The organism is Telluria sp. ZT3P39, assembly GCF_059685935.1.
On the sequence record NZ_JCASIH010000010.1, the window covers coordinates 1 to 55,346 of the forward strand.

The 55,346-nt window shown below is 65.0% G+C and carries 56 protein-coding genes (1 of these 56 running past the window's edge); 17 read left to right on the forward strand and 39 right to left on the reverse strand.

All coding sequences use genetic code 11. From position 1 onward, the window contains the following. The first annotated feature begins 177 nt into the window (after positions 1-177). The 7 genes from flgF to flgL all read left to right on the forward strand — a co-directional run bounded on the left by flgF (position 178) and on the right by flgL (position 7,908). Positions 178-918 carry a flagellar basal-body rod protein FlgF gene (gene flgF, locus AC56LR_RS11735; protein ID WP_497130504.1) on the forward strand — a complete coding sequence of 247 codons (741 nt, stop codon included), beginning with the start codon at positions 178-180 and terminating at the stop codon, positions 916-918. Between the two features lie 64 nt (positions 919-982). Beyond that, positions 983-1,765: a flagellar basal-body rod protein FlgG gene (gene flgG, locus AC56LR_RS11740; protein ID WP_171082384.1), complete on the forward strand. Its 783-nt coding sequence runs from the start codon at positions 983-985 to the stop codon at positions 1,763-1,765. Next, complete coding sequence (locus tag AC56LR_RS11745) at positions 1,762-2,415, forward strand: flagellar basal body L-ring protein FlgH (RefSeq protein WP_497130505.1); 654 nt, start codon at positions 1,762-1,764, stop codon at positions 2,413-2,415. The genes flgG and AC56LR_RS11745 overlap by 4 nt, the downstream gene beginning before the upstream one ends. A 14-nt stretch (positions 2,416-2,429) precedes the next feature. Beyond that, entirely contained in the window at positions 2,430-3,533 is a 1,104-nt protein-coding gene (locus AC56LR_RS11750; protein WP_497130715.1) for a flagellar basal body P-ring protein FlgI, read from the forward strand. 12 nt (positions 3,534-3,545) lie between these two features. Continuing rightward, complete coding sequence (gene flgJ, locus AC56LR_RS11755; protein WP_497130506.1) at positions 3,546-4,502, forward strand: flagellar assembly peptidoglycan hydrolase FlgJ; 957 nt, start codon at positions 3,546-3,548, stop codon at positions 4,500-4,502. Positions 4,503-4,697: 195 nt separating this feature from the next. Further along, positions 4,698-6,644: a flagellar hook-associated protein FlgK gene (gene flgK / locus AC56LR_RS11760; RefSeq protein ID WP_497130507.1), complete on the forward strand. Its 1,947-nt coding sequence runs from the start codon at positions 4,698-4,700 to the stop codon at positions 6,642-6,644. Between the two features lie 34 nt (positions 6,645-6,678). Beyond that, a complete protein-coding gene (flgL, locus tag AC56LR_RS11765) occupies positions 6,679-7,908 on the forward strand; it encodes a flagellar hook-associated protein FlgL (RefSeq protein ID WP_497130509.1) in 1,230 nt (409 codons plus the stop codon). Positions 7,909-8,138: 230 nt separating this feature from the next. Here the strand turns inward: flgL and AC56LR_RS11770 are convergent, their stop codons facing one another. Both AC56LR_RS11770 and AC56LR_RS11775 read right to left on the reverse strand, forming a co-directional pair. Continuing rightward, entirely contained in the window at positions 8,139-8,756 is a 618-nt protein-coding gene (locus tag AC56LR_RS11770; RefSeq protein ID WP_497130510.1) for a PEP-CTERM sorting domain-containing protein, read from the reverse strand. Positions 8,757-8,926: 170 nt separating this feature from the next. After that, a complete protein-coding gene (locus AC56LR_RS11775; protein ID WP_497130512.1) occupies positions 8,927-9,400 on the reverse strand; it encodes a hypothetical protein in 474 nt (157 codons plus the stop codon). 189 nt (positions 9,401-9,589) lie between these two features. On the opposite strand from AC56LR_RS11775, the gene AC56LR_RS11780 reads away from it, so the two are divergent. After that, on the forward strand, positions 9,590-10,279 hold the full coding sequence (locus AC56LR_RS11780) for an NnrU family protein (RefSeq protein WP_497130514.1): 690 nt from the start codon (positions 9,590-9,592) through the stop codon (positions 10,277-10,279). 10 nt (positions 10,280-10,289) lie between these two features. Here AC56LR_RS11780 and udk read toward each other — a convergent pair whose 3' ends face one another. Next, positions 10,290-10,931 carry a uridine kinase gene (udk, locus tag AC56LR_RS11785; RefSeq protein WP_497130516.1) on the reverse strand — a complete coding sequence of 214 codons (642 nt, stop codon included), beginning with the start codon at positions 10,929-10,931 and terminating at the stop codon, positions 10,290-10,292. A gap of 207 nt (positions 10,932-11,138) precedes the next feature. On the opposite strand from udk, the gene AC56LR_RS11790 reads away from it, so the two are divergent. Continuing rightward, a complete protein-coding gene (locus tag AC56LR_RS11790) occupies positions 11,139-12,668 on the forward strand; it encodes an Ig-like domain-containing protein (RefSeq protein WP_497130517.1) in 1,530 nt (509 codons plus the stop codon). Positions 12,669-12,833: 165 nt separating this feature from the next. Here the strand turns inward: AC56LR_RS11790 and AC56LR_RS11795 are convergent, their stop codons facing one another. The 4 genes from AC56LR_RS11795 to AC56LR_RS11810 form a co-directional block, all read right to left on the reverse strand. Next, positions 12,834-13,031, reverse strand: coding sequence for a hypothetical protein (locus AC56LR_RS11795; protein WP_497130519.1), 198 nt, complete (start codon positions 13,029-13,031; stop codon positions 12,834-12,836). A gap of 1,109 nt (positions 13,032-14,140) precedes the next feature. Then, positions 14,141-14,482 (reverse strand): YciI family protein, encoded by a 342-nt coding sequence (locus tag AC56LR_RS11800; RefSeq protein ID WP_497130521.1) that lies wholly within the window; start codon positions 14,480-14,482, stop codon positions 14,141-14,143. Between the two features lie 111 nt (positions 14,483-14,593). Beyond that, positions 14,594-15,127 carry a DinB family protein gene (locus AC56LR_RS11805; protein ID WP_497130522.1) on the reverse strand — a complete coding sequence of 178 codons (534 nt, stop codon included), beginning with the start codon at positions 15,125-15,127 and terminating at the stop codon, positions 14,594-14,596. 20 nt (positions 15,128-15,147) lie between these two features. Then, entirely contained in the window at positions 15,148-16,050 is a 903-nt protein-coding gene (locus AC56LR_RS11810) for an alpha/beta fold hydrolase (protein ID WP_497130523.1), read from the reverse strand. 260 nt (positions 16,051-16,310) lie between these two features. Between AC56LR_RS11810 and AC56LR_RS11815 the strand changes: the two genes are divergently transcribed. Beyond that, a complete protein-coding gene (locus AC56LR_RS11815) occupies positions 16,311-17,135 on the forward strand; it encodes an alpha/beta fold hydrolase (RefSeq protein WP_497130525.1) in 825 nt (274 codons plus the stop codon). 10 nt (positions 17,136-17,145) lie between these two features. Here AC56LR_RS11815 and fliR read toward each other — a convergent pair whose 3' ends face one another. From fliR to fliF, 13 genes are all read right to left on the reverse strand, one after another. Then, positions 17,146-17,982 carry a flagellar biosynthetic protein FliR gene (gene fliR / locus AC56LR_RS11820; RefSeq protein WP_497130527.1) on the reverse strand — a complete coding sequence of 279 codons (837 nt, stop codon included), beginning with the start codon at positions 17,980-17,982 and terminating at the stop codon, positions 17,146-17,148. A gap of 10 nt (positions 17,983-17,992) precedes the next feature. After that, complete coding sequence (gene fliQ, locus AC56LR_RS11825) at positions 17,993-18,262, reverse strand: flagellar biosynthesis protein FliQ (RefSeq protein WP_171082344.1); 270 nt, start codon at positions 18,260-18,262, stop codon at positions 17,993-17,995. A 9-nt stretch (positions 18,263-18,271) separates the two neighbouring features. Beyond that, positions 18,272-19,021, reverse strand: coding sequence for a flagellar type III secretion system pore protein FliP (fliP, locus tag AC56LR_RS11830; protein ID WP_489875958.1), 750 nt, complete (start codon positions 19,019-19,021; stop codon positions 18,272-18,274). Beyond that, entirely contained in the window at positions 19,011-19,766 is a 756-nt protein-coding gene (fliO, locus tag AC56LR_RS11835; RefSeq protein ID WP_497130529.1) for a flagellar biosynthetic protein FliO, read from the reverse strand. Before fliO ends, fliP begins: the two co-directional genes overlap by 11 nt. 89 nt (positions 19,767-19,855) lie before the next feature. Further along, positions 19,856-20,293, reverse strand: a complete 438-nt coding sequence (fliN, locus tag AC56LR_RS11840; RefSeq protein WP_497130530.1) for a flagellar motor switch protein FliN — start codon at positions 20,291-20,293, stop codon at positions 19,856-19,858. A gap of 91 nt (positions 20,294-20,384) precedes the next feature. After that, positions 20,385-21,368, reverse strand: a complete 984-nt coding sequence (gene fliM, locus AC56LR_RS11845; RefSeq protein ID WP_497130531.1) for a flagellar motor switch protein FliM — start codon at positions 21,366-21,368, stop codon at positions 20,385-20,387. A 12-nt stretch (positions 21,369-21,380) separates the two neighbouring features. Then, complete coding sequence (gene fliL, locus AC56LR_RS11850; RefSeq protein WP_497130717.1) at positions 21,381-21,902, reverse strand: flagellar basal body-associated protein FliL; 522 nt, start codon at positions 21,900-21,902, stop codon at positions 21,381-21,383. A 136-nt stretch (positions 21,903-22,038) separates the two neighbouring features. Beyond that, positions 22,039-23,343 (reverse strand): flagellar hook-length control protein FliK, encoded by a 1,305-nt coding sequence (locus AC56LR_RS11855; RefSeq protein ID WP_497130533.1) that lies wholly within the window; start codon positions 23,341-23,343, stop codon positions 22,039-22,041. Between the two features lie 14 nt (positions 23,344-23,357). Beyond that, positions 23,358-23,801 carry a flagellar export protein FliJ gene (fliJ, locus tag AC56LR_RS11860; RefSeq protein ID WP_497130535.1) on the reverse strand — a complete coding sequence of 148 codons (444 nt, stop codon included), beginning with the start codon at positions 23,799-23,801 and terminating at the stop codon, positions 23,358-23,360. 40 nt (positions 23,802-23,841) lie between these two features. Continuing rightward, complete coding sequence (fliI, locus tag AC56LR_RS11865) at positions 23,842-25,233, reverse strand: flagellar protein export ATPase FliI (protein ID WP_497130536.1); 1,392 nt, start codon at positions 25,231-25,233, stop codon at positions 23,842-23,844. A gap of 108 nt (positions 25,234-25,341) precedes the next feature. Next, positions 25,342-26,058, reverse strand: coding sequence for a flagellar assembly protein FliH (locus tag AC56LR_RS11870; protein ID WP_497130537.1), 717 nt, complete (start codon positions 26,056-26,058; stop codon positions 25,342-25,344). Beyond that, positions 26,058-27,062, reverse strand: a complete 1,005-nt coding sequence (gene fliG / locus AC56LR_RS11875) for a flagellar motor switch protein FliG (RefSeq protein WP_497130539.1) — start codon at positions 27,060-27,062, stop codon at positions 26,058-26,060. Before fliG ends, AC56LR_RS11870 begins: the two co-directional genes overlap by 1 nt. Beyond that, positions 27,055-28,740, reverse strand: coding sequence for a flagellar basal-body MS-ring/collar protein FliF (fliF, locus tag AC56LR_RS11880; protein WP_497130540.1), 1,686 nt, complete (start codon positions 28,738-28,740; stop codon positions 27,055-27,057). Before fliF ends, fliG begins: the two co-directional genes overlap by 8 nt. A 172-nt stretch (positions 28,741-28,912) precedes the next feature. Between fliF and fliE the strand changes: the two genes are divergently transcribed. Both fliE and AC56LR_RS11890 read left to right on the forward strand, forming a co-directional pair. After that, entirely contained in the window at positions 28,913-29,281 is a 369-nt protein-coding gene (gene fliE / locus AC56LR_RS11885) for a flagellar hook-basal body complex protein FliE (RefSeq protein WP_497130719.1), read from the forward strand. Positions 29,282-29,633: 352 nt separating this feature from the next. Then, the gene (locus tag AC56LR_RS11890; protein ID WP_497130541.1) at positions 29,634-30,170 is read left to right on the forward strand and encodes a hypothetical protein; all 537 of its coding nucleotides are present in this window, start codon (positions 29,634-29,636) and stop codon (positions 30,168-30,170) included. Positions 30,171-30,261: 91 nt separating this feature from the next. On the opposite strand, the gene AC56LR_RS11895 is transcribed toward AC56LR_RS11890, so the two are convergent. The 5 genes from AC56LR_RS11895 to AC56LR_RS11915 form a co-directional block, all read right to left on the reverse strand. Next, positions 30,262-31,605, reverse strand: a complete 1,344-nt coding sequence (locus AC56LR_RS11895; protein WP_497130542.1) for a diguanylate cyclase domain-containing protein — start codon at positions 31,603-31,605, stop codon at positions 30,262-30,264. 196 nt (positions 31,606-31,801) lie between these two features. Further along, positions 31,802-31,927 carry a hypothetical protein gene (locus AC56LR_RS11900; RefSeq protein WP_497130543.1) on the reverse strand — a complete coding sequence of 42 codons (126 nt, stop codon included), beginning with the start codon at positions 31,925-31,927 and terminating at the stop codon, positions 31,802-31,804. Positions 31,928-32,228: 301 nt separating this feature from the next. After that, complete coding sequence (locus AC56LR_RS11905; RefSeq protein WP_497130545.1) at positions 32,229-34,058, reverse strand: ABC transporter ATP-binding protein/permease; 1,830 nt, start codon at positions 34,056-34,058, stop codon at positions 32,229-32,231. Between the two features lie 228 nt (positions 34,059-34,286). After that, positions 34,287-36,602 carry a hybrid sensor histidine kinase/response regulator gene (locus AC56LR_RS11910; RefSeq protein ID WP_497130547.1) on the reverse strand — a complete coding sequence of 772 codons (2,316 nt, stop codon included), beginning with the start codon at positions 36,600-36,602 and terminating at the stop codon, positions 34,287-34,289. A 261-nt stretch (positions 36,603-36,863) separates the two neighbouring features. Further along, positions 36,864-37,325 (reverse strand): RrF2 family transcriptional regulator, encoded by a 462-nt coding sequence (locus AC56LR_RS11915; RefSeq protein WP_497130549.1) that lies wholly within the window; start codon positions 37,323-37,325, stop codon positions 36,864-36,866. A gap of 162 nt (positions 37,326-37,487) precedes the next feature. On the opposite strand from AC56LR_RS11915, the gene AC56LR_RS11920 reads away from it, so the two are divergent. Further along, positions 37,488-38,120, forward strand: coding sequence for a LuxR C-terminal-related transcriptional regulator (locus AC56LR_RS11920; protein WP_497130551.1), 633 nt, complete (start codon positions 37,488-37,490; stop codon positions 38,118-38,120). A 199-nt stretch (positions 38,121-38,319) separates the two neighbouring features. On the opposite strand, the gene AC56LR_RS11925 is transcribed toward AC56LR_RS11920, so the two are convergent. The 9 genes from AC56LR_RS11925 to AC56LR_RS11965 all read right to left on the reverse strand — a co-directional run bounded on the left by AC56LR_RS11925 (position 38,320) and on the right by AC56LR_RS11965 (position 47,939). Further along, positions 38,320-39,966 (reverse strand): PAS domain S-box protein, encoded by a 1,647-nt coding sequence (locus AC56LR_RS11925; RefSeq protein ID WP_497130553.1) that lies wholly within the window; start codon positions 39,964-39,966, stop codon positions 38,320-38,322. 96 nt (positions 39,967-40,062) lie between these two features. Further along, the gene (locus tag AC56LR_RS11930) at positions 40,063-40,812 is read right to left on the reverse strand and encodes a flagellar brake protein (RefSeq protein ID WP_497130555.1); all 750 of its coding nucleotides are present in this window, start codon (positions 40,810-40,812) and stop codon (positions 40,063-40,065) included. After that, positions 40,805-41,164 (reverse strand): EscU/YscU/HrcU family type III secretion system export apparatus switch protein, encoded by a 360-nt coding sequence (locus AC56LR_RS11935; protein WP_497130557.1) that lies wholly within the window; start codon positions 41,162-41,164, stop codon positions 40,805-40,807. Before AC56LR_RS11935 ends, AC56LR_RS11930 begins: the two co-directional genes overlap by 8 nt. Continuing rightward, positions 41,161-42,324 carry a flagellar hook-length control protein FliK gene (gene fliK / locus AC56LR_RS11940; protein ID WP_497130559.1) on the reverse strand — a complete coding sequence of 388 codons (1,164 nt, stop codon included), beginning with the start codon at positions 42,322-42,324 and terminating at the stop codon, positions 41,161-41,163. Before fliK ends, AC56LR_RS11935 begins: the two co-directional genes overlap by 4 nt. A gap of 22 nt (positions 42,325-42,346) precedes the next feature. Further along, positions 42,347-42,670 carry a flagellar protein FliT gene (locus AC56LR_RS11945; protein ID WP_497130561.1) on the reverse strand — a complete coding sequence of 108 codons (324 nt, stop codon included), beginning with the start codon at positions 42,668-42,670 and terminating at the stop codon, positions 42,347-42,349. 9 nt (positions 42,671-42,679) lie between these two features. Further along, positions 42,680-43,135 carry a flagellar export chaperone FliS gene (fliS, locus tag AC56LR_RS11950; protein WP_497130563.1) on the reverse strand — a complete coding sequence of 152 codons (456 nt, stop codon included), beginning with the start codon at positions 43,133-43,135 and terminating at the stop codon, positions 42,680-42,682. A 23-nt stretch (positions 43,136-43,158) separates the two neighbouring features. Further along, positions 43,159-45,816 carry a flagellar filament capping protein FliD gene (gene fliD, locus AC56LR_RS11955; RefSeq protein WP_497130564.1) on the reverse strand — a complete coding sequence of 886 codons (2,658 nt, stop codon included), beginning with the start codon at positions 45,814-45,816 and terminating at the stop codon, positions 43,159-43,161. Between the two features lie 207 nt (positions 45,817-46,023). Further along, the gene (locus AC56LR_RS11960; protein WP_497130565.1) at positions 46,024-46,395 is read right to left on the reverse strand and encodes a flagellar protein FlaG; all 372 of its coding nucleotides are present in this window, start codon (positions 46,393-46,395) and stop codon (positions 46,024-46,026) included. Between the two features lie 89 nt (positions 46,396-46,484). Continuing rightward, positions 46,485-47,939 (reverse strand): flagellin N-terminal helical domain-containing protein, encoded by a 1,455-nt coding sequence (locus AC56LR_RS11965; protein WP_497130567.1) that lies wholly within the window; start codon positions 47,937-47,939, stop codon positions 46,485-46,487. Positions 47,940-48,299: 360 nt separating this feature from the next. Here AC56LR_RS11965 and AC56LR_RS11970 point away from each other — a divergent pair, with 360 nt between their 5' ends. After that, positions 48,300-48,560, forward strand: coding sequence for a hypothetical protein (locus tag AC56LR_RS11970; protein ID WP_497130569.1), 261 nt, complete (start codon positions 48,300-48,302; stop codon positions 48,558-48,560). 37 nt (positions 48,561-48,597) lie between these two features. Here the strand turns inward: AC56LR_RS11970 and AC56LR_RS11975 are convergent, their stop codons facing one another. From AC56LR_RS11975 to AC56LR_RS11990, 4 genes are all read right to left on the reverse strand, one after another. Beyond that, positions 48,598-50,166: a GGDEF domain-containing protein gene (locus AC56LR_RS11975; RefSeq protein ID WP_497130571.1), complete on the reverse strand. Its 1,569-nt coding sequence runs from the start codon at positions 50,164-50,166 to the stop codon at positions 48,598-48,600. A gap of 91 nt (positions 50,167-50,257) precedes the next feature. Further along, positions 50,258-50,905 carry a response regulator gene (locus AC56LR_RS11980; protein WP_497130573.1) on the reverse strand — a complete coding sequence of 216 codons (648 nt, stop codon included), beginning with the start codon at positions 50,903-50,905 and terminating at the stop codon, positions 50,258-50,260. Continuing rightward, complete coding sequence (locus tag AC56LR_RS11985; protein ID WP_497130575.1) at positions 50,898-52,391, reverse strand: sensor histidine kinase; 1,494 nt, start codon at positions 52,389-52,391, stop codon at positions 50,898-50,900. Before AC56LR_RS11985 ends, AC56LR_RS11980 begins: the two co-directional genes overlap by 8 nt. Then, complete coding sequence (locus tag AC56LR_RS11990) at positions 52,388-53,044, reverse strand: hypothetical protein (protein WP_497130576.1); 657 nt, start codon at positions 53,042-53,044, stop codon at positions 52,388-52,390. The genes AC56LR_RS11985 and AC56LR_RS11990 overlap by 4 nt, the downstream gene beginning before the upstream one ends. 57 nt (positions 53,045-53,101) lie before the next feature. Here AC56LR_RS11990 and greB point away from each other — a divergent pair, with 57 nt between their 5' ends. The 3 genes from greB to AC56LR_RS12005 are packed head-to-tail and all read left to right on the forward strand — an operon-like array spanning position 53,102 to position 54,786. Further along, the gene (greB, locus tag AC56LR_RS11995) at positions 53,102-53,671 is read left to right on the forward strand and encodes a transcription elongation factor GreB (RefSeq protein WP_497130577.1); all 570 of its coding nucleotides are present in this window, start codon (positions 53,102-53,104) and stop codon (positions 53,669-53,671) included. 48 nt (positions 53,672-53,719) lie between these two features. Further along, positions 53,720-54,310 (forward strand): biliverdin-producing heme oxygenase, encoded by a 591-nt coding sequence (locus tag AC56LR_RS12000; protein WP_497130578.1) that lies wholly within the window; start codon positions 53,720-53,722, stop codon positions 54,308-54,310. A gap of 50 nt (positions 54,311-54,360) precedes the next feature. Further along, positions 54,361-54,786 carry a YciI family protein gene (locus AC56LR_RS12005; protein WP_497130580.1) on the forward strand — a complete coding sequence of 142 codons (426 nt, stop codon included), beginning with the start codon at positions 54,361-54,363 and terminating at the stop codon, positions 54,784-54,786. A gap of 84 nt (positions 54,787-54,870) precedes the next feature. On the opposite strand, the gene AC56LR_RS12010 is transcribed toward AC56LR_RS12005, so the two are convergent. Next, on the reverse strand, positions 54,871-55,346 hold the end of the coding sequence (locus tag AC56LR_RS12010) for an Ig-like domain-containing protein (RefSeq protein WP_497130581.1). It continues 1,801 nt past the right edge of the window; 476 of the gene's 2,277 nt are visible here — the last part of the coding sequence; its start codon lies beyond the right edge, outside the window; it ends in the stop codon at positions 54,871-54,873.

Genomic DNA, 55,346 nt, shown 5'->3' on the forward strand with positions numbered 1-55,346 from the left:
AGAAGGTGGTGAGACGCCAGCGTCTCACGAACAGATGACCAAGCGCTTCAATGCACCAAAGTACAGGAGAGACGAAAACTACGAATCTCACTTGACAGTCATCATAGAAGGGTGGGCGGGTCTCCCGCCCGCGCGTTCAAGCAGCCCTGGCTCAGCCGTACAAAAGGAAAATATACGATGGATCGCCTGATCTACACCGCCGCCAGCGGCGCCAAGCACATCCTGGAAAAGCAGGCCACGACCTCGAACAACCTGGCCAACGTGAACACCACGGGCTTCCGCGCCCAGATGGACGTGTTCCGCGCGGTGCCGGTGCAGGGCGAGGGCTTGCCGACGCGCGCCTTCGTGGTCAATTCGACCCCCGGCGCCAATTTCGCGTCGGGCGCGCTGCAGGTGACGGGGCGCGACCTCGACGTGGCCGTCAAGGGCGAAGGCTGGCTGGCGGTGCAGATGGCCGACGGCACCGAAGCCTATACCCGCAACGGTTCGCTGCAGACCAGCGCCAACGGCCTGCTGACCACCGCCAACGGCGCGACGATTGCCGGCGAGGGCGGCCCGATCACGATTCCGCCCGACGCCACCGTGACGGTGGGCGGCGACGGCACCATCTCGACCATCTCCACCACCGACCAGCCCTCGGCCAGCAATATCCTCGGCCGCCTGAAGCTGGTCAATCCGCCGGCAGGCGAGCTGGTGCGCGGCGACGACGGTTTGTTCCGCCTGAAGAACGGCAGCGCTGCCCAGGCCGATCCGGCGGTGCGCGTGGCCGGCGGCGCGCTCGAGGGCAGCAATGTCAGCGCGGTCGATTCGATGGTCGATATGATCGCTTTGGCACGTTCTTTCGACACCCAAATGAGCCTGTTGAAGAACGCCGAGAATAACGCCGCGAAAGCCACCCAGATCCTCGCTTTGAATTGATAGTTGCTGCAGCATAATTCTCCTGTACGTGGCGGACCGTGTCCGCTGCACTTAGGAGAATTCCATGATCCGATCGCTGTTTATTGCCAAGACCGGCCTCGAAGCGCAGCAGACCAACCTCGACGTCATCACCAACAACCTCGCCAACGTCAGCACCAACGGCTTCAAGCGTTCGCGTGCGGTGTTCGAGGACCTGCTGTACCAGAACGTGCGCCAGCCAGGTGCGCAATCGTCGCAGCAGACCAACCTGCCTTCGGGCCTGCAGATCGGTACCGGTGTGCGCACCGTCGCTACCGAGCGCATCTTCACCCAGGGTAATCCCCAGCTGACCGGCAACTCGAAAGACGTCATGGTCAACGGTTCCGGTTTCTTCCCGGTGCTGCTGCCGGACGGCACCCAGGCCTATACCCGCGACGGCTCCTTCCAGACCGATGCCAACGGCCAGCTGGTCACGTCCAGCGGCTTCGTCGTGCAGCCGGCGATCACCATCCCGGCCAATGCCGAATCGATCACCGTCGGCCGCGACGGCACCGTGTCGGTGAAACTGCCGGGCACGGCGGCCCCGACCCAGGTCGGCTCGCTGCAACTGGCGACCTTCATCAATCCGGCCGGCCTGGAATCGCGCGGCGAGAACCTGTACGTCGAGACCGGCGCCTCGGGCAACCCGAATCTGAACGTCCCGGGCACGAACGGCTCCGGCGTGCTGATGCAGGGCTATGTCGAATCGTCGAACGTGAACGTGGTCGAGGAAATGGTCAACATGATCCAGACCCAGCGCGCCTACGAGATCAACAGCAAGGCGATCACCACGTCCGACCAGATGCTGCAGAAACTGTCCCAGTTATGAAATCTTCTTTCTTCTTCGCTGCTGCCGCGCTGCTGGTCATGGGCGGCTGCTCGACCACCCCGAGCAGCATCGTGCAGGGCCCGACCTCGAGCCGCCCGATGCTGGTGCAGACGGCGCCCGCGGGCGACGGCGCCATCTACAACGCGGGCAGCTACCGCCCGATGTTCGAAGACCGCCGCGCGCGCCATATCGGCGACCTGCTGACGGTGAACATCTCCGAGCGCACCTCGGCCGGCAAGTCGGGCGCCAGCACCGGCACCAAGTCGGGCAGCGCCAGCTTCAAGACGCCAGGCATCCTGCAGGCCAAGTTCGGCGCCGGCGTGGGACTGGAGGGCGCGAACAAGTTCGCCGATGCCGACACCCAGAGCGCCTCGAACAACTTTACCGGCACGATCGGCGTGACCGTCACCGAAGTGCTCACCAACGGCAACCTGATCGTCGCCGGCGAGAAGCAGGTCGCCATGAACAAGGGCGTCGAGTACATCCGCTTCTCGGGCATGGTCGCACCGGACACTATCCAGCCGGGCAACATGGTCTCGTCGACCCTGGTGGCCGATGCACGCGTCGAATACCGCACCAACAGCCGCGTCGACCGCGCCGAGATGAGCAACATGTTCTCGCGCTTCTTCCAGTCGATGCTGCCGTTCTGAGGCCTGCCATGCACATGAAAATCACCTCGATCGCCTTGCTTTGCGCTGCCCTCATGGGCGCGGCGCCACTGGCCCAGGCCGAGCGCCTGAAGGACCTCGCCAGCATCGCCGGCGTACGCCAGAACCAGTTGTCCGGCTACGGCATCGTCGTGGGCCTGGACGGCACCGGCGACCAGACCAGCCAGACGCCGTTCACCGTGCAGTCGATCCAGGCGATGCTGCAGCAAAAGGGCGTGAACCTGCCTCCCGGCACCCAGCTGCAACTCAAGAACGTCGCGGCCGTCATGGTCACCACCTCGCTGCCGGCCTTTGCCCAGCCGGGCCAGACCATCGACATCACCGTGTCGTCGATCGGCAATGCGAAGAGCCTGCGCGGCGGTACGCTGCTCATGACCCCGCTGCACGGCGCCGATGGCCAGGTGTATGCGATGGGCCAGGGCAATGTGCTGGTCGGCGGCGTCGGCGCCCAGTCGGGCGGCGCGCAAGTGCAGGTCAATCACCTAGCGGTGGGCAAGGTCTCCGCCGGCGCGACCGTCGAGCGCGCGGTTGCCTCGAACCTCGGTGCGGACAACCAGATCCGCCTGGAACTGAAGGAAACCGATTTCTCGACCGTGGCGCGCGTGGTCGAAGCCATCAACGACCAGTTCGGCGCGGGCATCGCCACGGCGCTGGACGGCCGCGTGATCCGCGTGCGCACGCCATCCTCGAGCGACCAGCGGGTGGCCTTCATCGGCCAGCTGGAAAGCATCGACGTCAATCCGGCCAGGAGCTCGGCCAAGGTGATCATGAATGCGCGCACCGGTTCGGTGGTGATGAACCAGTCGGTCATGCTGGAAAACTGCGCGATCTCGCACGGCAACCTGACCGTGACCGTCGGCGCCGACACCAATGTCAGCCAGCCGGCCCCGGGCTCGCGCGGCCGCACCGCCGTGACGCAGTCGAACTCGGTCGACGTCAAGAAAGACCCGGGCCGCGTGCTGATGGTCAAGGGCGGCGCTTCGCTGGCCGAAGTGGTGAAGGCCATGAATTCGATCGGCACCACCCCGCAAGACCTGCTGGCCATCCTGCAGGCCCTGAAGGCTGCCGGCTCGCTGCGCGCCGAACTCGAGATCATCTAAGAAAGCACACCCATGATCGGCTCTCCTTCCACTGACCTGACCAGCAAGTTCGCCCTCGACACCAAGGGCCTGGGCGAACTCAAGCAATCGGCCAAGGCCGGATCGCCCGCCGCGCTGAAGGAGGCGGCCACCCAGTTCGAAGCCATGTTCATCAACATGATGATGAAGAGCATGCGCGACGCCACCCCGCAGGAGGGGATGCTCGACAACCAGCAGTCCAAGATGTTTACGGGCATGCTGGATCAGCAGATGAGCCAGAACCTCGCCAAGCGCGGCGTCGGCCTGGCCGACATGCTCACGCGCCAGCTGACCTCGAACCAGATGGGCGCCCAGGCGCTGGCGATCGGCGCCGACGGTATGGCCGCCGGCAAGGCCGCCGCTGCCGCGACGGCCGCCGCGCCGCTGCAGGGCATGCCGCCGGGGAAGGATGCCGCCACCATCATGAAGACCGGCGTCACTACGCCGGGCGTGGCGCCGCTGGCCCTGACCACCGCCACCGGCCGCGTGCAGACGCCGCACGTGCGCGCTTTCCAGGAAAAGCTGCACGCCCACGCGGCCGAAGCCGAACGCGCCACCGGCGTGCCGGCCAAGTTCATGCTGGGCCAGGCCGCGCTGGAAAGCGGCTGGGGCAAGCGCATGATCCGCAATGCCGACGGAACCAACAGCAACAACCTGTTCGGCATCAAGGCCGGTCCGGGCTGGAAGGGCAAGGTCGCCACTGCCGTCACCACCGAATACGTGAATGGCCGCGCGCACCAGAAGGTGGAAAAGTTCCGCGCCTACGACACCCCGGCAGATTCGTTCAAGGATTACGCCAACATGCTGGCCAAGAACCCGCGCTACGAGAAAGTGCTGGCCAGCGGCGGCGACGCCTCGGCCTTCGCCCACGGCCTGCAGCGCGCGGGGTATGCGACCGATCCGAATTACGCCGCCAAGCTGACCCGCGTTATCAAGAATTCATTGGCGTAAATGAACGAGGAAATTTTCGTTGGCATTGATGATGCCGCGATCCGTAGGGTGGGCGGGTCTCCCGCCCGCGCGTTCAACCCGAACGTGCGTTGCCACAGAGCGTCGGTGACTTGAACGCGCGGGCGGCGAAGCCGCCCACCCTACAGTTTTCGCAAACGTTGCCGTAGATAAGATAGTCACAGAAAGAAAGCACCCATGTCCGGTAACCTCCTCAGCATTGGCAAGAGCGGCCTGTTCGCCGCGCAGGCGGGCCTGTCCACGACCGGCCACAACATCGCGAACGCCAACGTGGCCGGCTACAACCGCCAGACGGTGGTGCAGTCGACCGCCCCGATGATGGATACCGGCGTCGGTTTCATCGGCACCGGCACCCAGATCGACCAGATCAAGCGCTACAGCGACGAATTCCTCAACGCCCAGGTGCGCACCGCCCAGGCCAGCAAGAGCGGGCTCGATTCCTACTACAGCCAGATCAGCCAGATCGACAACATGCTGGCCGACCAGACCGCCGGCCTGTCGCCGTCGCTGCAAAGCTTTTTCAAGGGCGTGCAGGACATGGCCGCCAACCGCGCCTCGATCCCGTCGCGCCAGTCGATGTTGTCTTCCGCCGACACCCTGGCCACGCGCTTCCAGGCCCTGGACAGCCGCCTGGCGGAGATCCGCGAAGGCGTGAACAGCACCATCGAAAGCAGCATCACCACGATCAACTCCTATGCCAGCCAGATCGCCGACCTGAACGAGAAGATCGGCACCTTCGCGTCGGCCATGCAGCGCGCGCCGAACGACCTGCTCGACAAGCGCGACCAGCTGGTGATGGAACTGAACACGCAAGTGAAGGCCACCGTGCGCCCGGGCGACAACGGCAGCCTGACGGTCTCGATCGGCAGCGGCCAGCCGCTGGTGGTGGGGCAGCGCTCCTTCGAACTGGCGGCCACCAAGTCGCCGACCGACCTGACCCGCCTCGAAGTGGGCTATGTGACCGGTTCCAAGGTGTCGGTGCTGGGCGAGAACGCCCTTTCCGGCGGCACCCTGGGCGGCGCCCTGGAATTCCGCAGCAAGACGCTGGACCCGGCGCAGAGCGCGCTGGGCAAGGTCGCGATCGGCCTGGCCATCGAGTTCAACGAGCAGCACAAGCTGGGCCTGGACCAGAACGGCCAGCCTGGCGGCGACTTCTTCAGCGTGGCGCCGGCCTATGTCGGCAAGAACATCAACAATGCCTCGACCAGCACCACCAAGGTCGAGGCCATCGTCAGCGATCCGGCGGCGCTGGCGGACAGCGATTTCAAGGTGGAGTTCGACGGCACCGATTACCAGGTGATCCGCCTGTCGGACAACCAGAAAACCGCCTACACCGGCGCGGGCGCGGCCCAGACCATCTACGGCGTCGATTTCAAGATCACCGGCACGGCGGCGAAGGAAGACAACTTCCTGGTGCGCCCGACCATCGGCGGCGCGGCCAACTTCAACGTGCTGGTCAAGGACGTGTCGGGCATTGCCGCGGCCGCGCCGATCGCGACCAGCGCGCCGGTGAACAATACCGGCACTGCCAAGATCAGCGAAGGCAAGGTCGACGCCAGCTTCCTGGGCGGCGCCACCGCGCTGCCGGTGACGCTGAGCTTCGACAAAGCCACCGGCAACCTGGGCGGCTTCCCGGCCGGCACCGTGCGCATGGTCGACAGCAACGGCGCCGCCAGCACCGTCCCCGCAGGCAGCGTGCCCTTCAAGGCCGGCGCCACCTATACGTTCGGCGGCATCAGCGTGACCATGAGCGGCGCGCCGGGCGATGGCGACAGCTTCACCATCGCCGGCAACGGCAGCGGCATCGGCGACACCCGCAACATCGGCCTGCTGGGCGACCTGCAGACCAGGAACATCTTCAACAAGGGCACCGCTACCTTGCAATCGTCCTACGCCCAGCTGGTGAGCACGGTCGGCAACAAGACGCGCGAAGTGCAGGTGAACGGCCAGGCCGGCGAAGCACTGCTGGTCCAGGCCCAGGGCGCGGCCCAGGACGTCTCGGGCGTGAACCTGGACGAGGAAGCGACCAACCTGATCAAGTACCAGCAGGCCTACCAGGCTGCCGGCAAGGTCATGCAGATCGCGGGCAGCATCTTCGACACGCTGCTCTCGATCGGCCGCTGATTGACCGAATAACAGCATCAAGCACGAGGCACCCATGCGCATCAGCTCACTTTCCATCTACAGCAACGCGACCAGCCAGCTCAATTCGCTGCAGAGCGCACTCGCGCGCACCCAGATGCAGCTCTCGACCGAGCGCCGTATCCTGACCCCGGCCGACGATCCGGTGGCCTCGGCGCGCGTGCTCGAAGTGAGCCAGACGAAGGAGATGAATACCCAGTTCGCCACCAACCGCGCCAGTGCGCGCTCGTCGCTGACGACGGTCGAAGGCGCGCTGCAAAACGCCGGCAACCTGCTGCAGGACATCCAGGAGCTGGCGGTCACCGCCGGTAACGGCAGCATGCTGCCGATCGACCGCAACGTGCTGGCCACCGAACTGGAAGGGCGCCTGGCCGACCTGCTGGGCGTGGCCAACAGCACCGACGGCGCCGGCGGCTACCTGTTCTCCGGTTACATGGCCACCACCCAGCCGTTTACGCCGACGCCCGGCGGCGCCCAGTACGAAGGCGACCAGGGCCAGCGCCAGCTGCAGGTGGCGGCTTCGCGCCGCATGCCGCTGTCGGCCTCGGGCAGCGCGGTATTCGAGAACAACCCGACCGGCAACGGCAGCTTCCAGACCCAGGCGGCGGCCGGCAACAAGGGCGCCGGCGTCATCTCGTCCGGTTCGGTGGTCGACCGCAGCCTGGCCAACGCCGGCCGCGACTACAAGCTCACCTTCGCGGTCAGCGGCTCCCCGGCGGTGACCACCTACAGCGTGGTCGACACCACTACCGGCACCGATGTGGCGGTACCGGGCATGACCGCCCAAGCCTACGAAGCGGGCAAGGCGATCACCTTCGGCGGCCTGAGTTTCGACATCAAGGGCGAACCGGCCGACGGCGACAACTTCACCGCCAAGCCGAGCGAAAAGCAGTCGGTGTTCACGACCGTGACCAACCTGATCGCGGCGCTGCGCGCGCCGGCCGACGGCTCCACCGGCAAGGCCGCGCTGGCCAACAACATCGGTACGGCGCTGGACAACCTGAAGTCCTCGCACGACAACGTGCTGACCGTGCAGGCCTCGGTGGGCGCCCACATGAAGGAACTCGACTACCTCGACAGCGCCGGCGACGACCTCGACATCCAGTACGCCGCCACGCTGTCGGACCTGCAGGACCTGGACATGGTCAAGGCCATTTCCGACTTCTCGGCCCAGCAAATGACGCTGCAGGCGGCGCAGATGTCGTTCAAGACGATGTCGGGACTGTCGCTGTTCAACTACCTGTAAGCGGCCGGGCAGGGCCTGCGAAAACGGAGAGCTGGCATGAAGCGTAGGGTTGCCGGCTTCGCCGGCCGCGCGGTGATAGTTACAATATGAACCGGCGCACGGACTGCATCACCGTGATCTGAACGCGCGGCCGGGAAAACCCGGCCACCCTACAGCGGCGGGACAAGGCCCGCAAAAGCAAAAGAGCCGGCATGCGCCGGCTCTTTGCTTTTGGCGGAACGATCTGCCGATCAGCCGCGCTTGCGGCGCGCAGCGCCCAGACCGGCCAGGCCCAGGCCGAGCAGGGCCAGCGATGCCGGTTCCGGCACGTCGTTCGCCTGGATGTTATCCAGGCTGAAGTAGGAGTTGCCGCCATTGTTGGTGAAGGTGACGTAGGACAGGTTATCGAAACCGCTCAGCGAAAACGCCTGGAAGTCGACGCCGGCGCCCGGGCCGTCCTGCAGCCAGTCGAGTGCGAACGATTGCGAGACCGTGCCGCCGCCCGCGAGGTAGCCGGTCACCATGATGCCCTTGGCCCACAGGCCGCTCGACTGGCCATGTGCTTCGGCGCCGTCGAAGCCGGTCAGCGAGAATGCGTTGCCGCTGGTCGATGCCAGCTTGATGCCCGCGCCATGCGCCAGGACGTAGGTGCTGCCGTTGTCCGGGCAGGCGGGGCCGCAGAAATATGTGTTGGCGATAGCGGCCTGGTAGCCGTTGGTGCCGAGGGTCGTGGCGGTATAGCCTTGTTCGTCGACGCTGCTGAAGAACGAGACCGAGTCGCGGTCGAAGCTCAGGGTAGTGGCTTGTGCGGGAGCGATGGCCAGCAGTGCGGTAGCGAAGGCGGCGGCGAAGGTAGCGGTCTTGAACATGGTTTTTCCTGATTGGCTGAAATGGGTAGGAGACGATATCGTCTTGACCCATGCCTATTAGCAATTGCCGTGCCAGCAGGAAATAAACCTGTGTTTACAGATACTTGCGTTTAATCAAGTAATAGTTCCAGAGTGAACTGTAAAGAAAGTCGACAGCGGTGTTGCGTGGATCAGGCGTGCTTCGGCCGCGTGGCCAGCGCGACGACCGCGATACCCGCCGCGACGATCAGCGCGTCTTCGATCAGGCCGCTCCTGGTCTGGCCGATACGCGCCATCGCCTGCTTGCGCACGGCCAGCGTGCCGTAGGCGAGCGGCACGGCGGTGGCGACGGCGACGGCCGCGCCGGCCCGTTCGCTGCCGCGTGGCGCCAGGGCGGCACCGGCGATCCCCGCGCTCATGACGCGCGCCAGCAGTCCCAGGAAGACGGTGCGGTCGGGCGCGGACTTCATCTTGTCGCCGTACAGCTCACCTGCACCCATGGCCAGCGCGCCGTATTTGAACAGGGGACGATCGAGGATGAAGAGTTCGCCCGGAGTACGGCGGCCGACGAGGCGCGCCGCCGCGAGGGTCGCCATGGGCGTCATCGAGCGCGCGCTTGCGACGGCGCCAATCAGGGCGGAGGAGAGCAGGCTGCGGAAGTTCATTGTTATTGGTCCCTGTGCGGTGGAGGTTTCTCGAGCCGTCAAGTAGAGGCTGGCTCGACGATTCTAACCACGCTGCCCGCCCGGGTGTCGCCACCCACGCCTTGGGAGAGCCCGGCAGCCGCATTGGGCATATTGTGTTTACTGCATCTGCTATAGTTGGCGTCACCACTAACATTAAAGGAGCAGCGCATGGACAAGTCGATGTTGCTGCTGGCATGTGCCGGCGCCTTCGTGGGGTCGCATTTCCTGCTGTCGCATCCCTTGCGACGCCCGCTGGTCGCCGCGCTGGGCGAAAAAGGCTTCCTGGCGCTGTATTCCGTCGTGGCCTTCGCCACTTTGTGGGGAATCTCCTGGGCCTATCCGAAAGCGCCGACCACTGCGCCGCTATGGGAAGTTGGCGATGTACTCTGGGCGCTGGGCACCGTCCTGATGCTGGCCGCGTCCATCCTGCTGCTCGGTTCGCTCATCCGCAACCCGGCCTTGCCCGGCGCCTCGAACGCCGCCAGCGCGCAGGCGAAAGGCGTGTACGCCATCACCCGGCATCCGATGCTGTGGGCCTTCGCCATCTGGGGCGTGGTGCATATCCTGGTGTATCCGGTGACCAAGAACATCATCGTCGCCGTGGCCATCATCGTGCTGTCGCTGGTGGGCGCGGCGCTGCAGGACCGCAAGAAGGCCGCGCTCGATCCGCAGGGCTGGAGCGCCTGGCAGGGGCGCACCAGCTACTGGCCATTCCAGGCGATCGTGCAGGGCAGGGCGCGCTTCGGCGGCTTCGGCGCCCATGCGCTGGGCGGCGGACTGGCCGTGTGGCTGCTGGCGACCTGGGCGCACATTCCGCTGGCCGGCCGGGCGGCGGGTATCTGGCGCTGGCTGGTGTGAGGCGTCCGAACTAAGGACGCTTCAACTGGCCGATGACGCTTGCCACCTTGGTGGTGATCACATCGACCGCCGGGCCATTGGCGCCGTGGGGCAGGATGACGTCGGCGTGACGCTTGGTCGGCTCGATGAACTGCTTGTGCATCGGGCGCACCGTTTCCATGTACTGGCCGACGATGCTCTCCACCGAGCGCCCGCGTTCGGTAATGTCCCTTTGCATGCGCCGGATGAAGCGCACGTCGGGCGCGGTGTCGACGAAGATCTTCAGCGACATCATGTTGCGCAAGTCGGCATCGTACAAGGCAAACAGGCCTTCGATCACGATGACCGGCGCCGGCTTGACCGGAATGGTCTTGTTGGAGCGGTTGTCGATCGTGAAGTCGTACTCCGGCATCTCGATCGTATCGCCATTGCACAAGGCCTGGACATGCTCGACCATCAGCGGCCAGTCGAAGGCCTGCGGATGGTCGTAATTCTGCCTGCGGCGCACTTCAGGGGTGAGGTCGGACTGGTCGCGGTAGTAGTCGTCCTGCATCACCACGGAAACCACATCGGCGCCGAAAGACGCGAGCACTTGCTGGGAGACCGTTGACTTGCCACTGCCGCTGCCGCCGGCGACACCAATGACAAACGGACGGAAAGGAATGTCGTTCATCCCCGAATGATACCGGAGCGGCGAGCGGAGCGACAGGGTGGGATGGTCCGCATGCCGTGTCGGCAATCGTACATGGCTTGCTGTTCAAATTGTTGTGCGGGTCCAACGCACCGGCATTCGTGGCGTTATTGAAGATTTACTTTTCCATAGGAAATCAGTTTACGCATGGGAAGATCTGAGCTCTGTTCAGTTAGCTCAGGAGTAACGATGTCCAAGATTGGCCGCATGTTGATTTCCTCGTCCCTGACGCGTACTGCGATGGCCACCGCCGTCCTGTCGAGCGTTGCCGTCGCGAGCCCTTCGTTTGCCGCGACCCTGTCGGTCGGCAGCGGCAAGACCTTCGCCACCCCGTGCAAGGCATTTGCCGCCGCCGCCGCCGGCGACATCATCGAAATCGATGCCGCGACCGCCTATGTCGGCGACGTCTGCGGGATCTACGCCCACAACCTGGTCATCCGCGGCGTCAACGGCCGCCCGAAGATCGATGCCGGCGGCGCCAATGCGATGGGCAAGGGCACCTGGGTCGTGGTCGGCAACGGCATCACCGTCGAAAACGTCGAGATGTTCGGCGCCCGCGTGGCGGACCGCAACGGCGCCGCGCTGCGCCTGGAAGGCACCGGCTTCACGCTGCGCTCGAGCTTCCTGCACGATAACGAGAACGGCATCCTCGCGAACGCGAATACCGCCTCGGACATCCTGGTCGAACGCTCGGAATTCGGCTTCAACGGCTACGGCGACGGCTATTCGCACAACCTCTATATCGGTAACGTGCGCACCCTGACCTTCCGCTACAACTACTCGCACGACGCCAATATCGGCCACAACCTGAAGTCGCGCGCGCAGACCAATACGATTGCCTACAACCGGTTCTCGAGCACGCCGGCGGGGCAGGCGGGCACCACCGCCAGCGGGCAGCCGAGCTATGAGGTAAACCTGCCCAACGCCGGCACCGCCTACGTGATCGGCAATGTGATCCAGCAGCCCGCCGCGAACCAGAACCCGGCCATGGTGACGTTTGGCGAAGAGGGCGTCACCAATCCGGGCCAGAACCTCTACGTCGTCAACAACACCTTCCTCAACGACGACAGTTCGCGCGGCACCTTCGTGTTCGTCGGCAGCGGTGTCACGACCCCGGCGCTCATCCAGAACAACATCGTGGCGGGCGTGGGCACCCTGAGCACGCAAGCCGCGGCAATCGACAGGAATAACTACCGCTCGCTGGCGCCGGCGTTCGTCGACCGCGCCAACTTCGACCTGCGTCCTGCCGCCGGTTCGCCGATGCTCGACGCCGGCACCAATCCCGGCCTGTCGGTCACCGGACTGTCGCTGGCGCCGGTCGCCCACTACCAGCACCGCGCGGGCGGCGACGTACGCCCGGTGAGCGGCGCGCTCGATATCGGCGCGTATGAAGTGGCTGCTGTTACGCAGCCGACGCCTGCTCCGGCTCCTGCGCCGACCACGGATGTCGTGGCGCCGACGGTGAAACTTGTCAGCCCGGTCGGTGGACGCATCAGCGGCACGGTGACAGTGATGGTGCAATCGACGGATAACAGCGGTGCGGCCGGCATCGTCAATCAGCTGTATATCGATGGTGGGCTGGTCGCGAGCAACAACGGTGCGAGCCTGAGCTACAAGTGGAGCACCCAGAAGATTGCCAAGGGCGCTCACACGGTCAAGGCGGTTGCAAGGGATGCCGCCGGCAACGTGTCGAGCACGTCGGTGCAGGTGACGAAGTAATCGCGTTGCGGGGCGCGGCGGATTGATATGTCAGGTCCTGCGGCCGTGATGTCATCCAGCGAAAGTCGCTTCCTGGGATCCAGAAGTGCATGGCGATTCTGGACCTCAGATTTGATCCCGGCCTCGCGGTCATTAGGCAAGTAAGGCAGAGGTTGTGTCCGGATGTCAGACTTGACCCCGGCCGCACCAGTAGAGGCCGACCAGGAAGGCTTCCTTGATCAGGGTCTGGCCCAGCTGCATATTCAACCGGCAGGCCTGTTGAAAGGAGCGCGAGAGGGCCAGCGGAAGCTCGTTGAAGAACGCGACCTGGGCATTGAGATGCGAGTAGACCGCGGGAATAACGGACTGGGGGAATGGATGCATGGGGGCACCTTCATAAAACGAACACGATTGGGAAAACGGTCGCTCCACAAGGGCATTGTATGAAATGCCGGGTGGGCATGGCAGAGCAGCAAACGCTGTCTGGAAGGAAGACAATGACGGAAGATTGGATATCGGTCTTACACTATGCGCTCTTTTCGCTGCATATGCGGTCTGTTTGCGGAAGTGTTTTTGTAGGTTGGGAACCGGCAATGAAAGGCTGCATCCGGTAGCCATGTGCCACACCCCTGCCGGTGCCGGCGTACGGGGCACGCGCAACCACGGGCAAGGTGAGGTCACAGGGTTGCCACTCTACGGTACTGGACGCTCCAGAACCGCCATGCTGATCACCGAACCTTTGTTCTACGAAGCAGCCATCCCTACTTTCGTAATTGGACATGCCAAAACTTCTGCAGCCGCGTGCTGCTATCGCAGATGTTCCGCATTGTTGAAGATCTGCTCTTGGCCGGTTGCGGACCTATTGTAGCGTCCGCTACCGACCCATTGCGGACGTTGACGGTCGTTCGCTACTGATCACTTTCAGTCGTCGTGGATCGGTCTCGCGGCAGGAAGCAGCCCGATGCAAATACCAAAATAAGTGCTGCTTCCGCAACCTCTAACCAGGCGCCGTGGCCACTTGCTGTCAGGGCGACAACCGTATCCCATCCATCGAAGTAGACACTACAAAGGTACCAGAGTACACATGTGCCTGCGAGCAATCGTCGCATAGCTTGCCGAAGCATGGCTGCGAAGAGGAGCGCAACGATTACGATCGCTGGAACCAAGGCCCAATGTGAAACATCGCCTACAAACAGGATCCCAAAGAGCCGTAAAAGAACAAGGAAAATTGTGAGAACGGTCAGCGCAGAATACGCGAATAAACTGATGAGGCGTCCTAAGAATGCCATGTTCATGGTCGTCCACCTGAGGTGCGAGATATCCATCAAAACATGGAACTCTTAAACCCGACGCAGTTTATCAATGGTAGCGACAGGCAGGATTCTCGGTACCGCCTGATAGGCTTTCACAGCATTAACCGAGTGTTCATACACTGAATTGGTGTCTAACGTTGACTTGACGTCTGCTTTTGGCCGAATGCAGACCAAGCCAAGTCAGCTCTCGCGGTCATAGTAGAACTCGCGAAGCTCTTGCGCGCAGCGGCAGGCGGCAGCCAATCTGGCTGCCCAATGGACAGCCGCCTCCCTGGATGGCAGCTCGAGCACGCAAAAACCACCGTCCAGCTCTCTCGTCTGCCGGTAAGTCTCGTTCGTACACTGTCCGTCGGCCGACACCATCAGCGGATCGACTTCGCTATTGATTCCGCCACCGAAAACATATACCCCGGCGGCCTTTGCTTCTCTGATCACTGCACGCGAGGCATCGCTGACAGCGCCCATATCCTCGTCAGCGACCACCATCGCACTTGCAGGGAAGGATATAAGGAATGTGGTCATTGCCTGGCCTTGATGACGTTTAATCAGAAATGGTGTTTGATCTGCGGAGCCCAGGTCTGGCCCCGGCTTTTCTACCAGCGCTCATTCCGCTAGCTTAGCGACACCGACACGCTAAACGTATTCCGGTATCCACTCGACCAGGTCAGTCACGCCGATATCGACGCCCGATTGGGACAGCAGCGTACTTGCCTGGCCCCGGTGATGCGTCTGATGATTGAACAGGTGCAGCAGCAGGCTCCCAAAATTCTTCCGGAAGTCGCCGCGCGAATTCGTGTACGACAGGGGCTGGGCCAGGTCTTCGTTGCTGACCTCCGCCGCCAGGGCCGTGATGACCGCATCGAGCCGCACACGCAGTGCCAGCAGCGACTCCAGGTCCTCGCCGAAGGCATGCCCAAGGCTGGCGGGAACCGGCATCTCGGCCATCGCGTTCAACGAAGCAAAGCCCGATGGATGCCCCCTGAACCGGCGCAGCCAGATGATGTCCCCGGCGACGATGTGGTTCAGGGTGCCCATGACGGAACCGAAAAAGGCGCCGCGGTCGGCGTGGAGCGCGTCCTGCGGCAGCAGGGCGGCAGCGGCATACAGCTTGCCGTTCATCGACGCGTTATAGGCGGCCAGTAGAACGATATCGTCGCGGGTGGGCATCCGGTTTTCTCAGGCTGGCTTCAGCGCGCCGACAGGAAGGCGGCCATCTCGGCCTGGAAGCGCTGCGGCTGGTCCCACATGATGAAATGTGCGCTGTCCGGAATGCGCTTGAGGGTCAGCTGCTTGACCGGTGCATAGGCGCCCTTGTAGACGCCGTCGAACTGTTCCGGCGCGAGCGGCACGGTCTTGGGCTGGACGTACAGCACGGTGACCGGCACCGTGATCTTCGACAGTTCGGGAATCAGGTTCGTGACGATCAATTCGCGGTAGGCGCGGCCGCTGACGTCCGGGTCGCTGGCGACCGAATCCTTGATCGCGACCGGGCGCATCGCTTCGGTGTCGATCATGCCGGCGATGGTGTCGCTGGTGTTCCTGGCGCGCTGCCCGGGCGTGGCGGCGCGCATGCCGGCGCTGATGCGGTCGGCCACGGCTTCCACCTGGCTCGGGCTCGCGCCCGGACCGGCGAAGAAGGTGCCGAGGAAGGGGAACATGTCGACCACCATCAGGCGCGACAGGCGCTGTGGATGGCGGCTCGCCAGCATCATGCCGATGGTGCCGCCCATCGAGTGGCCGATGACGGCCGGCTGCTTGAGGTTCGCTTCGCCGATGTAGCGTGCGATCTCATCGGCGACTGGCGCGGCCACGGTGCCTTCCTTGTTGCCGCCGGCTGGCTGTCCGGCGAATCCGGAGACCTGGACCAGGTGGTAGCGGTAGCCGGGGAGCTTTTCGACGGCCGAGGACCACACGCGCGGCGACGAATTCAGGCCGGGGATCAGGACCACGTCCGGCCCGCTGCCCTCGGTTCGCACGGTGATGCGCTCCGACGAAAACGGTGCGGCGATCGCGCCGGTCAGTGGAAGTGCTGCCAGAACGGCTACTGCGCATGCGGCAAAGCTGCGGCGCGACATCTTCGTTGAATTCATCCTGTCTCCTGTTCGATATGACGTGGGCGCTGGTAGCGCATCGGGGCCGATCGCAAGGCGGTCTGCTATCAGTAAGCAGCCAGTATATTTGCTAATACCAAGGCGATTCTCCCACATTGTCACAGGGCGCCCGGGCGATATCTCACGCATTCCCCCTGCCAGCAAACGACCGTTCATCGCAGCTTACGTCGATCTGTCGCAAAACCGCTGCGCCTGAGCCGCCCCGGCGCGATGCTGGCGTTTTCTTGATGGAGACGCCCGTGTTCAAACCAGTCCTGATGCTGTCAACGCTCTGCCTTCCACTGCTTGGTGCCGCCGCCGCCGCGCCTGCGCCCGTCGTCGATACCATCGGCGGGCGCCAGGTCGAATCCCTCACCATCCGCCATCCCGGCTCGAAAGACGTGGTGGTGTTCGAAGGCGGTTCGCGCAATACGATCGACAAATGGGGCACGGTGCCGGAACAGGTCGGGCAGGACGCCACCGTGTTCGCCTACAACCGCCCCGGCTATGGCAACAGCGCCGTCGCGGCTACGGCACGCGACGGCCGCACGATCGTCGAGGAACTGCGCGCAGTGCTGCGCCACAAGGGCCTGCGCCCGCCCTATGTGCTGGTCGGGCATTCGCTGGGCGGCCTGTACGTGCAGCTGTTCGCGCGCGCCTATCCGGAGGAAGTGAAGGGAATTGTGCTGGTCGATTCGCTGTACCCGCGCATGGTCAAGCGGGTCGAAGACTTCCCGATGTGGTCGCGCCTGGCCGGGCAGCTGGGCTTCTCGCGTTCGGTCTGGCGCGAAATCGAAAAGATCGACGAGACCGGCGACATGGTGCTGGGCATGGGGAGCATCGACGACAAGCCGATCGTCCGCCTGGTCAACCGGCCGACGTCGGCGACGGCGATCCCGGTCGATTTCGGCGCCTTCCGGATGGACGAAGACACGCGCAAGCAGGTCCGCGCGCTGTATCCGAATGCGAAAACGATCGTGGCCGATTCCAGCCACCAGATGGCGCTGACTTCTCCGGATGTGGTGAAGGCGGCGATCCTGCAGGTGATCGCGGCCGGCGGCACGCAGGCCGCGGCAGGGCGCTAACGGGGCTCCGTCAGCCCGGAGCGGGAATGGCGGCCACTGGCGCGGCCACCGGCTGCGCCGGCTGCCTTGCCCCGGCGCGCGGCACCGCGCGTCCGGCCTCGATCCCCTGGTTGAACAGGTTCACGATCGGCATGCCCAGGTAGGGCAGGGTCAGGCTCAGGGTCAGGAAGCCCACGCCCAGCGTGACCGGGAAGCCGATACCGAAGATGTTCAGTTGCGGCGCGGCGCGCGTGAGGATGCCCAGCGCGACGTTGGTAATCAACAGGGCGGCGACGATCGGCAGCGACAGCTGCAGGCCGGCCGAAAAGATACGGCCGCCCCAGCGCACCAGTTCCAGCGGGGCGTTGCCGGAGAACGGGGTGCTGGAGATCGGCAGCGTGACGAAGCTTTCGGCCAGCGCCGCCAGCAGCACCAGGTGGGCGTTCACGGCCAGGAAGGCCATGGTCGCCACCAGCGCCAGGAACTGGCCGACCGCCGACGAGCGGCCGCGCGAATTCGGATCGAAGAACATGGCGAAGCCCAGGCCCATGGTCATGCTGGCCACCTCGCCCGCGTATTCGATGGCGGCGAAGACGATGCGCATCGCGAAGCCCATGGCCACGCCGATCAGGAGTTCCTTTACCAGGATCAGGATGCCGGCCCAGGAGCCCGGATCGACGGCCGGGATGTCGCCCACGGTGGGTCCGATGACGGCGGCCAGCAGTACACCCAGCGCGACCTTGATCGATACCGGCACGCCGGCATTGCCGAACAGCGGGGCGGAGGCGACCAGGCCGAGGATGCGCGTGAGCGGCCAGATCAGCCCAGCGATCCAGGCATTCATCTCGCCCGTGGTGAGGCTCAGCATCGCGGTCTTGTTAACCGATCATGCCGGGAATGCCGGTGAAGACCTGGCGCATGTAGTCGAGCATCACCGACAGCATCCAGGGACCGGCCACCACCAGCGCGACGAAAATGCCGACCAGTTTCGGGATGAAGGAGAGGGTCGCTTCGTTGATCTGGGTGGCGGCCTGGAAGATGCTGATGATCAGGCCGATGATCAAGGCCACCAGCAGCAGCGGGGCCGAGACCATCAAGGTCACTTCCATCGCGTTGCGGCCCATCGTCATGACGGTTTCGGGTGTCATGCGGGCCTCCTAGTAGAAGCTCTGGGACAGTGAGCCCAGCAGCAGTTGCCAGCCATCGACCAGCACGAACAGCATCAGCTTGAAGGGCAGCGAGATCACGGCCGGCGACATCATCATCATACCCATCGCCATCAGTACCGAGGCCACCACCATATCGATGATCAAAAACGGTATGAAGATGGCGAAGCCGATCTGGAAGGCGGTCTTCAGCTCGCTGGTGACGAAGGCCGGGATCAGCACGCGCAGCGGGATGTCCTCGGGGCCCTGCAGGGCGGGCGAGCGCGAGATCTTCACGAACAGGGCCAGGTCGGACTGGCGCGTCTGCTTGATCATGAATTCCTTGAGCGGCACCACGCCGCGGTCGAGCGCCTGGCTCATCTCCATCCGGTTCTCCTGCAGCGGCAGGTAGGCCTCGGTGTAAATGCGGTCGAAAGTCGGGCCCATCACGAAGAAGGTCAGGAACAGCGCCAGGCCCACCATCACCTGGTTCGGCGGCGCGGTCTGGGTGCCGAGCGCCTGGCGCAGCAGCGAGAGCACGATGATGATGCGGGTGAAGGCGGTCATCATCAGCAGCGCGGCCGGCAGGAAGGTCAGCGCCGTCATCAGGATCAGCGTCTGGACCGGCAGCGAGAAGGCGGTGCCGCCGCCCGGGGCGGGGCGCGAGGTGAAGGCCGGGATGCCGGGCTGGGCGAGGGCGGCGAGCGGCAACAATGCCAGTCCCGCCAGACCCACCCACAGCAGGAGTCGTTTATTTCGCATTACGTTTGTCGATGGTGTTCTTGAGCCAGTCGCCGAAGCTGGCGGCAGGCGTGGCATGTTGCGCGAGCGCCGCATCAGGTCCGTGCGCGCCTTCCTGGCGCGGCATGGTGGCCAGCGCATTCACGCGTCCCGGCGAGGCGCCGACGACGATCCACTGGTCGCCGACTTCGACCACCATGATCCGTTCGCGGCCGCCGATATTCAGGGCGCCCACCAGCCGCACGTTCGCGCTTGCGCCCATGGCGCGCGGCCCGAAGCGCTTCATTACCCAGGCCAGGCCGAGCAGGAGCGAGAGCACCAGCACCAGGGCCAGGATGGTCTGCAGCAGGCTGCCGGCGCCGGGCGTGGCCGAGCCGGGCATGACCACTTGCGGGGGACGCTGGCCAGGTGCCGGCGTCGTGGCGGCCGGCGTTTCGGCAACGGGCGCCGGCGCGGTGCCGGTGGTGACGGCATCAAGGCCGGGGCCTTGCACCGGCGTCGAGATCGGGCCGGATGGGGCGGGGCGTGCCGGTGTGGCCGGGCGGCCGGCCGTGGTGGCGCCTCCAGGCATGGGTTGGGTGTCGACGGAGGCGGGGGCCGGGACGGGAGTCGGGGCAGGTGCGCTGATCGTTTGCTCGGGCGCCGGCGCCTGGCCGGCCGCAACAGGGGCTGCACAGGCCACCAGGGGCAGCAGCAGTGCCGCTGCCGCGATCCGTAGGGTGGGCAGCTTTGCTGCCCGCGCGGTGATAGTGAGCGTATGCGTCAACGCACGGGCAATTCCACCCCGGTTTGAACGCGCGGGCGGGAGACCCGCCCACCCTACGGGATTGCTGCAATGTGCGACGTTGCGCGAGGTCATTTATTCAGTTTTCTGATCCGTTCTGATGGCGTAATAATATCAGTGAGACGGATACCGAACTTGTCGTTCACGACGACGACCTCGCCCTGGGCGATCAGGCAGCCATTGACGAGCACGTCCATCGGCTCGCCGGCCAGGCCATCGAGCTCGACCACGGAGCCCTGCGCCAGTTGCAGCAGGTTCTTGATCGCGATCTTGGTGCGGCCCAGTTCCACGGTCAGCTGCACCGGGATGTCGAGGATGAAGTCGATGTCGTTCGGCGTTTCGTTGCGCGTGCCCTTGTTCGAGAAATCCTTGAACACGGCGGCGGTCGGGGCGGCCGCTGCCTGCTGCTGCTGGCGCTCGAGCGCCGCGGCTTCGGCCGCGGCCTGCTCGGCAATCGCCGCGCCCCAATCGTCGTCGAGACCGCTTTGGTCGTCCTGGGTATCAGACATCTTGCTCTCCTGTTGCCGGCGCACTGCCAGCCCTATTCATTACCTGTTGCTATTAATCGCGGCCAGTATTGATGACTGCGCTATCTGGATATTACTTGTTGAAGCTGTCGCTGTTGGCCAGCAGTTTCTCGATCTTGAGCGCGTACTGGCCATTGAAGACGCCGTAGGTGCAGTCCATCACCGGCACGCCATCCACCGTGGCCTGCAGGGTTTCCGGCACCGTGATCGGGATGACGTCGCCGATCTTCATGTTCAGGATCTCGTCGAAATTGGCGCGGCCTTCGCCCAGCACCGCCACCAGTTCGACTTCAGCGACCTGGATCTGCTGCGTCATCAGGCGCACCCAGCGCTTGTCGACTTCCAGCGCCTCGCCCTGAAGGCTCGAGGTCAGCGCATCGCGGATCGGCTCGATCATCGAGTAGGGCATGCAGAAATGGATCTGGCCCGACACCGACCCGAGTTCGATGGTGAAGGTGCACGACACCACGACTTCGTTAGGGGTCGCGATGTTGGCGAACTGCGTGTTCATCTCGGAACGGATGTACTCGAACTCGACGGGGTAGACCGGCTCCCACGACTTGGTGTAGGCCTCGAACACGATGTCCAGGATGCGCAGGATGATGCGCTGCTCGGTCTGGGTAAAGTCGCGGCCTTCCACGCGGGTGTGGAAGCGGCCGTCGCCGCCGAACAGGTTGTCCACCAGCAGGAACACGAGGCCCGGGTCGAACACCATCAGCGCCGTGCCGCGCAGCGGCTTCATGTGGATCAGGTTCAGGTTGGTCGGCACCACCAGGTTGCGGATGAATTCGCTGTACTTCGAGACCCGCACCGAACCGACCGACACTTCCGCGCTGCGGCGCAGGAAGTTGAACAGGCCCACCCGCAGATACCTGGCGAAACGCTCGTTGATGATCTCGAGCGTCGGCATGCGGCCGCGGACGATCCGCTCCTGCGTCGCCAGGTTATAGGTGCGTACCCCCGAGGTGTCTTCAGGCGCGGCAATGTCGTCCTGGTCGCCGTTGACCCCCTTGAGGAGGGCATCGACTTCTTCCTGGGAGAGGAAATTATCGGCCATGGTGCATCAAGCCTACTGGATGATAAACGACGTAAATAGTACGTCGCTTACTTCCTGCTCGTCGCCTTCTTTCTCGAAGGGCTCGCGGATGATGGCCTGGATCTCGGCGGCGAGCTGCTGCTTGCCCTGCACGGTGCTGATCTCCGACGCCTTCTTGCCCGACAGGAGCAGCAGCACGCGGTTGCGCACGATCGCCATGTTGTCCTTGATCAGGGTGCTCTGTTCGGCGCCCTCGACCTGCAAGGTGAACTGCACCTGCAGGTATTGCTCGCCGTTCTCCGGCTGCAGGTTGACGGTGAACTGTTCGACCGGCACGTATTCCGGCTTGACGCCGGTCTCCTTCTTTTTCTTCTTCTTGCCGTCCTTGGCAGTCTCGTGGCTCTCCGCCGCGTCATCGCCGCCATGCATGAAATACCAGGCCGCACCGCCGCCGCCGCCGAGCAGCAGCACGGCCGCCGCGACGATCACGACCAGCTTCTTCTTGGAGCCGGCCGGGACGACTACGGCTGCGTCTGCTTTAGGGTCGGCCTTCATTTTCGGATTCGCTTTCAAGATGCCTCTTTACTGCCTAAAAGAATGGGTGCGTCATTATGGCATTATCGTGGGGAAGGGTAGACCGGCAAGCCCCGAAAAGAGGGGCGAACGGGTGGCAATCCCGGCGATATCGTGCTTACGCGAAGGTATCGACTAACCCGTTGTCGCCCAACATCACCGTGCGGGTCGCCGGACGAACATCGTCGGCAGCAAGCACACTGCCGCCCTGATCGAGCCCCGCACGGCCGCCATTACCGTTGCGGCGCTCGCCATCCTGCGCCTGCCGCTGCTCCTGCGCCCCGGCATCCACCGTCGCATTACCCAGCGCAATGCCGCTCTCGCTCATCATCTCGCGCAGGCGGGGAAGGGCGTTTTCCAGGGCCTGGCGCACTTCGAGTTCGCTCGAGGAGAAGGCAATGCTGGCGCCTTCATTGCTCACGTTCAGCACGACCTGCACCGGACCGAGGTCCGGCGGGTTGAGCGTCAGCGTCGCGGCCTGCTCCTTGCCCACCATGTAGACGATGCGCTGGCTGACCTGGTTGTCCCAGGCCGGGGTGCCGATGCGCGCCGGGATGCGGTCGGTCGGCACGGCAGCCGGGGCCAGCGCCTCGAGCTTGGCTGCCTGGGCCTGCAGCTGGGCCGGAGCCGGGGCCTCGGCGATGGCGGCGGCTTCAAGCTTGGCTTCGCGCCCGCCTGGCAAGGCTTTCGGCTCGCCCTGCACGGCGGCCTGGGCGGTTTGTTGCAAGCTGCGCAGGTCGGCGCGCAGTTCGGCGGCGTCCTGCGTCGTTGGCTGCACGCCCGTGGCCAGCGAGAACACGGCTTCACCCTCGGCCGCTGTCGCCAGGGCCGGATCGGTCGTCGTGGTCACGGCCACTTCAATCGGGTCGAGCTTGGCAAACGCGGACTGGAGCGCGGCGAGCTGCACGTCGGCGCCGCTTACGGCAGCGGTGGCCGCTTCGGCGGCACTTGGCGCGGCAACGGCTGCTGCCGGCTGCGCCAGGCTGGCCATGAAGGCGAGCATCTCGGTCACCGGGCCGGCTGCGGCTTCGGCGACTGCAACGGCCGCTGCGCTGGCGGACTCGGCCGCTGCTGCGGCGTCTTCCGTGCTTTCCGCTTTCGCAGGCGCGTCCGATTGTGCGGTCGCCGGCGCGTCGCTTGCTGCCTCATTCTGTTTCGCAGGTTCGCGCGCGGCGGCCTTCTCAGCAGGCTGTTGTTTCGCAGGCGCTACCGGCTTGTTGGCGGAGGCCGGGCCGGGCGCCGGCATCGGTGCGCCGGTGATCTTGCCTGGCGCCTGCTGGCGCTGTGCGATTTCGCGCGACAGGGTGGCGCCGAACTGGCCCGCATTGGGGGCCTGCACGCCGGCTGCGGCATTGCGTTGCGGCTGCGCCAGCGCGTTGGCGCCGGAGACCTGGAACGGAAGGGTAGTCGTCTGGATCGTCATATGCGTTTGGTGAATCAGCGTTGTTTGTAGCGGGCGCCACGGGCTGCATGGTCGTCCATCAGTTTCTGGTCGCGCTTGTTCTCGATCGCCAAAGCCTCGGCGGCGGCGCGTTCGTTCAGGGTGCGGTAGGACAGGCGCTTGCGCTCGCTTTCCTGCCAGGCCTTCTTCTCAAGATCCGCCTTGTACTGCGCGTGCTTGATCACCTCGCGCTGGCCGATAATCGCGTTGTCCAGCTTGCCGATGAAGGCGACGAAATTCTGGTACGAGAACGGGGTGATGCCTGCCATCTGCGCCGCGTCGAGCTTGCGCACGTATTCGTCGCGGTAGCCGTCCAGCATCACCAGCTTCTGCTCGCCTTCTTCCACCGCCTTCAGGGCCGCACCGAGTCGCTTGGCAATCGCGTCTGAATCGCGCTGCGCCAGGTCGATCAGGGTGTCGAGTGCGGATGCTTGGGCCATAATGGATCACAGTATAGTGCCGCCAAGCATCCTTTCATCCTTAGAACAGAGAGGTCAATTGCCCCAAACTCTCCAGCATGCCGGCGTTGTCGTGGATCTCCTGGCACAGGAAGTTTTCGATCTGCTCATTCTTGGCGATGGCCTGGTCGAGCACGGGGTCGCTCCCGGCGGCGTAGGCCCCGACGCTGATCAGGTCGCGCGAGCGCTGGAAGCGCGAATACAGTTGCTTGAGCTTGCGCGCCGCGAGCTGGTGCTCATGGGTGGTGATGCCGTGCATCGCGCGCGAGATCGATTGTTCGATGTCGATCGCCGGATAGTGGCCGGCCTCGGCCAGGTGGCGGTTGAGCACGATGTGGCCATCCAGAATACCGCGCGCGGCGTCGGCAATCGGGTCCTGCTGGTCGTCGCCCTCGGACAGCACGGTATAAAAGGCGGTGATCGAGCCGCCGCCCTCCAGGCCGTTGCCGGCACGCTCCACCAGCACCGGCAGCTTGGCGAACACCGAGGGCGGATAGCCCTTGGTGGCCGGCGGCTCGCCGATCGCCAGCGCGATTTCGCGCTGGGCCATCGCGTAGCGGGTCAGCGAATCCATGATCAACAAGACACTCTTGCCCTGGTCGCGGAAATGCTCGGCAATGGCGGTGGCGTAGGCCGCGCCCTGCAGGCGCAGCAGGGGAGGGGAGTCGGCCGGGGCGGCCACGACAGCCGAGCGGGCGCGCCCTTCCGGCCCCAGGATCTGCTCGATAAATTCTTTCACCTCGCGGCCCCGCTCGCCGATCAGGCCGACCACGATCACGTCGGCCGTCGTGTAGCGCGCGATCATGCCCAGCAAGACCGATTTACCGACACCGGTACCGGCGAACAGGCCCAGGCGCTGGCCGCGGCCGACCGTCAGCATGGCGTTAATCGCCCGCACGCCCACGTCCAGGGTTTCGGTGATCGGTGCACGGTCGAGCGGGTTGATCGGGCGGGCGTTCAGGGGGCCGACTTCGTCGGTGGACAGTGGGCCCTTGCCGTCGAGCGGCCGGCCGGCGCCATCGACCACCCGGCCCAGCAGCTGCATGCCCACCGGCAGGTGGCGCGTGCGGTCGCTCGGGCGGCGGCGTGGGTGCTGCACGCTGCCGGGTTTGGGCAGCGCCGATTCGACCGGGAACACGCGTGCGCCCGGCACCACGCCTTCCACATCGCTCTGCGGCATCAGGAACAGGCGCTCGCCTTCGAAACCGACCACTTCGGCCTCGATCCGGGTGCCGTTGGGCATCGGGATGGTGCAGGCGCTGCCCACGGCCAGCTTCAGGCCGACGCATTCCATGACGAGCCCGGCCACGCGCGTGATGCGGCCGGAGACTTGCATGGGTTCGGCGAAGCCGACCAGGGAATCGCAATCTTTTAAAAACGATTTCCAGCGGGCGGTGTGGCGGTCAGTGGTCATGTTTTCGTAGGGTGGGCGGCTTTGCCGCCCGCGCGTTCAACCGCCGCCGGTATGGCCGCGACATATTTAATTTCGGCGATCACCGCGCGGGCGGGGGACCCGCCCACCCTACGACAACCAATCGACATTGGATTGCAGAGAGTGCGTCAAGCGCCCCCAACGCGCGGCAGCGCCGGCATCGATCTGGTTGCTCGCCGTATCCACCCGGCACCCACCGCGCGCCATGCCGATATCCTCGGCAATGCGCCAGCCGCCTTTGATCAGCTCCTGCCCCATGGCGTCGCGCACGATCTCGGCGTCCTGCGGGTTGAGCGTGAGCACGGCCGGCTGGGCCAGCACCGGCAGGTAGCCGATCGCTTCCTGCACCACCGGCAGGATCAGTTCGGGACGCACGTCGAAAGCCGTGCGCACCATGCCGCGCGCAAGCCGCAGGGCCAGTTCCAGCACGTCGTGGGCAATGGTTTCGTCCGCCTGCACCACGGCGTCGCTGAAGGTCGCGGCAATCGCGCGCAGGTGTTCCAGTTCGGCGCTGGCCTCGATCTGGCCGGCGGCCGCGCCATCGGCATAGCCCTGGGCATGGCCCGCGGCATGGCCTTCCGCCAGGCCTTCGGCATAGCCCTCGGCCCGGGCCTGTTCGCGGATCGCTTCGAGTTCTTCGGCGGTCGGCATCGGCACGTTGCGCACGATCTCGCCGGCGTCGGCACCCACCGCAGCCGCCGCCGGCGGCGCCATCGCGGCGCGCCGTGCAATCGTGCTCGGGCGCTCGTCGCCGAACGAGGTCATTTCCCAGCGCTGGTAGGCGCTTTGCTGTTCCTTTGGAATCATCAGACGAAGGAATCCTCACCCTTACCGCCCAGCACGATCTGGCCTTCGTCCGCCAGGCGGCGCACGATTTGCAGGATCTGCTTTTGCTGGGATTCGACTTCCGACAGGCGCACCGGACCTTTCGACTCCAGGTCTTCGCGCATCATCTCGCCGGCACGCTGCGACATATTCTTGAAGATCTTCTCGCGCAGGTCTTGCGAGGCGCCTTTCAGGGCGATGATCAGCATTTCGGACTGCACTTCGCGCAGCAGCAGCTGGATGCCGCGGTCGTCGATGTCGATGATGTTGTCGAACACGAACATCTCGTCCATGATCTTCTGCGCCATGTCGTTGTCGTAGTTCTTGATGTTGTCCATGACCGCCGATTCCTGCTCGCCGCTCATGAAGTTCAGGATCTCGGCCGCGGTGCGCACGCCGCCCAGCGAGGACTTCTTGATGTTCTCGTTACCCGACAACAGCTTGGTCAGCACGTCGTTCAGCTCGCGCAGGGCAGCCGGCTGCACGCCGTCGAGCGTGGCGATGCGCAGCACCACGTCGTTGCGCAGGCGCTCGGTAAAGTTGGCCAGGATCTCGCAGGCCTGGTCGCGCTCGAGGTGGACCAGGATGGTGGCGATGATCTGCGGGTGCTCGTTGCGGATCAGTTCGGCCACCGAGGGCGAGTCCATCCACTTCAGGCTCTCGATGCCCGAGGCGTCCTTGCCGCCCAGGATACGGTTGAGCAGCACGGCGGCCTTGTCGTCGCCCAGCGCTTTCGTGAGCACCTGGCGGATGTATTCGTCCGAATCCAGGCCCACGGTCGAATGCAGGTTGGTTTCTTCCACAAACGCTTCCAGCACCTTGACCACTTCGCCATGCTGCACGGCCTTCATCTGCGCCATCGCGCCGCCGAGTTTCAGCACTTCGCGCGGGCCCAGGAATTTCATCACTTCGGCCGCTTCGGCTTCGCCCAGGGCCAGCATCAGGATCGCTGCCTGCTGGACGCCTTCTTTATCCTTGTCACTCATTTGTACCCAACCATGCTTTGACGACGTTTGCCACGATGCGTGGATCTTTTCTTGCCAGTTCCTGCGCCATCACCAGGTTCGCGCGGTAACCCTGGTTGCGGCGTTCGACTTCCTGTTCTTCCAGCTCTTCCTCGACCGCCTCGGCCTGGGCGTCGGCTGCCTCGCTGCTTTCCGGCTCCGGTTCCGGCGGCAGGGCCACGGCCTGGTCGAACTTCTTGATCGCCGGGCGCATCAGCGGCAGCAGGATACGGTAATACAGGAAGCCGAGGATGGCGAACAGCAGCAGGTATTTGGCGATTTCCTTGGCCAGCGGCAGGTTGGCCGGGTCGCGCCACCAGTCGATTTGCGCGATGGTGTCGTCCGGGCGGTCGACGCCGTCGAACGGTGCATTGGTCACGTTCAGGGTGTCGCCCCTAGCCTGCGAATAGCCCATCGCCTGCTTCACCAGCTCATTGATCTGGGCCACTTCGGCGGCCGCCAGCGGACGCACGATGATCTTGCCGGTCCTTGGGTCCACGGTGCGGCGGTGGTTCACCACCACGCCCACGGTCAGGCGCTTGATGCCGCCCATCGGACGCTGCTCGTAGCGGATGGTCTTGTCGACTTCGTAATTGGTGGTGGCGTCCTTGCGGGTCGGGCCGCCAGCCGCTGCTGCACCGGCGGCGGGCGCTTGCCCGTCGATCGGCGCGGTGGCCACGCCCGGCGGCTGGTTCGACAGCGCGCCCGGGACACCCGAGGCGCCGGCGCCCGGCTGGCTCGACTCGGAGGTCTGCTGGCTGCGGATGGCCTGCGGCTCCGGCGGCGAATTCGGCTTGTACATCTCGGCGGCGGTGTCGACCTGGGCGAAGTCGACTTCGGCGGTGGCTTCGGCGCGCACATTGCCTTTGCCGACCAGCGGCACGATGATCGATTCGACCTGCTTGATGATGTTCTGCTGCACCTGCTCGACATACTTGAGCTGGGTGGCGTCCAGGCCCTTGGCGCCGGGACCCTTGTTCGAGGTATCCGACAGCAAATTGCCGTTCTGGTCGACGACGGTGACGTTCCCGACCGTCAGTTCCGGCACGCTGGACGCGACCAGGTGCACGATGGCGCTGACCTGGCCCGGATCGAGGGCGCGGCCCGGCTGCAGGTTCAGCAGCACGGAGGCGGTGGGCTTTTGCTGGTCGCGCACGAAGACGGACGGCTTTGGCAGCGCCAGGTGAACGCGTGCGGCGCTGACCGAGCCGAGCGACTGGATCGAGCGCGCCAGCTCGCCTTCCAGCGAGCGCTGGTAGTTGACCTGTTCGAGGAACTGGGAGACACCGAGTTTTTGATTTTCCATCAGCTCGAAGCCGACGTTGCCGCCCTTGGGCAGACCCTGCGAGGCCAGCTTCAGGCGCAGATCGTGGATCTGTTCGCTAGGCACGAGGATGGCGCTGCCGCCTTCGGAAAACTTGTATTTCACACCCATCTGGTCGAGCGAAGCGGTGATCGCCCCGCCATCGCGGTCGCTGTAGTTCGAAAACAGCACGCGGTACTCCGGGGCCTGGCTCCACATCCACAGCGCGATCATGATGGCAACGACAAGCGCGATGCCGCCGCCAAGGGCGACGCGGCGCCCCATCGTGCTCTGGAAAAAGCCCTGGCGCTGACCAGCGGCCGGGGTATCGATCAAGTCTTCAGCAACTGCTGCCATGGTGGGTTGGTGTCCGGGATGGGGGGATTAGATGCATTATGAAGCCACAGAGCAACATTCAAACCCTGAAACAGGGGTGGAAACCCGTGCTTCTTCGAAGGAGGAACCTGGCTGAGGGCTGATATTCTGGGAGCCTGAATAAAGCGGCCACGCTAACCTGCAGGAGAACATGATGAGTATTGGCGGCATCGGCGGTATCGACCCCAGCCGGATCCAGGCGATGATGGAGCAATTGAAAGCTGCGGCAACCAAGCCGGCGGCGAGCCCGGTTGCGCCCGTCGGACTGGGCGCGCCCGGCGCCAGCGGCGGTGTTGCCAAGCTCGACTTCGCCGATGCGCTGAAGACGACGCTCGAAGGCGTCAGCAATACCCAGAAACAGGCATCCGAGCTGGGCCAGCGGTTTGCGATGGGGGATGATACCGTGAGTTTGTCCGACACCATGATCGCCATGCAGAAATCGAGCATCGCCTTCCAGAGTACGGTGCAAGTACGCAACAAACTGGTGTCAGCCTATCATGACATCATGAATATGCAGGTGTAAGGCGGTAATGCTGTTCAGTTAGCATGAAAATGTAGGGTGGCCGGCTTCGCCGGCCGCGCGTTCACATCACCGATGCGCTGTGGCAGATCACATTGGGGTTGGACGCGCGGCCGTTCGTCGTTCAGGCCACTGGCCTGAACGACCCCGGCCACCCTACGCTTAACTGAACGGCATGAGGTGTAAGGCGGCGTTGTTTTGCTGGCAAACTGATAGCATCGAACCGGCGGCAAGGCCGGTTTTTTATTGTGGGCTCTCGGGTTACCTGGAACAAGCCTCGGTTGTGGGCTGATAGCGACCGGGCGTGATAGGCTGCGCTGGGCAAAACCCCCAATCCTCATTCGAAAGGAAATCCATGAAGTTTGCAATTCAAGCCCTGCTCGGCGCATCGCTCGCCTTCGTGAATCCCGCGTTTGCCGCGGCTCCAGCGCCCGCAACCCCGACTGCGGCAATCAGCCCCGCACACGTCAAGGCCGTGCAGGATCTGCTCGGCGCCATGCAGGCCGAAAAGGTCGTGCGCGGCGTTGCCGCCCGCAGCCGCTACCAGAGCGAAGCGCAGCGCAAGGCCGTGTTTGCCAAGCTCGACAAGACGCCGCCGGCAGTGGTGTACCAGCGCATGGCCGCGCCGCTGGCGTCCGCTATTTCCCTTGATACCGCCACCGAGATGACGCGTTTCTATAACACGCCCTACGGCAAGAAGGTCATCCACAGCAAGTACAACAGCGCCTCGCAGATCATGATGCCGGGGATGAAGCCGGTCGTGCCGCCGGAAGAAAAGAAGGAGCGCAAGCGTGCGGCTTATGTCCAGGCGAGCAAGCAGCTGGCGGAGGCGGAACCGGCGATCGAGCGCGAAGCGTTCAAGGTTCTGCAGATGATCAACAAGGAAAAGTGATGGAAGCGGTTTGTTAATGCGGCTTTGGGTACGGAGCAGGGCTTGGCATCCGATTAACCGCTTGCCCGGAAGTATTCATGCAAACCGAGCCTCAGGAGAATGACGCCGCGTCACGCCGCATAGCGGTCGCGGCAAACTTGAACTGATTGCGCCCGGCATTCTTGGACGCGTACATCGCTTCGTCAGCTTTGCTCACGAGTTCGTCGGGCGTATCACCATCTCCGGGGTAGAACGCAATACCCATGCTGGCCGAAATGGTCGCCTCGCCGGCCGCCAGGGTGAACGGACGGCGTAGCTCGCCGATGATTTCAGCAGCAATGGCGTCGATGTGGGTCGGATCAGTGACATCGGTGAGGATCACTGTAAATTCGTCGCCGCCCAGCCGCGCAACCGTGTCGGTATCGCGCACGCAGGTATTGATGCGCATGGCTACCTGCTGCAGCAACTGATCGCCAGCGGCGTGGCCGAGCAGGTCGTTGACTTCCTTGAAGCCGTCAAGGTCGAGGAACAGAAGGCCCAGGGGCAGCCCGGTTCGCGCGGCATGCTTGATTTCGTGCTGGAGCCGCTCGCGGAACAGGCTGCGGTTCGGCAAGTCGGTCAGGGAGTCATGGTTGGCGCTGCGGCGAATGCGCTCTTCGGATGCTTTGCGCTCCGTGATGTCGCGCGCGCTGCCTGCGATCGCTTCGCAGCGGCCCGCTTGGTCGAGCACCGGCACCAGCAAGTACTCGAAGGCGCGACCGTCACCAAAGCCCTGCACGCCGCACATTTCGGCTCGATAGGTCTTGCGACTCGCGACGACCTGTCGGATGCGCATGCCGATATCGTTAACGCAGGGCGCGCATAACGAAGGAAAATCGACTCCGGCTAACTCGCCGGCCGTCTTACCGAAGAATTCGGCGAAGGCATTATTCGCGTAGAGCAGTTTTCCGTTGGGCTCGATGATGTAATTCAGGTCAGGAGAGCTCGACAGCAACACTTCAAACAGCCGGGCCTGGCGATTCTTCAGTTCGGTGAAGCAAGCCAACGACTCGGCCGTGGCTTGATCGATCGCCTCGTTGAAACGCGTAATGTCCTCGGCCTCGACCGGCGGCATCTTGACGGTCTCGCCCCACAGGCGCATCACACAGGCGCGCAGGGCGCGAAACTCCGCCATCATTTGGTTGACATCGAAACCCTCACCGAAGCGTGACGAACCGTGCAACTCGGCTTGGGTCGTCCGCGGTGCATGCGGTCCCAGACCGTGCGACTTTTCTTGCTGCTGAAGTTCGCTCTGAAAGCTCGCGAGGTCGGCCGCTATTACATCGAGCATGCCGCGTGCATGGTCGCGCGCGGCTGCGGCGTTCAGAATTTCGGTGGGATAGATATCCTGGGCAAACTTGTCCCACTCGGCAAGTATGAGTTCGCTGTTGCTGCGCAAGAAGTCGACAAGGCGCATGACCGAGCCCTCGAGTTAAACGAAGCATCATGGGTTACAAAATTCGTGGACCCCCATTTTTGTCAGCCAGACGCCCTTGGATGAACCTGAAGGGTAACTTGTGAATTTCAAGGGGAAAGTCTGAAAAATCTGATGGAGTGCCAGTCCCATCCTGGCATGTGGTGCGACACATTCGCCATTACGAAGTTCCACTCTTTCAGCTTATAGCGCGGTTGCACGGCGGGGGGCCGGCCCTGGCTTTAATGCCTGCCCCGATCACGGCCCCGCCCACCATCATGGTGCCGCCCATCATGCCTTCGCCCATCGCGGCGATAGTCCCCATGACGATTGCCACCGTAATAGCCAAGGCCAAGGTTCAGCTCCACGGGCGAACCGTAATAGCCGGAGTAGCCCCCGTTTCCATAATACGGATCATAGCCGGCCGAGGGCGGACCATACACCGCACATCCGCCAAGCCCGGCAGCGAGCAATAGTCCAGCTGTACAGCGCCTCAAAATACGTACGCTTCGATTAGTCATCTCAACCCCCATCAGTTAGCCTCAACCCAGTCTAGGCTTGTGCAATGGGGTTTCAATCGAAGTTACGTTTGCTAACGCCTGATGCTTCCAGCTACACGTGCCGGCTCAGCCCGCAACCACCACCACACGTGCTTCCCGTGCCGGCGCCGCAGCCGGGTGCCCATCGAACTGATAGCCACTGGCCTCATGCACCTCCCACGCCCCTTCACCCAGCAGGCGCAGCACATGGGTATGGTGGCGCAGCACGGCCGGCCGGTGCGCAATGCTGATCAGGGTCGTGCCGCTTTCGCGCAGGCGCGCATACAGCGAGGCTTCGTTGCTGCTGTCGAGGGCGCTGGTGGCTTCGTCCAGGATCACGATGCGCGGCGCGTGTACCAGCACGCGGCCGAAGGCCAGGCGCTGCTGCTCGCCGACCGACAACAGCTTTTCCCAGTCCTGCTCGGCGCCCAGGCCGCCCACTTGCTCGGCCAGGTGGGGCAGGTGGACCTGCTCCAGGATGCCCAGCAGCTCGTCGTCGCTCAGGCTTGAGTGCGCGCTCGGGTAGATCAGCTGGCTGCGCAGGCTGCCGTGCTGCAGGTAAGGCTGCTGGGGCAGGAAGAAGAAATCTTCCACGGGCGGATGGTGGATCGCGCCGCTGCCGGTATGCCATAGCCCGGCGATCGCACGCAGCAGGGAACTCTTGCCGCAGCCGCTGTCGCCGGTGATCAGGAGCGCGTCGCCCGGCTTCAGGGCCAGGCTCAGTTCCTTGATGAGGACGCGTTCCGAGCGCGGCGGATGCAGGGTGAGGGCGTCCAGCGAGAGGTGTTCGCCGGGACGCCGCTCGATGCGCGGATGCTTTGCTTGCGCATCGGGCGACGTCTCCGTGTCGGGCAACACCAGCCTGGACAAGCCCTGCAGGCGGTCGATGCCGGCCACGAAGCGGCTCAGGCTCTCGAAATTATCGACAATCACGCCTACCGCAGCGAGCACGGCGGTAAATGCGCCGGCGGCCTGGATCGCCCGGCCCACTTCGAGTTCGCCCGACAGCACGCCCTGGGCCAGGATCACGAAGGGCAGCACCAGGGTCAATTGGCTGAAGGTGCGCTGGAACAGATTGAGGTTGCGCTGCTTCTTGATCAACAGGGCAAAATTCTGGATCACCTTGTCGAACTTGCTGTTGATGTGCGCACGCTCCTGCGGCTCGCCGCGGTAGAAGGCGATCGACTCGGCGTTTTCGCGCACGCGCATCAGGCTGAAGCGGAAGTCCGCCTCGAGCCGCAGCTGCCAGAAGTTCAGGCGGATCAGCGGGTTGCCGAAGACCCACAAGGCGATCGCGGTGCCCATCAGCGCGTACAGCGCCAGCACGCCCACCAGCACATGCGAGATCGACCACAGCACGGCGCTGAAGGCCACCAGCTGCATGATCGAACCTAAAAAGATCAGCAGGAAGTGGATCGACCTGCCGGTGAAGGTGTTGATGTCTTCGCTGATGCGCTGGTCGGGGTTGTCGATCTCGCTGCTTCCGCCCAGCTCGTAGTATTTGCGGCCCTTCAGGTAGCTGTCGAGGAAACGGCTGGTGAGCCAGCGCCGCCAGTGGTTCGCGAACAGGTCGCGCATGTAGTAATAGAAGGCGTAGATCGGTATCGCGAAGGCCAGGATGAACAGGCAGGCCCGCACCGACTTCCAGAAGCGGCCGCCGTCCTTGCCGGCCAGCGCCGAGGTCATCTCGCCGGTCTCGTTGTTGAGCATGACCGCGAACTTGGTCTCGACCAGCATCAGGGCGATCAGGAGGAAGAGCAGGAGCCAGGCCTTCTTTTTTTCTTCTTCCAGCCAATACGGCTTGGCCACATTGACGAATTGTTTCCAGGCAGCGAGCGACAAGGGCGCCCGACGTCGATTCTTGCGTGGTGCCGGATGTTCGTTCGTCGCGGCGTTGGTGCTGGCAGAGGAGGGCATGGTTCAGTTTCAGTAAGCTGCGGTAATCGGCCAGTGGTCGAACTCGTGGATTGAGCAATAGATTGCCAATCACACCCCGAGCATATGCCCCGCCAGGAGATCGTTCAGTGCGGAAACGGACATAGCGGGCGTTGCCCTTTTGGGACACAGCCTGCCGGATCAGCGTTTTACAGGGAGGGAACAGCGGGGATGCCGGGGCCGGTCTTGCGCCAGCCCCGGGATGCTGCTTCAGGCAGTGTTGACGGTGTTCAGCAGCAAATGTGCATCGATGGGTTTGACCAGGTGGCGGGCGAAGCCGGCCGCCAGGCTGCGCTGCTCGTCCTGGTATTGGCCATAGCCGGACAGGGAAAACAGCGTGCAATCCACCGGCGGCAAGGTGGCCTGCAGCCGTCCCGCGAGCTGGTAGCCGTCCATGCCGGGCAAGCCGATGTCGAGGATGGCCACGCTGGGGCGCAGCTCCTGGAAGGCGGCGATCGCCTCGAAGGGCTCGTAGGCGACGCGCACCTGGTGGCCGGCGCTGCGCAGGATCTGGGCCAGGGTGTCGGCCGCATCGCGGTTGTCGTCGACCAGCAGGATGTGATGGGCCTTGCCGCTCGCGGCCACCGGCAGCGGCGTGGCGGGCGATGCCGGCAGCTCGGCCGTCGTGCGCAGCGGCAGCGTGACGACGAAGGTGCTGCCCTGGCCTTCGCCGGCGCTCTCCACCCGCACTTCGCCGCCGTGCATGCCTACCAGGTTCTTGACGAGCGACAGGCCGATGCCCAGGCCGCCTTCGGAGCGGTCGGAGCTGCGGCTGCCCTGCACGAACAGGTCGAAGATATTCGGCATGAGCTTGTGGCTGATGCCGGCGCCATTGTCCCTGACGCTGATGACGACATGCGACTGCGCGTGTTCGACGGCAAGCTCGATGCGCCCGCCGGCCGGCGTGTAGCGGGCCGCATTGGTCAGCAGGTTCGCCACCACCTGGGCCAGCCGGGCAGGGTCGCCATACCAGTTCAGGTCCGGCACGCTCACCGTCAGGTGGTGGGCCTTTCGCTCGAGCAGGTATTCGGCCATCTCGACCGCCTTCTGCATGACCTGGGCGATGTTCACGGTTTCCATGCGCAGCTCGACCAGGCCGCGGGTGATCTTGGACACGTCCAGCAAGTCATCGACCAGGCGCACCAGGTGCTCGACCTGGCGCTCCATGATGAGCTGCTCGCGGCCGATCTCGCTCGAGCGCATGCGCATCAGTTGCAGCGCCGTGACGATCGGGGCCAGCGGGTTGCGCAGCTCGTGGCCGAGCAGGGCGAGGAACTCGTCTTTCGCCCGGGCCGCCACGTTCAGCTCCTCGTTGAGGCGCTCGGTTTCCTTGCGCGAGACCACCTGCTCGGTGATGTCGACCACGATCACCCACAGCCCGTAGATGCCGCCCGCGGCGCTGCGCAGCGGCACCAGGTTGTAGGTGTAGTAGCGGTCTTGCAGCTCGCCTTTCAGGCGGATCTGGGCATGTGTTTCCTTGGAGGTGACTGCCACGCCGGTGCGGTACACGGTGCGGAAGACATTGCCCAGCGGAGTGCCCTTGAGTTCGGGGAAGACTTCATCGAAGGTCTTTCCGTCGATATCGTACTGGTCGATGATCTCGCAATAGGCCTGGTTGGCCCATTTCACGGTCAGGTCGTCGCCGACGAATACCGCGGTGCCCACCGGCGCGCCCATCAGCAGGCGGTCGCGGTCGGCGGCGGCCAGGGCTTCTTCCTGGGCGGCACGCGCACGCAGGATCGCCTTGCTGACGGCGTCGCCGAGTTGTTGCAGGAAGCTCTCGTAGCCATGGTCGAAGGCGGACACGTGACCGGTCGTGAGTTCGATATGCAGGTCGCTGACGGCGGGCGCAATTGGAAGCGACCTGGTGGCCGATCCGATTGCCGTGGGGCCGGATATTGGCGCCACCGAGGCCGATTCGAAGTCTTCCGGGCAGGCATTCAGGACGCGCAGCACCACAGTCTTGACTTCGTCTTCCGTCACGCAGGAGGCGAGGGCGTCGTTGAGCCGTCCGAGCGCCGCGTCCCGGCGGTTTTTCAAGACAACCGCAGTCGTTTCGGTACAAATGACCAGCACACCGTCGATGGCGTCGGCGGCCCCGAACACCGGCGTATAGGAATACGACCAATATGCCTCTTCAAGCCTGCCATTGCGCGCTACCGGCAGCAGTGCGTTCTCGATGCGGAATGCCGAACCTTCGGCATACGAGCGGTGGACCTGTTCACCGATCACAGGCCAGACCTCGGGCCAGCACTGCGCTGCCGCTTGTCCCAGTGCCGCCGGATGTTTGCCGCCCTGGATACTGGGAACGAATGGGTCGTTATAGATCTGGACGAAATCCGGCCCCCACCACAACACCATCGGCTCGGCCGAATTCAGGACGATCGACACCGCTGTTTTCAGGCTCGGGCTCCATTTGGAAATGGGGCCGAGGGAAGTGGCCGACCAGTTGAAGGACGCCACCAGGTCGCGCATCGGCGAACCGGTTCCAATGAAGTGTGGGGCCATGCGGTGCTGGTTGCTCATTACGATAGAAGTCTCGCGGAAGGTGCGCCTGGATGGGCGATGTTCGAGTGGCCGGTCATGGCCGCGCAAACATTATACGCAGCGTTCCATCAGGAGGCGCGCCCGGCCGCGGCTATGCAAGACAGCTAATTCTTGCCCCGCGGAAAAGAACCTGCCAGCATCATTCTCGCTGCCGCCGCCCGATGATAGCGGCCGTCACGCCGAAGTGAGCCAGTCAAAAGCACAAGCCGCCTGCGCCTGCCAGGGTGCGGCCGGCGCAGCTTATGCCGCGATCCGTTCCTTGCGCTGGAAGGTCATCGGGATGGCGCCGTCGCGCGGCGCCGGTTCCGGCAGCAGCATGGCGAGCGTATGGCGGTCGAGTTCGGCAAGATAGGCGGCGGTGGCGTTGGTCAGCACGCCCTTGAGGCTGCAGGCCTTGACCAGGCCGCAGGGATTGCCGCCCGGGTCGAAGCACTCGGCCATGTAGAAATCGCTCTCGCTCTGGCGTACCACGGCGCCGATATTGATTTCGTCGGGGCGGTGCGCCAGGCGGAAACCGCCGTTGCGGCCGCGAATGGTCTCGATGACGCCGTTGCGGCCCAGCTCGTGCACCACCTTCATGAGATGGTTCTTCGAGATGCTGTGCAGGTCCGCGATTTCCTGGATCGTCACGAGCCGGCCCGGATTGCTGCCCAGGTGGAGCAAGGTCCGCAAGGTGTAATCGGTGAAGGAAGTCAGGCGCATAGTCAGGCCAGTATATCGCATACGCCCTGATGCGGCGGGGGCCTCTGACGCCGGAGAGACACTTTAACCAGTTTTTACATATCATTACTTGCCTTGCCGGCGTTGTCGTTTCAATATGGGAGCTGGCCGCGCCATCGCGTTGCCCCCAGCCGGAGCATGTCCATGCAACCGATACCAACTGCCGTCCATATCATGCACGCCGATCCGATCATGACCGTCGGCATGCAGGCCGTTCTGGCCGGGCATCCCGGCCTGCGCGTGACCACCCACCTGGGCCAGCCGGAGGCGCAGCGCGTCGCGCGGGTGCTGGTGACCGACTACGACGTCGGCATCGCCCTGGCGCGCCAGCCGGCCAGCCAGTTCGCAGCAAGCGGCCAGCCGCCCGGCGTGCTGGTGGTGACGCAGTTCGACAAGGAATGGGAAGTGCGCCTGGCCATGGATGCCGGGGTGTCGGGCTACCTGCTGCAGTCCTGCGCGCCCGACGAACTCTCGCATGCGGTGAACATGCTGGGGCGCGGCCAGCGCTACCTGAGCGAATCGATGACGCGCAGCGTCGCCGACAGCCTCACGCGCGAGGCCCTCACCGGGCGCGAGACCGACGTGCTGGAGCTGCTGGCCCAGGGTTGCTGCAATAAATCCATCGCCCGCAAGCTCGGCATCGGGGTCGGCACCGTGAAGACCCATGTCAAGGGCGTGATGAGCAAGCTCGATGCGACCGCGCGTACGCATGCGGTGGTGGTGGCAACCCAGCGCGGGCTGATCCGGCCGGGTGGCGGGGCGTCCACAGGGATGTAGATCCGTTGGGTGGGCATTGGTTTCTCGTAGGGTGGGCGGGTCCTCCCGCCCGCGCGTTCAAACCACGGTAATGCTGCCCGCGCGGCTGTTCAAGCCCTGACTATCACCGCGCGGGCGGCGAAGCCGCCCACCCTACGATTCGCGGCAATTCCCCCGCATTGGTGCATTGCGCCGCATGCCCCCAATTCAGGCGGCAAAATCAGCTGCCCACCACCCACTCCCCATCGCGCCAATACGCCACGCGGCTCTTGCCCGCATTCTTGGCCACATACATCGCCGCGTCGGCGCGCGAGAGCAGGGTGTCGGCGGAGTCGCCCTGCAGGTAGTGCGCCACGCCGATGCTGGCGCCCACTTCCAGGCGGCCGGCGATCGCGGCATACGGCTCTCTGGCGGCCTCGAGGATCTTGCGGCTGACCTCCACGGCGTCTTGCGCCGGGTCCGGTACGTGGTCGAGCACCACCATGAATTCGTCGCCCGCCAGCCGCGCCACCAGGTCGGTGCGCCGCACCGCGTGCTCCAGGCGGCGGCCGAACTCGATCAGGACGGCGTCGCCGGTTTCGTGGCCGCACTGGTCGTTTACCGCCTTGAAGCCGTCGAGATCGATGAACAGCAGCACCAGCGGCAATGGGGTGCGCGCGGCAGCCTCGATCGCGCGTTGCAGCCGGCCCATGAATTCGTAGCGGTTCGGCAGGCCGGTGAGAAAGTCGTGGGTGGCGCGGTAATGCAGTTCCTCGGACATGCGGCGCTGTTCCGAGATGTCGCGCAAAAAAGCGTGGAAATACTGCTCGCCCCCGAAGGACACCACCCCGACCGTGATCTCCACCACGATTTCCGAACCGTCCTTGCGCATGGCCGGCACCTCGATGCGCTTCTGGCGCGCCTGCTCGCTTCCGGGGCGCAGACAGGCGCTGAAGCCATCGAGATGGCCGCGGCGCATCCGTTGCGGCGCCAGCAGGTCGCTCATCTGCTGGCCGATGGCTTCCCGGGCGGTCCAGCCGAAGGTGGTTTCGGCCTGCTTGTTCCATTCGGTGATGATGCCTTGCTCGTTCATGCCCACGAAGGCGTCGTTGGCGTTGTCGATCAGGAGCCGGATCTTCTGCTCCTGGGCGCGCAGGCGTTCCTCGTTCTCGATCTGGGCGGTGACTTCGCGCACCGAGCAGTACAGCAGGCCGTTGTTGAGCGCGCGCGTGCACCATTCGAGCCAGCGGTAGCCGCCGTTGGCATGGCGGTAGCGGTTGCGGAAGCCCTTGGTCACACCGCCGCGGTAGATTGCATCGGCTTCGGCCAGGGTCGCGGCGACGTCGTCGGGATGGATGAAGTCGATGAAGGGGCGCGAGCACAAGTCGGCCTGGGTCCAGCCCAGGGTGTCCGTCCAGGCCGGGTTGACCTGCTGCAGGTAGCCATCGATGCCGGCGATTGCCAGCAGGTCGGGCGACAGGGCGAAAAACGCGTCGCGGTCTTCGAGCGCTTTTTTCTGCTGGCTAATGTCGACCAGTTGCGAAATGAAGCATTCGATGCCGCCAGTGGCGTCGCGGCTGAGCGATACCGTGAGCAGGCCCCAGACCAGGCGGCCGTCAGCATGGCGGTAGCGTTTTTCCAGCTTGTACGAATCGATGTCGCCGGCGACCAGGCGCTCGAGGAGGTGCAGATCGCCAGGCAGGTCTTCCGGATGCGTAACTTCCTGGAAAGTGCGTGTCAGCAGCTCGTCGCGCTGGTAACCCAGGATCTGGCACAGTGCCGAATTGACCTCGAGCCATTGCCCCTGCAAGCCGACGAGGGCCATCCCCACCGGAGAGTCGGCGAATGCGGTGAAGAAATACTCTGACGTCGGGGAACGTGTCGGCATCGTGGCACCAGCATGTCGGAATGCCCCAAGTGTAGCGTGTTTCTTGCCTTGTTAGTGACTGAAAGGCGACTTAATATTTCACCGGCCGGTCAAGTTTCAGGCCAGTCCCGCCAGGCGCGCGTTGCGCTCGCGTTCGAGCTTGGTGATGTAGCGCTGCACCCCCGCCATGCCGCCGCGCGAGATGTCGATGAACTGCAGCCCCAGGCGGCGGTTGGCCTTGTTGTTCAGCAGGGTCACGTCCAGCGAATTGCGCACCTGGAGCGTCACCGTGACGGGACCGACCTCGGGCAGTTCGATGCGGCAGTTGGGGAAATCCTCGCCGATCGTGGTGCCGAGCTGGAGCTTGTTGTCGAGGATGGCGATGCCGCCGCAGCTGATGTCGTGCAGCGGGAAGACGCCGGTGCCCGCGCCCAGTTCGGGCGGCAGCGGGATGATCGCGCGCACCGGGTTCGACACCGGCGTCTCCATCCGGTAATACTCGCGCCGCTGCAGGCGGATCAGGGTCGGCGGGATGTCGGCGCGCAGCGCGGCAGTGCCCTCGAACTCGATCGGGCGCAGCTCGTCGGCGGAAAACAGAATGCGGATCTTGTCGAGCGAGGTTTCGCAGCGCACCTCGCCGGCCGCGACGATGCGCTCGTTCTGGCTGCGGTCGATCGAGCGGTCCAGCACCATGGTGTTGGTCTCGGGATCCACGTCGAGGATGGAGGTGACGCAGACATCGGCCTCGCCCTTGACCAGCATGCGGATCAGCTGGTGCTTCTCGCTGATCTGGCGCAGCAGCGCCACGATTTCACGGCGCGACTCCACCTCGTAGTCGTGCCAGTTATCCAGTTCCTGATTATTCATTGCTTATACCAGCGTTCGCCGCGTCGTCCAGGTTGAGGTGGGGCGTCGGATCCGGCGGGGGCATTATTGGTGCCCCATGCTTTTGCGCCGACTCAATATGATATAGCCATGCCAACAGTTCCGCAATTGCCCGATACAGGGCAGGGGGGATCTCACGGTCGAGGTCCACGCCCATCAGCAGCTGGACCAGCTCTTTCGACTCGTGCACGAAGACGCCGGCCTCGTTTGCGCGGCGCATGATCTGCTCGGCGACCAGGCCCTGGCCCTTGGCCACCACCTTCGGCGCGGCGTCGCCGCCGCCATAGGCGATGGCGACGGCGCTCTGGCGCCGCTTCTTCTCGAGCCCGCTCATCCGGCCTGCTGCTCCGGCGGGGCGCCGGGCCCCGCTTCGACGCCATGCGCGCGCACCTCGAAGCCGGCCAGCTCGGTGCCGGCCGCATCGAGCGCGCCGGCCAGGCTGCCCATGTGCTGGCGTAATAGATGGGCGGTCGATTCGCTGCCCGCGGCGAACTGCACCTGCAGGCGCCCGCCGCTGAAGCTCAGGCGCGCATCGAGCTCGCCCAGTTCCGGGAAATGCAGGCGCAGGCGGCTGTGCCAGGATTGCTCCGCCTCGCCGGCTTCCTCGTGGCCTTCGCGGGTATCCCGGGCTACGTCGAGCTGCATCGGCTGGCCCGGCCACAAATTGCCCTGCCAGGTGAGCTGGGCCTGTTCCTGGGTGCTGAGCTGCAGGTTGATGAACTGGGCGGTGGCCGGGTCGAGCGGCGACTGGCGCACGCCTTCGCGCGCCAGCTGCTGCTGCGGTTCGGCGTTCAGTTCGGCGAGCCCACGGGCGCCCTGCGCCCATTCGGCCACGTGCGATTCGTAGAACAGGCCGCTTTTGCCGACCGCATGCTCCAGGCCTTTCGCGATGCTGGCCGCATCGGCGTTGTTTGATGCCACCAGCGGGGCGCGGCCGACCAGCGCCGTCATGGGCGTCTCGGCCTTCTGGGCGGCGGCCAGCACGCTGCCGATGGTCTTGCCGGCCTGGCTCAGGGTGGTGGTGTTGGTCTCGAGGCCGCCCAGCAGCGCGCCGGCGCCGGCGGCGGTGGCCTGCAGCAGGGCGGCGGCGCGATTGACCGCGGCGCCGGCCCCTGGCGCGGCGCCTTCGCGCATCGCCAGCGGCGCCTTGCCCGGGTCGGCGCCTTGCGGCAGCGGCGGGCCGGCTTCGGAAAACACCGGGTTGGCGGCAGTGCCGACCTGGAAGGTGGGGCGCGGGGAAACCGACAGCAGGGTCAAGGGCACGTCGGCGCCGACCTGGACCCCTGCGGGCAACTGCATGCGGGCGGGGATGTTGGCGACCTTGACGACGAAACTGCCGTCGGCCAGCTTCGCCAGGACTTCACCGTGCAGCGCCTTGCCCAGCTGGGGGGCGAGGGCGCGCGCAAAGGCTTGCTGGCGCGGATCGGCGAGCTGCTCGGCCGGGACCACCGGCCCGGTGCGCACGATTGCAGAGACGAGCTCGCGCGGCAGCATGCTCTAGGAAAGGCCTTGCGGCCTAGATGCCGTAGGCGCGCGCGACGCGGCGTTCGGTCGAGGTATTGCTGATCAGGGCCGACAGGCGCGCCATCCACGGGGTGGCGAGGTCGCGGATCTGGCGGTCGGCGGCGAGCATGCGGCGGATCGCGTCGACTTTCTTGACGCGCGCGGCGCCGGCGAGGGCTCCCTGCTCGTGTTCCTTCAACTGGCGCACGTGCAGGGCGCACTGCTGCTCGAGTTCGGTCAGGCGGTCCCAATCGTTGTCATTGGCGGCGCGCAGCATCTGGTCGGTGATTACCGCCATGGTCTCGTACACGTCGACGATATCTTCGCTGGTCATCATGGGCATGGCTCAGGCACTCATCAGGGTCGGTGCGCGCAGGGGCGCAGGGGCGGCGGCCGGCAGGTTCCCGGCGGCCAGCGGATCGATCGCATTCCATGCATCGCGCAGGTCGGACAGCAAGGCATGGACTTCTTCCAGGATCGCCGGGTCGTTCGACAGGTTTGCCTTGAGCATGCGGGCGCTGACGTATTCGTACAGGGCGTCCAGGTTCTGGGCGATCTCGCCGCCGACTTTCTTGTCGAGCGCGGCGCGCAGGCCGTTGTCGACGATGTTGATGGCTTTCGAAATCGCGGCACCCTTGGCGGCGACATTGCCGGCCTTCATATTCGTGATGCCGCTCAGGATCGACACCAGGGCGCCGTCATACAGCATGACGATGAGTTTGTGTGGCGAAGCCGAGGCGACGCCGGTCTCGAGACCGACTTTCGCGTAGGCGCCAACGCCGCGTTGCATGGTTCCAAACATGGTGTTCTCCAGGTACTGTGAGATTAGCCTGCGTTCGCGGTGAGCGCCGCAAGCTGCTGGGTCAGGTAAGCCGAGGTCGATTGCATCGACATCAGCGCGCTGTCGAGCGCGGTGAACTGGGCGCGGTAGCGTTTTTCAATGGTTTCCAGGCGCGCGCTGAACTGGTTGCGCGCCGTGGCGATGGATTTGAGCGTGATATTCATGCTGTCGGTTTTGCCGGTCAGCAGGCTGCCCTTGCCGGTGAAGCCGGCGGTCAGGTTGGTCAGCTCGAAGGCGAAGCCCTTGGAAAAACTGACGGTGCCGCGCTCGCCGACCAGGCCGCCCGTGATCGAGAGCTGGATGCCTTCCGCGGGCGAGCCCGCGGCAGCGGTGAGCGCCTGGCCGTTGCCGGTGGCGGCGACGCCGCCGATCGTGCCCTGGACGTCCGTGCCGGCCACCGGCGCGGCGCCCCCGAACAGGGTGGCGGGGTCGCTGCCGCTGACGCTGGAAATCGAGACGTTCGAATTCGCGCCGTACTTGCTCGACGAAACCGACAGGCGTCCGCTGTCGTCGATTTTGGTCTCGACCGTGTCGCCGGCGCCGGCAAAGACGGTATTGCCGTTCACCGCCGCGCGCAGCATGGCCACCAGCTGCGCATTGGTGTAGGTGCCGGCTGCCAGCGCAATCTCCTGGGTCTTGCTCTCGGTGACCGGATCGGTCTGGTTGAGCGTGATGCGCCAGGTCGTGTTCGGACTGATCGTGGTCGGGCCGGCCAGCGCCGCGGCGCTGGTCAGCGTGCCCTGGCTGGCCATGCTGGCGATGTTGACGCCATAGACGCCGGGCTTGGTGGCGGCAGTCGACTTGTCGAACTTGACCATGCCGTCGGTGGCGCTGCCCATCGCAGCGAACAGGCCGCCGATCTCGGCGTAATTGTCGTTGACGGCTTTGTTGAGCTTGGTTGCATCCACCGCCAGGGTGCCGTCGCGCTGGAAGGCGATGCCGACCTGGCCGAGCGTGGTCAGCTTGCCGCCCAGGCCTTCGACCGCGGCCCCGAGCTGGCGCCGCAGCTGGCTCTGGATCGAGCGCACACCCGGGTCGCCCTGCAGCACGCCGGCGGTCCTGGTTTCGGCGTTGTAGCCGGTCAGGCTCGAAATCGTCTTGCTCAGGTCGTTATAGGCCTTGACGAAATTGTTGACGGCGGTCGAGACGCTCGCGGTGTCGCGGGTAATGTTCAGGCTGGTGCTGCCGGTCGCGGTGATGTCCAGCGACACGCCCTGCACGGCGTCGGTGACGGTCGTGCTGCTGCTGCGGATGTCGATCCCGTTCATGTTGAGCAGGGTGTCCTGGGCCGCGCTGGTCTGGGTCAGCCCCTGGGCACCGCCGGGATCGTGGCCGAGCAGGGCGGCGATGGCCGGATCGGGCGGCTGGCCGTCGGCCCCGTCGACGCCGATCTTCATCGACGACTTGGCGCCGGTCTTGTTCGAGGTCAGCACCAGGTGGTAGGGGTTGTCGCCGCCGTCCGACACGATGGTCGCCGTCACGCCGATGTTGGCCTTGTTGATGGCGTCGCGGATGCCCTGCAGCGACTGGCTGCCGGCCTCGAGGGTCACGGTGCCGCTGGCCTGCGCGCCATCCTGGGCGAAGGCCGCGCCCGCCAGGTAGCTGCCGGCGCTGCCGGCGACCAGGCCGGCAGCGGCCGGGTTGGTGCCGCCGACCAGGATCTGGCTGCCGTCGCGCGAGCTCAGGGTCACGCCTGCGGTGGTGGTGACGCTGGTGCCGGTGTTGGCAACGCCGACGCCTCCCAGGCCGCCGGTGACCGCGCCGCTGCCGCCGATGGCTTCGAGTACGGTCAGGTTGGAGCCGTCGGCCGCGGTGAATTGCAGGCTGCCGTCCAGGGCGTTGCCGCTATAGGTGATGTTGGCGGCCGCCAGCGCCGCGCCGACGGTGCCGCTGGCCAGCGCCGCGTCGACGCCGGCGGCGTCGAGCGAGGCGCCGCTGCCGGCCTGGCTCGCGATCGCCACGCCGCCGACCGACAGCGTATAGCTGGCGGTGGCAGCGGTGGTGACCGTGCCGAAACTGGCGAACAGGTTCGCCGCGCTGGTGGCGGTTCCGGCCTTGGCAGTCACCCCCGTGGTGTCGCTCCTGGCGTTGATCGCTTCGGCCAGCTGGGCCGCGCTGCGGGTGGCCGCGCTGGTGGTGATGGGGGCGCCGTTGAGCGTCAGCGAACCGTTGCTGATGCCGCCGGTGGCGATCGATGCGCCCAGCGCGGTGCCGGCCACGCCGAAGCTGCCGCCGCCGATGCTGCCGAACTGGAAGGTCAGGGTGGTCCTGGCGCCGCTGCCGATGGTCGCGCTCATGCTGGCCCTGCCGGCGGTGGTCAGGCTCTGGGCCGACGCCAGCTGCGACACGTTGATGCTGTACTTGCCCGGCACCGCGCCGGTCCCGGCGGTGGCGCTGAGCAGGTCCTTGTTGCTCGATGCGGTATTCAGGGCGCTGAAGGTCGAGGGAGAATTGAGCGCGGTCAGGGCGCCCTGGAAGCCGCCGACCGCGGCGCCGACTTTGCCGAGCGCGCCCATGCGCGCCTGCAGCGCGGCTGCCTTCTTGTCGAAGCTGGCGAGCGGGGCTGCTTCGGCCTGCATCAGCTTGCTGATGATGCCGTCGACGTCGAGGCCGGAGCCGATGCCGGATGAACTGATGCCCACTTTGTTTCTCCCGTGAAAGCGATAATGTAAGTCATTATCGACAGAAGCAAACCGGACTTAAGAGCGGGAAAGGTATCCCAATTCAAATAGTTAAAAACAGGGATGGCAGGAAGACATCATGTGCGGATGCGCGCGCCGGCGGCAGGCGCGGAAGCGCAGCGCACGCTCCCGGGGAACGTGCGCCGGCGGTAATAAGGTAGAACCGGCTCAGGCAGTCTGGCTGATCAGGAGGCCGCGCATCTTGTCGATGGACTTGGCGATCTCGAGCGCTTCGACGGAAGGAATCTGGCGCACCACTTCGCGGGTGCCCTGGTCGATGATCTTGACCACGATTTCCTTGCTGTCATCGTCGATTGCGAATTCCAGGCTTTGCAAGGTGGCTGCCATGCCCTCGTTGATCTTGCGGACGGCATCGTCGACCTGCTCGCGCGACGGCTGCGCGCGCGATGCCGGGGTCGTTCCGGGGGCCTCGGTGGGCTTCACCGCCTTGGTGGGCTCCGCCTTTTGCTGCTCGATCGGAGCGAGCGTGCGCTCCTCCAGCCGCGACGCCACGGGTGAACCAAGAGATTGGATGTTCATGTGACTTCCCTAGCAAAAATTCCCCGGCTGAATTTCTTCAGCCGAGGAACCGTTTTACAGCACGGATGGACTAGTCAGTCCGTCGGTAATTAACCACGCAGCAGCGACAGGACACCGTTCGGCAGCGAGTTGGCCTGGGCCAGCATCGAGGTACCAGCCTGTTGCAGGATCTGGCCGCGGGTCATTTTCGCGGTTTCAGCAGCGAAGTCGGTATCGACGATGCGGCTGCGCGATGCCGACAGGTTCTCGGTGGTCGACGACAGGTTCGAGATCGCCGATTCGAAGCGCGACTGCAGTGCGCCGTACGAAGCGCGCTGGCTGTTGACCGACGACAGGGCGGCGTCGGCTGCCTTGATCGCGGCCTGTGCGCCGTCGAAGGTGCTGACGTCGATGTTGGCGACCGACTTCAGGTTCGAGCTGCCGGCCAGCGCGAAGCCGGTGGCGGTGGTTTCGGCAACCGAGAAGCTCTTTTCCGAGTCCATCGACACGCGGCCGTTGGCAGTGCCGACGCCGGTGTTTGCAACAACCGAGAAACTGGCGTTGGTGGTGCCGTCGGCCTTGTAGCTGGCCATGGTCATCGCAGCACCGGCAGCAGCGTTCTTGTTCTCGAGCTTGATGTCGTTGCCCGAAGCATTGGTCAGCTTGATGCCGCCGCCGTTGGCCGAGTCGAACGATGCGGTCACGCCGGTCTTGGCGGTCTGGGCATTGATTGCGCTGATGCCCGATGCGAAGTCGTCGGCCGTGGCGCCGGCGCCGCCGATCGAGAACGAGACGCGCACTGCGGTCGAGTTGTCCGAGGTCAGGTCCAGTGCGTACGAACCGGCTGCGCCGTCGATCTGCACTTCGGTGGTCGCCGAAGCGGTCACACCGGTCTTCGACGTTTCGGCGTTGATCTTCGAAGCGATCGACTTGGCGGTATCGGTAGCGGTGGTAGCGACGTTGGCGCTGCCCAGGAAACCCGAGACGGCTGCGGTGCCGGCGGCAGCGGTGGTTGCCGCGACGACGGCGTTCGCATCCTTGCCGACGTTGTTGTTGCCGTAGGTCGAGGTGCTGAAGTTCGAGCCGGTCATCGAGATCAGCTGGCCTGCATTGGCGCCGACCTGGAAGTTCGCGGTGCCCATCGAGCCGTCCAGCAGCTTCTGGCCGTTGAATTCGGTGGTGTTGGCGATACGGTTCAGTTCCGAGGTCAGTTCGGTCACTTCGGTCTGCAGGGCCTTGCGGTCACCGGCCGAGTTCGACGAGTTCGACGACTGCACTGCCAGTTCGCGGACACGCTGCAGGATTTCGCCGGAGCTCGACAGGGCGCCTTCAGCCGTCTGGGCCATCGACACGCCGTCGTTCGCATTGCGGGTTGCTTGGTTCATGCCGCGGATCTGCGAGCTCATGCGGTCCGAGATTGCCAGGCCGGCAGCGTCGTCCTTGGCGCTGTTGATGCGCAGACCCGACGACAGGCGCTGGATCGAGGTGTTCAGGGATGCTTGCGAGGTCGACAGGTTACGCTGCGAGTTCAGGGATGCGACGTTGGTATTGATTACGGATGCCATGGTGTTTCTCCAGACTAGGTCTTTCAGGGGTGGGCTGCCTTGCCCTGTTCACTTTGGTGCGCCACGCTGTTCCGTGACGATCACACCGCTGTTGTTGCTGGTAACGTGCTTTGCGGCAAGAACTTGAGGGCCCGGAGCGAAATTAATTCCGCCTCTTTTCGCTCAAGTTTCTTTCGGCAGCGCGTCTAAACGACCGTGGAATGGCGAACTTTAGGGCAAAAAAAGATTTATTTTTTCTCTTCGTCCAGAATAATTTGCCGCCACATGCGCCGGGGTGATGCAAAACTGTTACGATTTTGGCGGGCGCGGCCCTGATGGCCGCACACGAACCAACGCGTTTCTTGTCCGGAGAGAGAAAAAATGAAGACGATTGCTGCTGCATGCGCCGTGCTGGCGCTGGGATTGACGGGATGCGCCTCGGCGCCCGACACCGATCCGACGCCGACCATGGCGGAAGTCGCCGCGGATACCTCCAACACGGCCGGCCAGGATGGGCATACGATGACGGGCAGCCGCCTGGCCAAGCGCACCTCGACCGACCGCATGCTCAAGGCGGTGGGCGCCCAGGGCGCCAAGGACGAGATGCGCAGCGCGCCGCGTCCGGGCGCGCTTACTCAATAAGAGGGATTAATCTAGCGAAGAAATGGGTTAGCGCGGCTTAATTCGCCACCACGACCCGGTTCTTGCCGGTCTGCTTGGCCTGGTACATGGCGCGGTCGGCCCGCGCCATCAGACTCTCCTGGCCTTCGTTCGGCACCCGCAGCGCCACGCCGCACGAGAAAGTGATCAGCATTTTCTCGTTCTCGTGCATGAAGAAATGGCGGGTCAGCTCGCGCTGCACCCGCACCATCGCCGCCGCTGCCGCCTCGACCGTGGTCTCGGGCAGCAGGATCAGGAATTCCTCGCCGCCGAAGCGGGCGATCACGTCCATCGAGCGCAGCGTGTCGCGCACCACCGTCACCAGGTGCTTCAGGGCGCCGTCGCCGGCCAGGTGGCCGTAGGTATCGTTGAGTTTCTTGAAATTGTCGAGGTCGAGCATCGCCACGCATAGCGGCGTGTTGCGGCGGTCGGCGCGCGCGCTTTCGCGCCCGAACACTTCTTCCAGGCCGCGCCGGTTCAGGCTGCCGGTCAGCTGGTCTTCACGCACCAGCTCGCTCATATGCTGGAGCTCCGCTTCCAGCAGGCGGATGCGGTCCTCGGCTTCCTGTACTTCGCGGTGCACCTCCATCATGCGGTCGCGCGACGCCAGCGCATCGATCTGCGCCCGGCGGGTCTCGCGCAGCACTTCTTCCAGCATGTCGTTGAGTTCGTCGATGTTGGCCGCCCCGCTGATGCGCTTCGAGAAGGTGCCCAGCTTGGCGTGGTAGTCGCCGGTCGAGGCCGCCACCGAACCGAGGCGGTCGATGAAGGTCATCATCATGTTCTTGACGGTGGCGCGCACGTCCGAGATGCTGTGCTTGAGCTGGCCCTGCTTGAGGATCACATCCTTCAGGCTGCGGGTCGCGTCTTCCAGCGAGCGGGTATCGAGCGGCCCCGAGATCAGGTCCTGCACGGCGGCGATCTGGCCGCGCATCCAGCTGTCGTCGTCGAGCAGCTCGTTGACGTTATCCAGCAGCAGCCGGAACAGGCGCAGCAGCAGTTCGCGCTGCTCGGCCTGGTCGCCGCTGTGCAGTTCGACCTGGTAGCACAGCTGCTTCAGGCGGCTGGACAGCTCACCGAGTTCGTCGCCGCGCGCCAGCTTGACGGCGCCGCCCAGAGTTTCGGCCTCGAGCACCAGGTCCTTGCTGCCGGCCAATAGGGTCGCCAGGGCAAAGGCCAGCGACCGGCCCAGCATCTCGCGCAGGTGGCGCGCGTCCGGGTCTTCGTCGCCCATCGCCATCACCGGCGTGTTGCGGCGCAGGTGGCGCTCGGCCATCTGGCCCAGCGCCTGGGCGTAGCCGGCCCAGTCGGCGGCCTTCGACGCGCGCAGCAGGCGGCGGCCGTATTCCGACACCTCGCCCGGCGTATCGGCCAGGCGGCGGGCGAAGGATTCCAAAACCTCGGCGGCCGGGTTGACGGCCGGCGCGGCGGGGGCCGGGGGGACGCCGGCGATCTCGTCGTAGATGGCGCGGTAGGCGTCCGGCGTCGGCGCAATGCGGCGCGTCGCGAGGCGCCGGAACGCTTCACGGGCAATATCGGCAGGATTCTGGCCGGGGACAATGGGGGAGGGGGACGACGTGGTGGACATGGCTGTAATGACGCGGATTGCGGTTTGGCGTAATGATAAGCATCTTTATTGCCAACCATCAATTAAAAAACAGTAACAAAGATCTTTGATGCTATGAAACCAACTGGTTGCGAATCGCATAATGCGTCAACTCCGCACTGTTCTTGAGCTTCATCTTCACGAGCAAACGGGCGCGGTATTCGCTCACGGTCTTCACCGACAGCGACAGTTCGCGGGCGATGTCGCTGACCGACATCCCGGAGGCGATCATGGTCAGGGTCTGGTATTCACGGTCGGACAAGGCGTCGTGCAGCGGTGCGTCGTGGTCTTCGCCGACCTGGGCGGCGAGGGTCTGGGCCAGCGCGGCGCTGACGTATTTCTGGCCGGCCGCCACCTGGCGGATCGCGGTGACCAGCTCGCGCGGCGCGCTCTGCTTGGTCATGTAGCCCGAGGCCCCGGCCTTGAGCGAACGGATCGCATACTGGTCTTCGCGGTGCATCGACAGCATCAGCACGGCCAGGTCGGGCCGGTCCTTGCGCACCTGTTTCAGCACTTCGATGCCGTTGCGGTCGGGCAGAGAGATGTCGAGCAGCATCACGTGGGGGCGCGACTTGCCGACCAGCTTGATGGCGTCGAGCCCGGTTTCCGCTTCGCCGGCCACGATGATGTCGCCCTGTTCGGCCAGGATCTGCTTCAGGCCTTCGCGGACGATGGCATGGTCGTCGGCAATGAATACACGGATGATTGCTTTGTCAGTCATTCTGTCCTGCGCTGTTGCTCAACTCGTGGTGGGCGGCCGCCTCGCGCGGTGCTTGCGGGGCAGCCAGCCTGGTCTTGATGGTCACCATCGTGCCACCTCCGGGCGCTGGCGACAAGGCCAGCGTGCCGCCCAGCGCCTTGGCGCGCTCGCTCATCCCGCGCAGCCCGAACGACTGCGGCTTGAGGCGGTCGGCGGGCTCGATGCCGCGCCCGTTGTCGCAGATGACCAGGGTCAGGTGGGCGCGCTGCCGCCGCAGCGACACCGTCACGCGGGTGGCGCCGGCATGCTTGGCGATATTCGTCAGCGCTTCCTGGAAAATACGGAACAGGGCGGTCGCGTGGTCGTCGTCGAGAAGGATGTCATTCTCCGGACAGCGGAAGCTGCAGGCAATGCCCATCTGCTTTTCGAATTCCCTTGCCTGCCACTCGAGCGCGGCCACGATGCCAAGGTCGAGCATGGTCGGGCGCAGGTCGAGCGAGATCCGGTGCACCGCCTCGATGGTGCGGTCCACCAGGTCGTCGAGGTAGTTGGCTTTTTCCAGCAGCACCGGCTGCTCGGGCAGGCGCGCGGCCAGCATCGCCAGCGCCATCTTGATGGCCGTGAGGTTGCCGCCCAGGTCGTCGTGGATCTCGCGCGCGATGCGGGCCCGTTCCTGTTCCTTGACCTGCTCGATGTGGTCGGTGAGCTCGGCCAGCCGCGAGCGCGAGCGCACCACCTCGTGCTGCTCCTGCTTGCTGTCGCTGATATTGGTCATGATGCCGTCCCACTGCACCCCACCGCCGTCGATCGCGTGCGGGGTGGCGCGCAGGTTGATCCACTTGACGTCTTTCCAGGCGTCGATCCAGATCCGGCCTTCCCAGTTCCAGGCGCCCAGCTGGTCGCGCGACGCCGCCATGCAATCCAGGTAGCCCTTGCGGTCGTCCGGCAGGATCAGGCCTTCGAAAAGAGACGCGTCGCGCTGCAGTTCGAGCACGGACAGGCCGAGCAGGGCCTGGCAGCCTTCGCTCAGCCAGGGGAATTCGAGGCGCCCGTCCGGGTAGTGCACCAGCTGGAACACCAGCCCCGGGGTATTGCGCACGATGGCGTCGAAACGCGCCTGCGACTGCGCCAGGGCCTGGGCGGCGGCCTGCTCGAGCGTCAGGTCGTCGGCGATCGCCAGCAGCAGCGAGCGGCCGTCGCGCACGATGCGCAGGAAGCACAGCTTGACCGGATAGCTGCTGCCGTCGCCCCGCAGCAGGCGGGTGCGGATGCCCACCTGGGCGCCGATTTCCTCGCCCAGCCCGGCCAGCAGGCTGGAGAGCGCGCCCGGATCGAGCCTGGGGGCGATGGCGTGCACGTCCATCGCCTCCAGGCTGGCCGCGTCGTATCCCAGGTTCAGGCGCGCGGCCTGGTTGGCGTCGACGATGGCGAGCGTGGCGGCGTCGAGCAGGAAGATCTCGGAGGCGGCCGCCTGCATTTCGGCGGCAAGGGTGGGATTCGGACTCATGACTGTTCGGTTTCGGTTTTTTCGTCGCGCCGCGCCAGCTGGCGCGCCTTGAAGCGCGCGTTGAAGCGGCGCAGCACGCGCGACAGGTGGCTGGGCTGGCGCCCGGCGCGGCGCAGCAGGCGGCGCAGTCCGCGGCGCGCGCCGTTGACGGCCACGCGGGTGCGGCGCCAGAAGGCGCTGGCGCGCAAGCCGGCCAGCCAGCGGTCTTTCAGGGCGATGAAGCCGCCATGCCAGCGTGCGAACCAGACGAGGCTGAGCAGGGTCGGCAGAGTCAATATGTAGATGCGCGCCACCACCATGGCGCCGCCCAGCTTGGCGGCCGCGAAGGTGGCGATGCCCGCCAGCGCATGACCCTTGGCAATCGCGAACAGGGCCAGCAGCTTGACCGGAAACAGCAGCACCCCGGGCAGCACGAACACGCTCAGGGCCGCCCACGGCGGCAGGAGCCGGATGCGCGCTTCCAGCCAGCGCAGCGGCGGCCAGGCGGCCAGGCGGGCCGCGGCGCGGCTGCCGACCTGCCAGGTCCAGGACTCGATCAGCAGCACCAGCGCCGCCAGCTGCACCAGGGGGGCGAGCAGCCGCGAGCGCCGGCCGGCCCGCGGATGGATGCGCGTGTTGTGTCCCGGATGTCCCGCCGATTTTTCTCCGTCCATGAGCGCATGATACGGCAAGCAAGGGCATCGAGGCGCCGCTGCCGTTACAATAAGACCATGAATAAGGCATTTGTAAAAGAGTCCGACAACGACGACGACGACGGCGAAGCGCTGGCGCTCGCCCAGGCCATCCCTGCCGGGGCCAAGAACTACATCACGCCCGCCGGCTACCAGGCCATCAAGGACGAATTGCTGCAGCTGATCGACGTCGACCGGCCGGAAGTCGTGCGCATCGTGCACTGGGCCGCGTCGAACGGCGACCGCTCGGAAAACGGCGACTACATCTACGGCAAGCGCCGCCTGCGCGAGATCGACCGCCGCATCCGCTTCCTCACCAAGCGCCTCGACTCCGCCGCCGTGGTCGACCCTTCTGTTCACCACGGCAACGACCAGGTTTTTTTTGGCGCCACCGTCGCCTACCTGAACAAGGCGGGCGAAGAGCACACCGTCACCATCGTCGGCATCGACGAGCTCGACCCGCTCAAGGGCAAGATCAGCTGGGTCTCGCCGGTGGCGCGCGCCCTGACCAAGGCCAGGGAAGGCGATGTGATCACCCTGCAGACGCCGCTCGGGGCCGAGGAGCTCGAGGTTCTTTCCGTCGAGTATCCGGAGCCGGTCGCGGATTGAACGGGTCACGCTGGTAAGATGAGCGATTCACCGAATGTCCTGTCCTAGATGAACCGTTCCCACGACGCCATGCGCGAGGCCGATGTCCTGGCCGCGCTGCGCACCGCCACCGCCGCCCGCCACGAGCGCCTCGACGGCGGCCTGCCCCTGTCCGCCCCCGAGCCTTCCCTGCAAGACTATGCCGGGCACTTGCTGATGGTGCGCGACTGGCTGCTGCCCCTGCAGGCCTGGCTGGACGGCTATGCCGACGGCCCGCAGGCCGAAGCGGGCCTGCCGGCTACCCGCCGCCTTGAACTGATCGACGCCGACCTGCTGGAGCCCGGCATGCCGGCGCCTTTGCCGGTGCGTGCCGGCGGCGCCTGGCCCCCGGGCGCGAGTAGCGCCTACCGCTGGGGCGTGGCCTATGTGATCGAAGGCTCGCAATTGGGCGGCGCCGTGCTGCATGCGCGCCTGGCCGAGCGCTTCGCGCCGCATCCGCTACGCTACCTGCGCGGCGAAGCCGGCGGCCCGGGCCCGCGCTGGCGCGCCTTCATGCTGGCGCTGCGCGCGAACGTGCGCACGCCGGAAGAGATTGCCGAGGCCTGCGCCGGGGCTTGCGCGGCCTTCGACCGCATCCTGGAACTCGCGCCGCACAAATAATGCATGGAGCGAGAAGCTGCCGTATTCAACCCACCCACACGGAGGAAGCGATGCGATTCATGATTTTGCTGAAAGCGGACAAGGACACCGAAGCGGGCGTGATGCCGAGCGAAGAGCTGCTGGTTGCCATGGGCAATTTCAACGACGAACTGGTCAAGGCCGGCGTGATGCTGGCGGGCGAAGGCCTGCAGCCTTCCTCGAAGGGCGCCCGCGTGCAGTTCGCCAAGGACGGCAGCGTGCGCGTGGTCGACGGGCCCTTTGCCGAGACCAGCGAATTGCTGGCCGGCTTCTGGATCTGGCGCGTGAACTCCAGGCAGGAAGCCATCGACTGGGTCAAGCGCGTGCCGATGCCGATGGCGAGCGGCGAAGCCGAGATCGAAATCCGCCAGATTTTCGAGATGGAAGACTTCGGCGACACCATGACGCCGCAATTGCGCGAACAGGAAGAACGGCAGCGGGCCGCGCTGGGCCAATAAAAATGGCCGGGCAAAAGGCGCCCACGGCCTTCCGCTCCGGCCAACGCCAGGCCGCTGGTGAACTCCAGCGGCCTGGCGAGGGGCTCAGTCGGTCACCGGATAAGACCTGCTTGTGATCATGCCTGAAGGTGAAGTGACCTTGATGGTGAGGGCGCCATTGGTGACTGCGTTGGAACAATATAGAGGCGGGAGGGAGGCCGGGGAGCTTTGGCTCGCATCGCTCTGCATCTGTACCGTATAGATCCATACCTGTGCGCTCGGCTCGCTGGTATTGGGCACGGTGTAGCTGCGTTCGCCGAGGATGGTGCCGTTCGATGCCGAGAACTCGATCTTCGTACCCGCCGCAAGGATGTTCCCCGGCAGGTCGAACGGCAGGCGCAGCGGTTCTCTGCCAGCGCGGTTCAGCTCGAACACGGTCGGGTTGGTATCGCGGATCGCCAGTTGCATCGTCACCGCCGTGTTGACAAAGGGCGTGCCAGTAACGCAATGGCTGAGCGCGATCGATTCCGGCCCGAGCGAGGTGATGGCGGCGTTGCTGGTCGACATGACTTGAACCAGCG

Coding starts and splice junctions, on each gene's coding strand:
- AC56LR_RS11790 (WP_497130517.1), top strand. CDS start 11,139: ATGTCCAAGATTGGCCGCATGTTGATTTCCTCGTCCCTGACGCGTACT.
- flgL (WP_497130509.1), top strand. CDS start 6,679: ATGCGCATCAGCTCACTTTCCATCTACAGCAACGCGACCAGCCAGCTC.
- fliF (WP_497130540.1), bottom strand. CDS start 28,740: ATGGCAGCAGTTGCTGAAGACTTGATCGATACCCCGGCCGCTGGTCAG.
- fliG (WP_497130539.1), bottom strand. CDS start 27,062: ATGAGTGACAAGGATAAAGAAGGCGTCCAGCAGGCAGCGATCCTGATG.
- fliS (WP_497130563.1), bottom strand. CDS start 43,135: ATGTTTGGAACCATGCAACGCGGCGTTGGCGCCTACGCGAAAGTCGGT.
- fliR (WP_497130527.1), bottom strand. CDS start 17,982: ATGCTGAGCCTCACCACGGGCGAGATGAATGCCTGGATCGCTGGGCTG.
- AC56LR_RS11990 (WP_497130576.1), bottom strand. CDS start 53,044: ATGGACGGAGAAAAATCGGCGGGACATCCGGGACACAACACGCGCATC.
- AC56LR_RS11900 (WP_497130543.1), bottom strand. CDS start 31,927: ATGGGGACTATCGCCGCGATGGGCGAAGGCATGATGGGCGGCACCATG.
- AC56LR_RS11750 (WP_497130715.1), top strand. CDS start 2,430: ATGAAAATCACCTCGATCGCCTTGCTTTGCGCTGCCCTCATGGGCGCG.
- fliM (WP_497130531.1), bottom strand. CDS start 21,368: ATGGCCGATAATTTCCTCTCCCAGGAAGAAGTCGATGCCCTCCTCAAG.
- AC56LR_RS11810 (WP_497130523.1), bottom strand. CDS start 16,050: ATGAATTCAACGAAGATGTCGCGCCGCAGCTTTGCCGCATGCGCAGTA.
- AC56LR_RS11975 (WP_497130571.1), bottom strand. CDS start 50,166: ATGTCCACCACGTCGTCCCCCTCCCCCATTGTCCCCGGCCAGAATCCT.
- AC56LR_RS11770 (WP_497130510.1), bottom strand. CDS start 8,756: ATGTTCAAGACCGCTACCTTCGCCGCCGCCTTCGCTACCGCACTGCTG.
- greB (WP_497130577.1), top strand. CDS start 53,102: ATGAATAAGGCATTTGTAAAAGAGTCCGACAACGACGACGACGACGGC.
- AC56LR_RS11980 (WP_497130573.1), bottom strand. CDS start 50,905: ATGACTGACAAAGCAATCATCCGTGTATTCATTGCCGACGACCATGCC.
- fliE (WP_497130719.1), top strand. CDS start 28,913: ATGAGTATTGGCGGCATCGGCGGTATCGACCCCAGCCGGATCCAGGCG.
- AC56LR_RS12000 (WP_497130578.1), top strand. CDS start 53,720: ATGAACCGTTCCCACGACGCCATGCGCGAGGCCGATGTCCTGGCCGCG.
- AC56LR_RS11930 (WP_497130555.1), bottom strand. CDS start 40,812: ATGAATAATCAGGAACTGGATAACTGGCACGACTACGAGGTGGAGTCG.
- AC56LR_RS11855 (WP_497130533.1), bottom strand. CDS start 23,343: ATGACGATCCAGACGACTACCCTTCCGTTCCAGGTCTCCGGCGCCAAC.
- flgF (WP_497130504.1), top strand. CDS start 178: ATGGATCGCCTGATCTACACCGCCGCCAGCGGCGCCAAGCACATCCTG.
- AC56LR_RS11905 (WP_497130545.1), bottom strand. CDS start 34,058: ATGCCCTCCTCTGCCAGCACCAACGCCGCGACGAACGAACATCCGGCA.
- udk (WP_497130516.1), bottom strand. CDS start 10,931: ATGAACGACATTCCTTTCCGTCCGTTTGTCATTGGTGTCGCCGGCGGC.
- AC56LR_RS12005 (WP_497130580.1), top strand. CDS start 54,361: ATGCGATTCATGATTTTGCTGAAAGCGGACAAGGACACCGAAGCGGGC.
- AC56LR_RS11960 (WP_497130565.1), bottom strand. CDS start 46,395: ATGAACATCCAATCTCTTGGTTCACCCGTGGCGTCGCGGCTGGAGGAG.
- AC56LR_RS11895 (WP_497130542.1), bottom strand. CDS start 31,605: ATGCGCCTTGTCGACTTCTTGCGCAGCAACAGCGAACTCATACTTGCC.
- AC56LR_RS11805 (WP_497130522.1), bottom strand. CDS start 15,127: ATGCCCACCCGCGACGATATCGTTCTACTGGCCGCCTATAACGCGTCG.
- fliL (WP_497130717.1), bottom strand. CDS start 21,902: ATGAAGGCCGACCCTAAAGCAGACGCAGCCGTAGTCGTCCCGGCCGGC.
- AC56LR_RS11780 (WP_497130514.1), top strand. CDS start 9,590: ATGGACAAGTCGATGTTGCTGCTGGCATGTGCCGGCGCCTTCGTGGGG.
- flgK (WP_497130507.1), top strand. CDS start 4,698: ATGTCCGGTAACCTCCTCAGCATTGGCAAGAGCGGCCTGTTCGCCGCG.
- fliI (WP_497130536.1), bottom strand. CDS start 25,233: ATGACCACTGACCGCCACACCGCCCGCTGGAAATCGTTTTTAAAAGAT.
- AC56LR_RS11795 (WP_497130519.1), bottom strand. CDS start 13,031: ATGCATCCATTCCCCCAGTCCGTTATTCCCGCGGTCTACTCGCATCTC.
- fliK (WP_497130559.1), bottom strand. CDS start 42,324: ATGCTGCCGCGCGAGCTCGTCTCTGCAATCGTGCGCACCGGGCCGGTG.
- fliP (WP_489875958.1), bottom strand. CDS start 19,021: ATGCGAAATAAACGACTCCTGCTGTGGGTGGGTCTGGCGGGACTGGCA.
- AC56LR_RS11965 (WP_497130567.1), bottom strand. CDS start 47,939: ATGGCATCCGTAATCAATACCAACGTCGCATCCCTGAACTCGCAGCGT.
- AC56LR_RS11910 (WP_497130547.1), bottom strand. CDS start 36,602: ATGAGCAACCAGCACCGCATGGCCCCACACTTCATTGGAACCGGTTCG.
- AC56LR_RS11800 (WP_497130521.1), bottom strand. CDS start 14,482: ATGACCACATTCCTTATATCCTTCCCTGCAAGTGCGATGGTGGTCGCT.
- AC56LR_RS11935 (WP_497130557.1), bottom strand. CDS start 41,164: ATGAGCGGGCTCGAGAAGAAGCGGCGCCAGAGCGCCGTCGCCATCGCC.
- AC56LR_RS11775 (WP_497130512.1), bottom strand. CDS start 9,400: ATGAACTTCCGCAGCCTGCTCTCCTCCGCCCTGATTGGCGCCGTCGCA.
- AC56LR_RS11925 (WP_497130553.1), bottom strand. CDS start 39,966: ATGCCGACACGTTCCCCGACGTCAGAGTATTTCTTCACCGCATTCGCC.
- flgG (WP_171082384.1), top strand. CDS start 983: ATGATCCGATCGCTGTTTATTGCCAAGACCGGCCTCGAAGCGCAGCAG.
- AC56LR_RS11915 (WP_497130549.1), bottom strand. CDS start 37,325: ATGCGCCTGACTTCCTTCACCGATTACACCTTGCGGACCTTGCTCCAC.
- fliJ (WP_497130535.1), bottom strand. CDS start 23,801: ATGGCCCAAGCATCCGCACTCGACACCCTGATCGACCTGGCGCAGCGC.
- AC56LR_RS11745 (WP_497130505.1), top strand. CDS start 1,762: ATGAAATCTTCTTTCTTCTTCGCTGCTGCCGCGCTGCTGGTCATGGGC.
- AC56LR_RS11985 (WP_497130575.1), bottom strand. CDS start 52,391: ATGAGTCCGAATCCCACCCTTGCCGCCGAAATGCAGGCGGCCGCCTCC.
- fliN (WP_497130530.1), bottom strand. CDS start 20,293: ATGTCTGATACCCAGGACGACCAAAGCGGTCTCGACGACGATTGGGGC.
- AC56LR_RS11945 (WP_497130561.1), bottom strand. CDS start 42,670: ATGATGACCAGCGAAGATATCGTCGACGTGTACGAGACCATGGCGGTA.
- AC56LR_RS11890 (WP_497130541.1), top strand. CDS start 29,634: ATGAAGTTTGCAATTCAAGCCCTGCTCGGCGCATCGCTCGCCTTCGTG.
- AC56LR_RS11920 (WP_497130551.1), top strand. CDS start 37,488: ATGCAACCGATACCAACTGCCGTCCATATCATGCACGCCGATCCGATC.
- fliQ (WP_171082344.1), bottom strand. CDS start 18,262: ATGACACCCGAAACCGTCATGACGATGGGCCGCAACGCGATGGAAGTG.
- AC56LR_RS11870 (WP_497130537.1), bottom strand. CDS start 26,058: ATGATTCCAAAGGAACAGCAAAGCGCCTACCAGCGCTGGGAAATGACC.
- flgJ (WP_497130506.1), top strand. CDS start 3,546: ATGATCGGCTCTCCTTCCACTGACCTGACCAGCAAGTTCGCCCTCGAC.
- AC56LR_RS11970 (WP_497130569.1), top strand. CDS start 48,300: ATGAAGACGATTGCTGCTGCATGCGCCGTGCTGGCGCTGGGATTGACG.